At 65.3% G+C, this 57,671-nt stretch carries 41 protein-coding genes (2 of these 41 running past the window's edge); 16 read left to right on the forward strand and 25 right to left on the reverse strand.

Going from position 1 to position 57,671, the window contains the following annotated elements; genetic code table 11:
* The 9 genes from H8B03_RS09230 to H8B03_RS09270 all read right to left on the reverse strand — a co-directional run.
* On the reverse strand, window positions 1–728 hold the 5' portion of the coding sequence (locus H8B03_RS09230; protein WP_193141444.1) for a sugar phosphate isomerase/epimerase. 328 nt of this gene lie to the left of the window's left edge; only the first 728 of its 1,056 coding nucleotides appear in the window; it begins with the start codon at window positions 726–728; the stop codon falls past the left edge of the window.
* 27 nt (window positions 729–755) lie between these two features.
* On the reverse strand, window positions 756–1,808 hold the full coding sequence (locus H8B03_RS09235; protein WP_193141445.1) for a LacI family DNA-binding transcriptional regulator: 1,053 nt from the start codon (window positions 1,806–1,808) through the stop codon (window positions 756–758).
* 7 nt (window positions 1,809–1,815) lie between these two features.
* Window positions 1,816–3,438 (reverse strand): dihydroxyacetone kinase subunit DhaK, encoded by a 1,623-nt coding sequence (locus H8B03_RS09240; protein WP_193141446.1) that lies wholly within the window; start codon window positions 3,436–3,438, stop codon window positions 1,816–1,818.
* A 12-nt stretch (window positions 3,439–3,450) separates the two neighbouring features.
* On the reverse strand, window positions 3,451–4,446 hold the full coding sequence (locus H8B03_RS09245) for an ABC transporter ATP-binding protein (protein ID WP_193141447.1): 996 nt from the start codon (window positions 4,444–4,446) through the stop codon (window positions 3,451–3,453).
* Complete coding sequence (locus H8B03_RS09250; RefSeq protein WP_193141448.1) at window positions 4,439–5,536, reverse strand: ABC transporter ATP-binding protein; 1,098 nt, start codon at window positions 5,534–5,536, stop codon at window positions 4,439–4,441. The genes H8B03_RS09245 and H8B03_RS09250 overlap by 8 nt, the downstream gene beginning before the upstream one ends.
* Before the next feature lie 3 nt (window positions 5,537–5,539).
* The gene (locus H8B03_RS09255; RefSeq protein WP_193141449.1) at window positions 5,540–5,728 is read right to left on the reverse strand and encodes a hypothetical protein; all 189 of its coding nucleotides are present in this window, start codon (window positions 5,726–5,728) and stop codon (window positions 5,540–5,542) included.
* Window positions 5,725–6,663: a carbohydrate ABC transporter permease gene (locus H8B03_RS09260; RefSeq protein ID WP_193141450.1), complete on the reverse strand. Its 939-nt coding sequence runs from the start codon at window positions 6,661–6,663 to the stop codon at window positions 5,725–5,727. Before H8B03_RS09260 ends, H8B03_RS09255 begins: the two co-directional genes overlap by 4 nt.
* Before the next feature lie 61 nt (window positions 6,664–6,724).
* The gene (locus H8B03_RS09265) at window positions 6,725–7,672 is read right to left on the reverse strand and encodes a carbohydrate ABC transporter permease (protein ID WP_193141451.1); all 948 of its coding nucleotides are present in this window, start codon (window positions 7,670–7,672) and stop codon (window positions 6,725–6,727) included.
* An 87-nt stretch (window positions 7,673–7,759) separates the two neighbouring features.
* The gene (locus tag H8B03_RS09270) at window positions 7,760–9,079 is read right to left on the reverse strand and encodes an ABC transporter substrate-binding protein (protein ID WP_193141452.1); all 1,320 of its coding nucleotides are present in this window, start codon (window positions 9,077–9,079) and stop codon (window positions 7,760–7,762) included.
* A gap of 360 nt (window positions 9,080–9,439) precedes the next feature.
* Between H8B03_RS09270 and H8B03_RS09275 the strand changes: the two genes are divergently transcribed.
* Together H8B03_RS09275 and H8B03_RS09280 are read left to right on the forward strand one after the other, a co-directional pair.
* A complete protein-coding gene (locus H8B03_RS09275) occupies window positions 9,440–10,564 on the forward strand; it encodes a cytochrome-c peroxidase (protein WP_193141453.1) in 1,125 nt (374 codons plus the stop codon).
* A 127-nt stretch (window positions 10,565–10,691) separates the two neighbouring features.
* Window positions 10,692–19,562, forward strand: coding sequence for a calcium-binding protein (locus H8B03_RS09280; RefSeq protein ID WP_193141454.1), 8,871 nt, complete (start codon window positions 10,692–10,694; stop codon window positions 19,560–19,562).
* Between the two features lie 66 nt (window positions 19,563–19,628).
* Here H8B03_RS09280 and H8B03_RS09285 read toward each other — a convergent pair whose 3' ends face one another.
* Window positions 19,629–20,933 carry a replication initiation protein gene (locus H8B03_RS09285; RefSeq protein WP_193141455.1) on the reverse strand — a complete coding sequence of 435 codons (1,305 nt, stop codon included), beginning with the start codon at window positions 20,931–20,933 and terminating at the stop codon, window positions 19,629–19,631.
* 582 nt (window positions 20,934–21,515) lie between these two features.
* Here H8B03_RS09285 and H8B03_RS09290 point away from each other — a divergent pair.
* Together H8B03_RS09290 and H8B03_RS09295 are read left to right on the forward strand one after the other, a co-directional pair.
* Window positions 21,516–22,904 carry an AAA family ATPase gene (locus H8B03_RS09290; RefSeq protein ID WP_193141456.1) on the forward strand — a complete coding sequence of 463 codons (1,389 nt, stop codon included), beginning with the start codon at window positions 21,516–21,518 and terminating at the stop codon, window positions 22,902–22,904.
* Between the two features lie 3 nt (window positions 22,905–22,907).
* Window positions 22,908–24,026 carry a ParB/RepB/Spo0J family partition protein gene (locus H8B03_RS09295; protein ID WP_193141457.1) on the forward strand — a complete coding sequence of 373 codons (1,119 nt, stop codon included), beginning with the start codon at window positions 22,908–22,910 and terminating at the stop codon, window positions 24,024–24,026.
* Between the two features lie 762 nt (window positions 24,027–24,788).
* On the opposite strand, the gene H8B03_RS09300 is transcribed toward H8B03_RS09295, so the two are convergent.
* From H8B03_RS09300 to H8B03_RS09310, 3 genes are all read right to left on the reverse strand, one after another.
* A complete protein-coding gene (locus H8B03_RS09300) occupies window positions 24,789–25,844 on the reverse strand; it encodes a glycine betaine/L-proline ABC transporter ATP-binding protein (protein WP_193141458.1) in 1,056 nt (351 codons plus the stop codon).
* Between the two features lie 7 nt (window positions 25,845–25,851).
* Complete coding sequence (locus H8B03_RS09305) at window positions 25,852–26,895, reverse strand: proline/glycine betaine ABC transporter permease (protein WP_193141459.1); 1,044 nt, start codon at window positions 26,893–26,895, stop codon at window positions 25,852–25,854.
* Between the two features lie 94 nt (window positions 26,896–26,989).
* Window positions 26,990–27,961 carry a glycine betaine ABC transporter substrate-binding protein gene (locus H8B03_RS09310; protein ID WP_193141460.1) on the reverse strand — a complete coding sequence of 324 codons (972 nt, stop codon included), beginning with the start codon at window positions 27,959–27,961 and terminating at the stop codon, window positions 26,990–26,992.
* A 352-nt stretch (window positions 27,962–28,313) separates the two neighbouring features.
* Between H8B03_RS09310 and H8B03_RS09315 the strand changes: the two genes are divergently transcribed.
* The 8 genes from H8B03_RS09315 to H8B03_RS09350 all read left to right on the forward strand — a co-directional run bounded on the left by H8B03_RS09315 (window position 28,314) and on the right by H8B03_RS09350 (window position 39,716).
* Window positions 28,314–29,459, forward strand: a complete 1,146-nt coding sequence (locus tag H8B03_RS09315; RefSeq protein ID WP_193141461.1) for an acyl-CoA dehydrogenase family protein — start codon at window positions 28,314–28,316, stop codon at window positions 29,457–29,459.
* Window positions 29,459–30,508: an enoyl-CoA hydratase/isomerase family protein gene (locus tag H8B03_RS09320; RefSeq protein WP_193141462.1), complete on the forward strand. Its 1,050-nt coding sequence runs from the start codon at window positions 29,459–29,461 to the stop codon at window positions 30,506–30,508. The genes H8B03_RS09315 and H8B03_RS09320 overlap by 1 nt, the downstream gene beginning before the upstream one ends.
* Window positions 30,505–31,383, forward strand: a complete 879-nt coding sequence (gene mmsB / locus H8B03_RS09325) for a 3-hydroxyisobutyrate dehydrogenase (RefSeq protein WP_193141463.1) — start codon at window positions 30,505–30,507, stop codon at window positions 31,381–31,383. The genes H8B03_RS09320 and mmsB overlap by 4 nt, the downstream gene beginning before the upstream one ends.
* A gap of 157 nt (window positions 31,384–31,540) precedes the next feature.
* Entirely contained in the window at window positions 31,541–32,419 is an 879-nt protein-coding gene (locus tag H8B03_RS09330; RefSeq protein WP_193141464.1) for an SMP-30/gluconolactonase/LRE family protein, read from the forward strand.
* Between the two features lie 139 nt (window positions 32,420–32,558).
* Window positions 32,559–35,876, forward strand: a complete 3,318-nt coding sequence (locus H8B03_RS09335) for an endonuclease/exonuclease/phosphatase family protein (RefSeq protein WP_193141465.1) — start codon at window positions 32,559–32,561, stop codon at window positions 35,874–35,876.
* Between the two features lie 136 nt (window positions 35,877–36,012).
* Entirely contained in the window at window positions 36,013–36,780 is a 768-nt protein-coding gene (locus H8B03_RS09340) for a hypothetical protein (protein WP_193141466.1), read from the forward strand.
* 30 nt (window positions 36,781–36,810) lie between these two features.
* Window positions 36,811–37,917 (forward strand): helix-turn-helix domain-containing protein, encoded by a 1,107-nt coding sequence (locus H8B03_RS09345; protein WP_193141467.1) that lies wholly within the window; start codon window positions 36,811–36,813, stop codon window positions 37,915–37,917.
* 221 nt (window positions 37,918–38,138) lie between these two features.
* Window positions 38,139–39,716, forward strand: coding sequence for an inorganic phosphate transporter (locus H8B03_RS09350; RefSeq protein ID WP_319022460.1), 1,578 nt, complete (start codon window positions 38,139–38,141; stop codon window positions 39,714–39,716).
* Between the two features lie 7 nt (window positions 39,717–39,723).
* Here the strand turns inward: H8B03_RS09350 and H8B03_RS09355 are convergent, their stop codons facing one another.
* Window positions 39,724–40,482, reverse strand: a complete 759-nt coding sequence (locus H8B03_RS09355) for an NAD(P)-binding domain-containing protein (protein ID WP_193141469.1) — start codon at window positions 40,480–40,482, stop codon at window positions 39,724–39,726.
* A gap of 75 nt (window positions 40,483–40,557) precedes the next feature.
* On the opposite strand from H8B03_RS09355, the gene H8B03_RS09360 reads away from it, so the two are divergent.
* A complete protein-coding gene (locus H8B03_RS09360) occupies window positions 40,558–41,724 on the forward strand; it encodes a pyridoxal phosphate-dependent aminotransferase (RefSeq protein WP_193141470.1) in 1,167 nt (388 codons plus the stop codon).
* Between the two features lie 92 nt (window positions 41,725–41,816).
* Here the strand turns inward: H8B03_RS09360 and H8B03_RS09365 are convergent, their stop codons facing one another.
* From H8B03_RS09365 to choX, 11 genes are all read right to left on the reverse strand, one after another.
* Window positions 41,817–42,554 (reverse strand): SDR family oxidoreductase, encoded by a 738-nt coding sequence (locus H8B03_RS09365; RefSeq protein WP_193141471.1) that lies wholly within the window; start codon window positions 42,552–42,554, stop codon window positions 41,817–41,819.
* Window positions 42,555–42,579: 25 nt separating this feature from the next.
* Window positions 42,580–44,361, reverse strand: coding sequence for an IlvD/Edd family dehydratase (locus H8B03_RS09370; protein WP_193141472.1), 1,782 nt, complete (start codon window positions 44,359–44,361; stop codon window positions 42,580–42,582).
* A gap of 104 nt (window positions 44,362–44,465) precedes the next feature.
* The gene (locus H8B03_RS09375; protein ID WP_193141473.1) at window positions 44,466–45,848 is read right to left on the reverse strand and encodes an META domain-containing protein; all 1,383 of its coding nucleotides are present in this window, start codon (window positions 45,846–45,848) and stop codon (window positions 44,466–44,468) included.
* Window positions 45,845–47,119 (reverse strand): molybdenum ABC transporter ATP-binding protein, encoded by a 1,275-nt coding sequence (gene modC, locus H8B03_RS09380; RefSeq protein WP_193141474.1) that lies wholly within the window; start codon window positions 47,117–47,119, stop codon window positions 45,845–45,847. The genes H8B03_RS09375 and modC overlap by 4 nt, the downstream gene beginning before the upstream one ends.
* Window positions 47,116–47,814, reverse strand: a complete 699-nt coding sequence (modB, locus tag H8B03_RS09385; RefSeq protein WP_193141475.1) for a molybdate ABC transporter permease subunit — start codon at window positions 47,812–47,814, stop codon at window positions 47,116–47,118. Before modB ends, modC begins: the two co-directional genes overlap by 4 nt.
* Complete coding sequence (modA, locus tag H8B03_RS09390) at window positions 47,811–48,575, reverse strand: molybdate ABC transporter substrate-binding protein (protein WP_193141476.1); 765 nt, start codon at window positions 48,573–48,575, stop codon at window positions 47,811–47,813. Before modA ends, modB begins: the two co-directional genes overlap by 4 nt.
* Before the next feature lie 112 nt (window positions 48,576–48,687).
* On the reverse strand, window positions 48,688–49,845 hold the full coding sequence (locus H8B03_RS09395; RefSeq protein ID WP_193141477.1) for an acetate/propionate family kinase: 1,158 nt from the start codon (window positions 49,843–49,845) through the stop codon (window positions 48,688–48,690).
* Window positions 49,842–51,221: a bifunctional enoyl-CoA hydratase/phosphate acetyltransferase gene (locus tag H8B03_RS09400; RefSeq protein ID WP_193141478.1), complete on the reverse strand. Its 1,380-nt coding sequence runs from the start codon at window positions 51,219–51,221 to the stop codon at window positions 49,842–49,844. The genes H8B03_RS09395 and H8B03_RS09400 overlap by 4 nt, the downstream gene beginning before the upstream one ends.
* Before the next feature lie 394 nt (window positions 51,222–51,615).
* A complete protein-coding gene (gene choV / locus H8B03_RS09405) occupies window positions 51,616–52,629 on the reverse strand; it encodes a choline ABC transporter ATP-binding protein (protein ID WP_193141479.1) in 1,014 nt (337 codons plus the stop codon).
* Window positions 52,626–53,459: a choline ABC transporter permease subunit gene (gene choW, locus H8B03_RS09410; RefSeq protein WP_193141480.1), complete on the reverse strand. Its 834-nt coding sequence runs from the start codon at window positions 53,457–53,459 to the stop codon at window positions 52,626–52,628. The genes choV and choW overlap by 4 nt, the downstream gene beginning before the upstream one ends.
* Window positions 53,460–53,509: 50 nt before the next feature.
* A complete protein-coding gene (gene choX / locus H8B03_RS09415; RefSeq protein ID WP_193141481.1) occupies window positions 53,510–54,436 on the reverse strand; it encodes a choline ABC transporter substrate-binding protein in 927 nt (308 codons plus the stop codon).
* 78 nt (window positions 54,437–54,514) lie between these two features.
* Between choX and betI the strand changes: the two genes are divergently transcribed.
* The 3 genes in view from betI to betB are tightly spaced (at most 4 nt apart) and all read left to right on the forward strand, a layout consistent with a single transcriptional unit that may run on beyond the window.
* Window positions 54,515–55,102, forward strand: coding sequence for a choline-responsive transcriptional repressor BetI (betI, locus tag H8B03_RS09420; RefSeq protein ID WP_193141482.1), 588 nt, complete (start codon window positions 54,515–54,517; stop codon window positions 55,100–55,102).
* A complete protein-coding gene (gene betC, locus H8B03_RS09425) occupies window positions 55,099–56,607 on the forward strand; it encodes a choline-sulfatase (protein WP_193141483.1) in 1,509 nt (502 codons plus the stop codon). The genes betI and betC overlap by 4 nt, the downstream gene beginning before the upstream one ends.
* A gap of 4 nt (window positions 56,608–56,611) precedes the next feature.
* Window positions 56,612–57,671 carry the 5' portion of a betaine-aldehyde dehydrogenase gene (gene betB, locus H8B03_RS09430; protein WP_193141484.1) on the forward strand. It continues 398 nt past the right edge of the window, so 1,060 of the gene's 1,458 nt are visible here — the first part of the coding sequence; its start codon is at window positions 56,612–56,614; its stop codon lies off the right edge, out of view.

The raw sequence follows: 57,671 nt of genomic DNA on the forward strand, positions 1-57,671 counted from the left end.
TGGAACATGCGGATGCGGTCGCGGTAGATGTCGATGTTGTCGAGGTAATCGAGGCATTGCAGCACATAGTGCGAGGGGTCGTACAGCATGCAGGCCCGCGCGTGGTTGCCGGTGCGTTCGAGGAACATCTCGTAGGTCACGCCGTCGTGCAGATCCTCGCCCGGATGGATTTCATAGCAGACATCGACGCCGCAATCCTCGGCATGATCCAGGATCGGACGCCAGCGCCGTGCCAATTCGTCAAACGCGGTCTCGACCAGCCCGGCCGGGCGCTGCGGCCACGGATAGATATAGGGCCAGGCCAGCGCGCCGGAAAACGTCGCATGCGCCCCGATGTCCATGTGGCGCGAGGCCGTCAGCGCCTTCTTCACCTGATCCACCGCCCATTCCTGGCGCGCCGCCGGGTTGCCCCGGACCTCAGGCGCAGCGAAGCCGTCGAAGGCCGTATCATAGGCCGGGTGCACGGCCACAAGCTGCCCCTGCAAATGGGTCGACAGTTCGGTCACCGCGACCCCGTTTTCGGCGGCCTGCCCGGTGAACGCGTCGCAGTAGTCCTTGCTGGCCGCGGCCTTGTCCAGATCAAACAGGCGGCCATCCCAACTGGGCACCTGCACCCCTTTATAGCCGCAGTCGGCGGCCCATTTCGTGATCGCATCCCACGAGTTGAACGGCGCCTCGTCGCTGGCGAATTGTGCCAGAAACAGGGCCGGGCCCTTGATGGTCTTCATGGTGTCTCCTCCCCAATGCTCCGCCCTTCAGGGCGGTGTGTTTTCCTTCAGATGAATGTCGATGCGGATACGCTCCTGCGCGGCGTTGAACGGCACGTCATCGGCGGTGGCCCGTAGCAGCCGCACAGCCGAGCGTACCAGATGGCCCGCGTCCTGCGAAATCAGCGCGTCGAACAGCCCAGCGTGCAGGGCGGCGCGCGTCATGGGCGTCAACTCGTGTGCAATCACCACCACGTCGCCGCCCGGATCATGCTCGGACAGGAAGCGGATCAACCCGGCATTGCCCGCCGCCGAAGAATAAATGCCGCACAGGTCCGGATAGCTGGCAAAGACCTGTGGCAGCAGCGCCCCGATCAGGTCGGGATCGTCGCGCCCCTCGACCGAGGCGACCACGTCCAGATGCGGAAAGTCCCGCGCCATCACCAGATCGAAGCCCTGCCGCCGTTCCAGATGGTCGCGCGCCAACCGCGAGCCGGTGATCACCAGCACCTTGCCCGTCCGGCGCGCAAACCGGCCCATCAGTTGCGCCGCCGTTCGCCCGGCGGCAACATTGTCGATGCCGACGAAATGATCCCGGTCGGAACTGGGCAGGTCCGACACCAGCGTCACCACCGCAATCCCCCGGGCCCGGGTGCGCCGCACCGCGTCGCGCACCGCCGGGGTTTCCGGGCCGAAGACCGCCACCCCGTCGGTCGAGGACCGCTCCAGCCGGTCAAGGATGCGCACGATGTCCTGCGGCTCGAAAGGGGCGGCCTGCCGGACCGAGATCCGGGTCCGCTCGTTGACCAGCTTGCCGGCCTGTTCGGTGATCTGGCTGCGCAGGGCCTGGACGAATTCATTGCCGTTGTCGGGCAGGATGAACAGCAGGTCATAGACCCGCTTGCGCGCCAGATTGGCCGCCGCCGTGTCGCGCACATAGCCCAGTTCGGCGATGGCGTTCTGCACCTTCTCGATGGTCACGCGCCGCACGCCCGGACGTTCGTTCAGAACCCGGTCCACGGTGGCCAGACTGACCCCGGCCACACGCGCGATGTCGTTGACCGTAGGTTTCTGGGCGGTATGGACGTCCGGCTTCGTCACCCCGAAATCAGCCGCCCATTTCGGCGGCCAGCCCTTCGAACAGCAGCGCGACGGCCTCGGCCCCGGGGTCGTTGTGTCCTTTCAGGTTCTCCTCGGGCACATAGGCCGCGCGGCCCGCCTTGGCACGGTGGATCGCGGCGGTGCTGTCGGCCCCGGCCCGCGCGGCGGCGGCAGCGGCGGCAATGCCTTGCGGCAAGGCCTCAAGCGCCGGGGCGAGCGCATCAACCATGGTGCGGTCGCCCACCTGCGCCCCGCCCACCTGAGACACCCGCGTCAGACCATCGACCAGCGCCCGAGGCACCGGCGCGCCCTTGGCACAAGCGTCCCCGGCAGCGTTGAAATAGATCGCCAGGATCACCCCGGAGGAGCCGCCCATGGTCTGGCTCAATTCATTGCCAAGCGCCGGGAACAGTTGTGTCAGATCGGCCAGCGGCATCCGCCCCAGCCCCTGTTTCAGCGCCCGCGCCGCCGTCGCCAGGGTCGCGCCGGTGTCGCCATCGCCGGATTTCGCGTCCAGCTCGTTCAGCCTGCCCTCGGCCCCGACCAACAGATCGCAGACCCGTTCGATGATCGCATGGGTGCGCGGATTGTCCGACGGGATCGGCTTGATCGGCGTTAAACCATCGGGCAGCGGGGTGACCCGGATCGGCACCAGTTCGGCCATCCCCGGCCAGGCGGGCAGGTTCACGGGGGCGGCCAGCGCCTGCAATTCGGCCTCGGTCGCATCCAGCACCGAGACCGAGAACCCGTGCATGTCGAGCGAGGTCATCAGCGGCGCCGGGCCGATCAGATGACCCACCGCGCCGCTTTCGGTCAGCGCATGGGTCAGCACCGACATTTCCAGCGGCGTGGTCGAGCCCAGGTTGTTGACCAGCGCCACCTTGTTGGCGCCGCCCAGTCGCGGGCGCAGCTTTTCGATCACCGTGTCCATGGCGTGCATGGCGGTCGAGAATTCGACCTGCTCGACCCCCGGCTCGCCGTGGATGCCCAGCCCCAGTTCGGCCTTGCCCGGCGCGATGCGATCTTCCTTGGGCGAGCCGGGCACGGTGCAGGTGTCCAGGCTCATGCCGATGCTGGCCACCCGTCCGATCACGTCGCGCGCCGCAGCCGCGACACTGGCCAGATCGGCCCCGGCCTCGGCCATGGCCCCGGCGATCTTGTGCACGAACAGCGTGCCCGCCACCCCGCGCGGCTGCGGCAGGTCCGGCAGCGCCACGTCATCATCGACCACGACCATCTCGACCTTGCGGCCAAGCGCCCGCGCCCGTTCCGCCGCCAGCCCGAAGTTCAGCCGGTCCCCGGTGTAATTCTTGACGATCAGCAAACAGCCCGCCGCCCCGGTCACAGCAAGAATGCCCGCCAGCACCGCGTCCACCGAGGGCGAGGCAAAGACCTCGCCACAAACCGCCGCGGTCAGCATCCCCTTGCCCACGAACCCCGCATGGGCCGGTTCATGGCCCGAGCCGCCGCCCGAGATCAGCGCCACCTTGGAGCGGTCCCAGTCAGACCGGTACACCACCTTGATATGCGGGTAGCCATCCAGCCGCGACAACGCCCCGCCCGAGCCTGCCAGCAGGCCGTCGATGGCCTCGGTCACCAGATTTTCCTTGGCGTTCAGAAACTGTGCCATGTCTGTCCTCCCTCAGAATACACGGGCGCCATCGGCGCTGAAATATAGCGGCGCCTGCGGGCTGATCTTGATCGTGGTGTCAGCGGTGTAGTCTTCGTGGGCGTCGATCACCGTGGTGATCGCATGGCCCCGAAGCTCCAGATGCAGGCGGGTCTGGTCGCCCAGGTGTTCCGCGCGGATCACCCGCGCCTCGACGCCCTCGCTGCCTTCGCGAATGTTTTCCGGGCGCAACCCGATCAGCGGCCCCTTGTGGCTTCCGGCAAACAGATCCGACGGCAGAACGTTGATCCGGGGCGAGCCCAGTCGGCTGGCCACATAGATGCTGGCGGGGTTTTCATAGACTTCGCGCGGGGTGCCGTATTGCACCAGACGGCCTTCCTCCAGCACCCCGATATGGGTGGCCATGGTCATCGCCTCGATCTGGTCGTGGGTCACATACAGCAGGGTCGAGCCCAGATCGGCGTGAATGCGTTTCAATTCCACCCGCAGATCGGCGCGCAGCTTGGCATCCAGCGAACTCAGCGGCTCGTCCATCAGGTAGATCGACGGATCGCGCACCAGCGCCCGGCCGATGGACACGCGCTGCATCTCGCCGCCCGAAAGTTCCGTCGCCTTGTTGTCCAGCTTGTGCGGGATCTGCAGCACCTCGGCGATGCGCCGCACCTTCTCGGTCACCTCGGCCTCGGGTGTCTTCAGGATCGGCGAGCGCAGCGGGAACGCCAGATTTTCCCGCACCGTCATATGCGGGTAAAGCGAATACTGCTGGAACACCATCGCCACGTCACGCTGCGCCGGGGTCTCGGTGCCGACGTTGCGCCCGCCGATGGTGATCTGCCCCGTGTCGAGCTTTTCCAGCCCCGAGATCAGCCGCAGGGTCGTGGTCTTGCCCGCCCCGGTCGGCCCCAGCAGCACCACGAAAGCGCCATCGGCAATGGTCATGGTGATGTCGCTGACCGCCTGCGTCTTGCCGTACGCCTTGGAGATCCCTTCCAGCGTGACCTCAGCCATGGGACAGCACTCCTTCATTCAGGGACGAGCGCAACGCCCGCCCGCTGCCGCGATCGAACAGGGTGACGGCTTCGGACTTGAAATCCAGCCCCACATGGGTGTCGGGCTGCACGTTTGTCGCCGCACTGATCCGCGCCTTGATCTCGCCGTTGGCGGTTTCCAGCGTCAGGATCTGGGTGGTGCCCAGATATTCGGTGGCCAGCACGCGGGCGCGGTAATTGCTGGCGTCGGACAGCCGCACATGTTCCGGGCGCACCCCGAAGACCAGATCGCCCTCGGCCCCTTCGCGCAGCGCCGGCACCTGGGTGTCATGGCCGTTCAGCCCCACATGGGTCGCCCCTGGCCCGACCTTGCCCTGGAAGTCGAGGAAATTCATCGACGGCGAGCCGATGAAATTGGCCACGAACATGGTGGCGGGTTTGTCGTAGATTTCCTGCGGGGTGCCGAATTGCTCGACCACCGCGTTGTTCATCACCACGATCTTGTCGCCCATCTGCATGGCCTCAAGCTGATCGTGGGTGACATAGACCGTGGTCGCCCCCATGCGGTCGTGCAGGGCGCGCAATTCTTCGGCCATATGTTCGCGAAACTCGGCGTCCAGCGCGCCCAGCGGCTCATCCATCATGAAGGCCTTGGGTTCGCGCACGATGGCCCGGCCAAGGGCGACGCGCTGGCGGTCGCCGCCCGACAGCCCGCCCACCGGCTTGTCAAGGATATCCTCGATGCCGAGGATCTTGGACACTTCGGCCACCTTCTCGCGCACCTTGGCGCGCGGCATGCCTTGCGACACCAGCGGATAGCTCATGTTCTTGCGCACGTTCATGTGCGGATACAGGGCGAACATCTGGAACACGAAGGCGATGTCACGTTCGGACGGCGGCCGCTGGCTGATCTCTTCGCCATCGAGAAATATCTCGCCGGAAGTGGGCAGCTCCAGCCCCGCGATCATGCGCAGCGTCGTGGTCTTGCCGCAGCCCGACGGGCCCAGCAGCATGAAAAACTCACCGTCTTCGATGGTGAAGGAACTTTCCCGCACGGCGGTGAAATCGCCGAAATTCTTCTGGAGGTTCCGGATGACGATCTGGGCCATGGGTTACTCCGGGAAGTGGCTGACGACGATGAACATCACCGTGCCCACCAGCGTGACGATGAAGGAATAGGTGAAGGCCCACAGCACAAACGGCTGCATCAGCATGAACACCCCCAGGGCAATCAGGATGGTGGCCACCATTTCCCAGGGACCGCGGCGCAGGCGCATCAGGCCGGACAAGAACTGGATCATTTGCGAACCGCTCCGAAGGTGATCCCGCGCAGCAGATGTTTGCGCAGCAGGATGGTGAAGATCATGACCGGCAGCAGGAAGATCGTCGCACCAGCCGCCACAGCGGGCCAGTCCAGCCCGCCGATGCCGATGATCGTGGGAATGAAGGGCGGTGCTGTCTGCGCCGTGGCCGAGGTCAGCAGCACCGCGAAGGCATATTCGTTCCACGCGAAGATCAGGCAGAAGATCGCGGTCGAGGCGATACCGGTGGCGGCCTGCGGCAGCACCACCTTGTAGAAGGCCTGAAACCGCGTGTAGCCGTCGATCAGGGCCGCCTCTTCGTATTCGCGCGGGATCTCGTCGATGAAGCCCTTCAGCAGCCAGACCGCAAGGCTGATATTCACCGCCGTATAAAGCAGGATCATCCCCAGATGCGTGTCGGACAATCCCAATTTCCGGTACATCAGGAAGATCGGGATGGCGACGGCAATGGGCGGCATCATCCTGGTACTGAGAATGAAGAACAGAAGGTCATCGGCCAGTGGGATCTTGAATCGACTGAAGGCATAGGCCGCCAGCGTACCCAAAAAGATCGACAGGAAGGTCGAGCCGAAGCCGATGATGACCGAGTTCAGGAAGCGTTCGCCGAATTTCGACGGCCCGACGATGACCATGTCGTACTTGCGCACGATGTCGTCGGCCCAGTTTTGCGGCGGGTTCTCGGCCAGGAATTCCTGCGTCTGCCGGGTGCGGGTGGTGAACAGGTTGACGTAGCCTTCCAGCGTCGGCTCGAAGATCGCCTTGGGCGGATAGCTGATCGAATCCGCCGGAGATTTGAACCCGGTCAACAGGATCCAGACCAGCGGCAGCATGGTGATCAGCGCGTAGGTGATGACCAGCGTGCCAGCCAGCCATTTCGACCGGTTCGACGGTGTGGTGACGGAAAAGCTGCTCATGACGCGGACACTTTCACTGAAAGAAAACCGGGGCGCGGGGCGGGATTGATGTCAGGCATCCTCAGCGTTCCTTCACCTTGTTCAGCGCCTTGACATAGATCGAGGCCAGCCCGAACACCGTCACGAACAGGATGATCGCATAGGCCGAGGCATAGCCGGTGCGCCATTTCTCGAAGGCCTCGCGTTTCAGGTTGATCGAGGTCAGCTCGGTGGTGGAGCCAGGACCGCCCCCGGTCAGCTGCACCACAAGATCGAACATCTTGAAGTTCTCGATCCCCCGGAACAGCACCGCCAGCATCAGGAAGGGCAGCACCATGGGAATGGTGATGGTGAAGAACTGGCGCAGCTTGCTGGCCCGGTCGATCTCGGCGGCTTCATAGATATAGTCGGGGATCGACCGCAGCCCGGCCAGACAGATCAGCATCACGAAGGGCGTCCACATCCATGTGTCCACGATGACGATGGACCAGGGCGCAAGGTTGACCTGCCCCAGCATCTGGAAACTGGACGGATCCTTGCCCGAAAAGAACGCCACGATGTAGTTGAACAGGCCGATCTGCGGCTGGTACAGGAATTTCCAGAAGTTGCCGACCACTGCCGGCGACAGCATCATCGGCAGCACGATGATCGTGGTCCACAGATCGTTGCCCTTGAATTTCTTGTTGATCAGCCACGCCAGCGTGAAGCCGATCAGCACCTGGAAGAAGATCGTCCAGAACAGGAAATGCGCCGTGGCCTGCATGTTCAGCCAGATGTCGTTGTCGGTCAGGATACGCTCGTAGTTGCGCAGCCCGATGTTCTTGACCTCGCGCCCGATGCGGTTCGCCTTGAAATCGGTAAAGCTCAGCTGGATGGTCCAGATCAGCGGAAAGATGTTGATCGCCAGCAGCAGGAAAATCGTCGGCGCCACGAAGATCCAGGCGATGACCCGGTCGGACAGACCCTTGATTTTGCGCGCAACTTTCGGGGGCGTTGCCGTGGCAACGCGGTCTATGGTCCGCTCGGACATGGGAAAACTTCCGATTTTTCTAGGGTTCGGCGCAAGATGCCGAAGGACGTGTCGGAAGCAGGCCGAAGCCTGCTTCCGGGTCTGGCGTCAGAGCTTGCCTTCGTCCTCGAAGACCTCGGTCCAGTCTTCGATCAGCAGGTCAAGCGCCTCTTGCGCGGTGCCCTGATCGGCCACCACATAGTCGTGGATACGCTTCTGCATCGCCAGCAGCAGTTCGGCATAGGCCGGCTCCTGCCAGAAGTCCTGAACCGCACTCATCGCTTCCAGGAAATCGCCGGCAAACGGCTGGCTTTCCACGAAACCGGGGTCGTTCAGCACGGAATTGTGGGCCGAATATCCGCCCAGTTCCCACCACTTGGCCTGAACCTCGGGCTGTGCGAACCACTGGATGTACTCCAGCGCCGCATCCTTCTTTTCGGAATAGGACACCACAGAAATGCCCTGCCCGCCCAGCGTCGACCCGGCCTGGTTCTGCGGCGGGTTGACGAAGAAGTCGATCTTGTCGCCGCCGGTGTTGGGATCGGCATACAAGCCGGGGAAGAAGGCGAACCAGTTCATCGCCATCGCGACCTGGCCCGATTTGAACGCATCCAGGCTCTCGCCCATGTACGAGTTGGTATAGCCCGGCGGTGTCGCGGTTTCGTAGAACTCCTTGTAGAATTCCAGCGCCTCGACGGCCTCGGGTGAGTTTACCGCCCCTTCCATGTCATAGGATCCCGGCGTGTTCTCGTACTTGAAACCCCAGGGATACAGCGCCCCGGTGACGCCCATGGTGATCCCTTCCGAGCCGCGCTCGGTGAAGATCGCCGCGCCATAGACCTTCTTGCCGTCGATCTCGCGGCCCTGGAAGAACTGCGCAATCTCCAGCAATTCCTTCTGCGACTTCGGTTCGCCCAGCTCGCGGCCCGTGGCATCCTGGAAGGCGGCGCGGATGTCGTCGCGCGCAAACCAGTCCTTGCGATAGAACCAGCCGTTGGCATCGCCCATGGCGGGCAGCGCATAGTAGTTCGGCGTGCCCTTGGGCCAGGTCGAATAGGCGTAAACGGTGGCCGGCGCGAAATCGTCCATCGAAATGCCATTGGCATCGAAGAAGTCGTTCAGCTTGACGTAGTGCCCGTTCTCGGCCCCGCCGCCGATCCACTGGCTGTCGCCGATCAGAAGGTCACACAGCTTGCCGCCCGAGTTCAGCTCGTTCAGCATCCGGTCCGCGAAATTCGGCCAGGGGACGAATTCGAAATTCATGGTGTGGCCGGACTCGGCCTCGAATTCCTTGGACAGCTCCACCAGCGCGTTGGCCGGGTCCCATGCCGCCCAGCACAAGGTTAGATCATCGGCTTGTGCAAGCGTCGTGATCGAGGATGTGCACAGCGCAATCGCGCTGGCCGAAACCAGTTTCTTGTAAGACATCCATTCCTCCCCATTTTTTTCTCGCCGGCGACCGTGGATGGCGAATCGCTGGATAGGTTTACGGTACGAGAGGGTGCTCCGATCCGTAAAGAAAAATTTGAGGTTCGTACCTCAGAAACAGGTTTGCCACTGTTTTCTTTTTATTTCTCATCTTTCCGCGCAACCCGTGCAAACCGTCGGTCCAGCCCGGATTGACCCCAGCGACCACTTCGCAGGCGGCGTGAGTCGCGCGGTTTCTCCCCTTGGGATCACATCCCTCCCGGCCCTCAGTCATGCCCGCCATGACTAACTTGATCGGGATCAAGGACACCGCTCTACTGCCTGCTAGGAAACACCCGTCCCAGAAAAGAAGTCTTTGCCATGCGCCTTTCCATTGTTCTGTGTTCCCTGTTGCTCGCCCCCCTCGCCCATGCCGACACCCCGGTACCAACCACCCGAGAGGCGCTTGGCGAACTGTTGTTCTTCGATGAAAGCCTGTCGTTCAATCGCACCCAGTCCTGTTCCACCTGCCACGATCCGGACAGCGGCTTTGCCGATCCGCGCGGCATGGCCTCGACCGGCGACGACGGTGTGTCGCTGGGCGATCGCAACGCACCCACCGTGACCTATGCGGCGCTGCGCCCCGGTTTTCATCGCAACGAGGCCGGCGATTGGGTCGGCGGCCAATTCTGGGATGGCCGCGCGCCGGAGTTGGAGGATCAGGCCGGCGGCCCGCCCCTGAACCCGGCCGAAATGGGCATGCCCGACACTGCCGCCGTACTGGCCCGTCTGCTGGAAAACCCGGTCTACACGCAGGCCTTCCCGGCCCTCTTCGGCCCCGGTACCCTGGACGATCCCGACACCGGCTATGCGGCCATGACGCAAGCCATCGCCGCCTTCGAACGCACGCCCCGGTTTGCGCCCTTCGACAGCAAGTACGACCGCTTCCTGCGCGGCGAGGCGGACCTGACCGACATGGAAGAACTGGGCCGCGTGCTGTTCTTCTCGCCGCAGTTCACCAATTGCGACCAGTGCCACAAGATCGGCCTCAGCGCGGCGGACCAGCAAGAGGTGTTCACCAACCACGAATACTTCAACATCGGCGTGCCGGTGAATGTGGCCCTGCGCGCGATGAACGGCGTCGATCCGGCCAAGCTTGACATCGGGCTGGCCGAAAACCCCCTGGTCACCGATCCGCAGGCCATGGGCAAATACAAGGTGCCGACCCTGCGCAACGTGGCCGTCACCGGCCCTTACATGCACAACGGCATCTTCAAGGACCTGCGCACCGTTGTGCTGTTCTACAACACCTACAACACCGTTTCGGACGCGCGGAAGATCAACCCCGAAACCGGCAACCCTTTCGGCCCGCCGTCGGTGCCCGACACGCTGGCCCTGGAAGAACTGACCCACGGGCCCGCCCTGAAGGACATGCGCATCGACGCCATCGTCGCCTTCCTGAAGACCCTGACCGACGCCCGCTACGAACACCTGCTGGAAGACTGACGCCCGGGGCAATGCCGGATCGCCTCACTCCGCGGGGGTCAATTACCATGTATTGAAGACCCCGATTATGGTTATCTGATTTGGCTCGACACCGGGCCATCGCGTTTAATCATGAAAGGGGCCCTTCATGGTCGTCAAGAATACGTCGCTGGAATTCAGAACCGCGAACCAGTCGCTCTGGGCCCCCGGACAGGCGCGGGAATTCCGCATCTCCACCGGCGATCTGCTGATCTATACCGCCCCGGAACTGACCGAATCCTTCGACTTCGATATCTGGGTCGCGGGCGTTTCGGGCGAAGCCTACATGAATTTCATGGTCGGGCTGGAGGCTTATGCCGAACTCGTCGATGCGGGCCACTTCAATGCCAGCTACGACATCGACGTGGCGGTGGAATATACACCGGGCGTGAATGTTTCGCTGACCCAGACCACCACCACCCCGGCCAGCGCCAGTTTCGACCTGACCAAATGGACGGTGCGCACGGCGCAAATCGACAGCAAGGGGTTCAGTGGCAGCCCCGGTGCCGGGCTGGATTTCATCCTGGAGATCGAACTGGGCTTTCGCGATATCCAGTGGTTTGCCTTCGGCGCGTCGGGCGAAGAAGACGATTTCAAGCTTATCGATATCGAAGAACGCGTCCCGATCATCGAGATCAAGCCCGAGTTCGAAATTTCGGGCCAGCTTTATCCGGGGATCGAGGTCTTTGCCCGCCTGCCCACCGGCGCCGACACGTTCGGCAACAGTTTCGGCAGCAGCCTTGTATCCGGCTCGGGGTTCTCGGACACCAAGTTTCTGGAACTGAACGTCGATGTGGACGAGCTGTTTCTGGAACTGGCCGGCAAGCTGCCCCCCCCCGTCGGGCCGATCATCAGCAAGGTCGGCGACGTGGTGTTCTTTGACGAAACCTTCGATCTGGCCGACTACATTCCTTACGTCCCGCGCGGCAAGTTCGAGCTTTCGGCGACGGTTCTGGACATCGATGCCAACGCCGGCACCGTGCTGACCGAGGATGTGGCGCTGGATATCGGCGGCGGCGACGCCACGCCGGATGTGCGCGTGGTGCTGCGTTCGGACGCGGGCACGCCGACGGATTTCAGCGATGACGTGGTCACCCAGACAACGCTGGGCAATGTCGCGCAAGTGGACCTGCCGCGTTCCAGCCAGTTGGGGCCTGATGGCACCGCCGTGGTGACGGTCACCGGCTATTACGACCTGACCGATGTGCAGTATTCCCATTCGGTCGGGCTGGGCATCGACGCCGCCCTGACCATCCGTGCGCTGCAAGCCGAATTCGGCGGCGCCTGGGTGTCCGACGATCTGGCCTTCAGCTTTGGCCCGCTTCTGGACCTGACCTTTCCCGAAGGCGGCTTTCAGGCCAAGCTGTTCGATTTCTACAACGACAAGTTTGCCCTGCCGACCGGCAGTTACGCGACGGCCCCCGGCAATGGCACCGACCCCGGCACATGGGGCTACAGCGCCGGGTCCTTCAACCGCGAGACCGACAGCTACGAAGTCTTCGTCACCGACGATTCCCCCGCCGGATGGGACCCCGAAGCCCCTAATGCCGCGCAGCGGGTCTATGAATACAAGGCCGCCGTCACGCAAAACGTGGCCAGTGCGGTTGCCACCTTCGGGCACCTGTGGGGCAACGATCCCAACCAGGATGTCCGGAATGTGTTGGCCGGGTTCAACAATCCCGCACCGGGCACGTCGGATGTCACCCGGGTTTGGCTGGGCAATGTCTCGGCCGACGTAACCCTGACCACAAACAACACCTACACCGTTGTCGATGTGTCCGGAAACACCGTGGTCAACGATGTTTTGGGTGCGACGGTTTCGGTGGACGACGGCACCCCCGGCTTTTCCGACGCGCTTCTTGATATCGACCCCAACAGCACCACCGATCCCACGTTCATCTACGCAAACGCCTCGATCGACCACAAGGTCGCCCTGTTGAACGGCATCGCGAACTCGACCTATGTGGCCTATCAATATACCCCCGGGAATGAAGACAATATCCTGAAGAACCAGCGCACTGCGCAGGTTCAGGGCAGCACCAACGGCGACGTGATGGTGATGCGCGACAGCCAGGGCATGTATTTCGATGGCGGGGGAGAGACGCGCGGAGTTTTTGGCGACGTCGTCGTGGGCGATGTTTTCATTGCGGATTTCAAGCACATCTTTCCCAACACCGCGATCAGCTTCGACAGCACCGAGGCCAATTACGCAAGCGGCGTGGAAGTGGCCGGCAGCGTGACCCTGCGAGACATCGAAGCCTTCGTCCTGCGCACCGGCGATCAGGACGACTTCCTGTCGGGCGGCCTGTACGAAGACTGGTTCGAAGCGTCGGGCGGCAATGATTTCATCCAGCTCTCGCCGGATCTGGCCAAGGACTATGTATTTGGCGGGGCGGATGACGACGTCATCTACTACAGTTTCGACATCGAAGACCGCAGTCAGCATACGGCACTGTCGGACGCGGTGTTCGGCGGAACCGGGTTTGATATCGGCGTCTTCAAGGCCACCGACATCAATCGCACCAGCGCCGCGCCGGAAAACGTGGCGACCGAGATCAACCTGACCCTGGTGGTGGACGGCAATACCGAAGCCTATGCCACGGCACGCCAGTCGGTGCGCGCGATGTTCGACGTGCTTGAGGTTCACGACGGCGGCAGTTTCGGCGATGTCCGGATCAAGAACACCCCGCTGAACATCGACGCGTCGCTGACCAACCCGGCGGATCAGGACTTCCTGCGCTACGGCAAACTGGGATTCAGCGTTGGCGCGGATTTCTACTCGGATGTCGAGGCCATCGACGTGATAGGCTCGGATTTCTCCGAGGACACGGTGCTTTACACCGGCGGGCTGCAGTATTTTGGCGGCGACGGCGAGTGGAGACCCGACCGCCAGATGCAAGACGCCCTGCTGGCCGATTTCGGGGCTTACGCAGCCCGCAAGGGCGTCACCACCGGCGTTTATCTGGTGGCCGCCAACCGGCTGGATCAGACCGGCGCCAACCAGGTTCTGACCTTCGGCGACACGGTCATTGACGGGTTTGAACGGATCGTGGCCATTGGCACCGACCAGGCCGACCATTTCCTTGGCGGGCGCTACAGCGACGGCTTTGACGGCGGCGCAGGCAATGACCTGATCAACGGCGGCGAGTTCGATCCCTTCAACGGCATGGTCTTCGATCTGCGCGGCTTTCTGACCCCCGGCACCATCACCCAGGAACGCGACGACCTGTCAGGCGGTGATGGCGATGACATCTTCTTCTGGTCCGACGATGGCGCCGATATCCTGCACGGCGACGCCGGGCAGGACTGGCTGATCGTCGCGGCCGAGGCCGGATCGCAGGGTTTGGAATACGGGCTCTACACCCCCACCGCCATCACCACCGCGACCCCCACGCGCGAGGTGTTCGACGCCACCGCCTCGGCCGATGACATCGAACGGGCGATGGGGCTGCTGGCGGATTTCATCGTCCCCGTCGCGGGCCAGACCCTGACGCTGGGCCGGGGAATGCGCTTTGGCGACACGCTGGGCTTTCCCGGAAACGATCCCTTCCTCAGCTACCATGGCATCGAGCATGTCAATGTCACCGGCAGCGACTCTGCCTCGGACCTGATCTTCTACGAAGGCGGGGCCACCTATGACGCGGGTGGCGAGGGCAGCGGTCCCGGCGATGTGTTCGCCGCCGATTTCTCGGCCCAGCAGGTGGGCATCGACCTGGCCTTCGGCGCCGAGAACGCCGCCGGGGTGACCCTGGCCAACGGCGTCTTCCTGCGCGGCTTCGAACGCGGCATCGTCAAGGCGGGCAGCGGCAACGACCGCCTCAAGGGCGGCGCGCTTGAAGACCGCCTGTTCGGCGGCGACGGTGCCGACATCATCCAGGGCGGCGACGGCGACGACCGCATCTATGGCGAGGCCGGCGACGACCTGCTGTTCTGGGACGGCAACGGCTCGGACTTCATCAGCGGCGGCGACGGGCTGGATCACCTGGTCATGGGCGGGCGTGGCGAAGGGCTGAAATGGTCGCTGTTTGACGCCAGCTTCACCGCCCTGGGCACCGGCAACCTGGGCGCCGGGGCAACCCGCGCCGAACTGGATACGGCGCTGGACAACCTGCCGCTGGCCGAGTTGATGGTGGCCCGCTCGCACGGGGAATCGCTGCTCTATCAAGAGATCGAGGCGGTCAACGTGGCCGGCGCGCACGATCACGATGATCTGGTGCTCTATCAGAACGGGCTCATCAACTACGGCGGCGATCAGGCCGGGGACGCCGATCTGTTCGCCGCCGATCTCAGTGCCGAGACCGCCGATCTGACCCTCTATGCCGACAGCGACCAGAATGCCGGGGATGCCGCCGCAGATGGCACGCAGGCCTTTGACGAAGACGGCAATTTCACCGGGTTTTCCGGCGTGCAGGACATCGGCAACGGCACCTATGTCGGCGGGTTCGAACGGCTGCATGTGCGCACCGGCAGCGGCAATGACACGGTGTTCGGCGGCGCATTGGCCGACAGCATCGACACCGGCGATGGCGATGACATCGTCGATCTGGGCACCGGCGGCACGCAGGCCACGCCGGACCGGGCCAACACCGGGCTGGGCGATGACGTCATCACCTATCGCGGCGGGGTTGCGGATGTGGACGGCGGCAGTTCCGGGGGCGACTATGACATTCTGAATACTGAGGCCACCACCGGCGCGCTCAGCTTCGCCATCCTCGATCAGGCCGGCACCCGGATCGGCGCCACCCTGACCGGCGCCTCCACCAGCCGTGCCGATCTGACGGCCATGTTCGCCGCCAATCCGTCCTTCGCGGCGGGGCTGACCCTCAGCGACGGCACCAACACCCTGACCTATCGCAACATCGAGGAAATGCTGATCCAGGGCTCGGATCAGGATGATTTCCTTGTCGCCCCCCTGCGCAACGGCAACCTCTTCGGCAATGGCGGCGACGACATCCTCGTCTCCAGCCTTGGCATCGACATCATGGTCGGCGGTGACGGGCTGGACACCTACGCCTTCCGCTCCGGCGATGGCGCCGACTTCATTGCCCGCGAGACCCATCAGGGCGCGCGCATCTACTTCGACAATGTCGCGCGCGGCGATGTCACCTTCGCGCGCACCGGCACCGACGATCTGGCGCTGACCGAAACCGGCGGCAGCATTCCGACGCTGGTGATTTACGACTATTTCGCCACCGGCGGACGCGGGCTGGATTTCGAATACGATTTCACCGACTTCACCGGACGCATCGACCTGTCACATCTGGGCGGCGCCATCGTCACCCCGGCTGCGGCGGGCACCACCGCCACCGGCACCCCGGGCGATGACGACCTCGGCGCACAAGGCTCGGCGCTGGCCGACAACCTGACCGGGGCTGCGGGCGACGACTTCTTCAACGGCAGCGCCGGGGCCGACCTGCTGAACGGCGGCGCGGGCGCGGATTCGGTGTCCTACAACGCCTTGGGCGGCACTTCGGGCGTCTCCGTGGACCTGATCTATCGCGCCGGGTCGCGGGGCATTGCGGATGGCGAGATCCTCGTCAGCATCGAAAACCTGTTCGGCACCGACAACGGCGACACCCTGCTGGGCGACCGCGCCGCCAATATCTTCTTCGGGGCCGATGGTAACGATACTTTGGCCGGCCGTCAGGGGGCCGACCTGCTGTCCGGAGACGAAGGCAACGACACGCTTTATGGCGATGAAGGCCGCGACCAGCTTTACGGCGACGAAGGCGATGACGTTCTGGAGGGCGGCGACGAAAACGACTACTTGGACGGCGGCGATGGCAATGACATCCTGCGCGGCGGCACTGGCGACGACACGCTGATCGGCGGCGCGGGCAATGACCACGGCTTCGGCGGCGCCGGAGAAGACACCTATGTCTACGGCGGCGACGATTTCACCGACACCCAGGAAGGCATCGACCTCAAGAACGGCGTTGACAGCTTCGACGGCGGCGGCGACTTGGATCTTGCCGATTTTTCACCCTTCGAACATGCCATCCGCGTGACCCAGGGCTTCGGCACCGCCGACGGCATCCGCACCGATCGGGACACCACCATCACCGGGGCGCTGGACGAAGAGATCCTGACAGTCTCCAACACCGAGCAATTCGTCGGCAGCGCTTTCGATGACCGGTTCGAGATCACCGGCGACGGGCTGACGCTGGGCGGCGGCGCGGGCGACGATCTGTTCGTGCTGGGCGCGGGAAGCCAGACGGTGTTCGGCGGTGCCGGGCGTGACACGCTCGACCTCTCCGCCCCCACCGCAGCCGCGCAGGGGATCAGCGTCGATCTGTCCGCCGGACTGGTGATCGACCAGACCGGGGATACTGACACCATCAGTGGCATCGAACGCATCATCGCCACCGCCTTCGACGACTCGCTCACCGGCGATGCGGGCGACACGATCTTTATTGACGGCGACGGGTCCGACACCGTCAACGCGGGCGACGGCAATGATGAAGTCGTGGCCGGTCTGGATGGCAGCGACGACACCTATCACGGCGGCAACGGTTTCGATCTGCTGAACTACACCGGGGCCACCACCAACATGTTTGTCGACCTGCTGTTCGACGTGGCCGAGGATACCAACAGCACCCAGGTCGGCATCGACACCATCAGCGGCTTCGATGCCGTCCGCACTGGATCGGGCGATGACGAGGTCTATGGCCACACCGGCGTGAATCACATCCACGGCGGCGGCGGCAACGACCGCCTGCTGGGCGACTTCGGCAACGACATAATCACCGGCGGCGGCGGCGACGACGATCTGTTCGGCGATCTGGAAAGCGCCGATCCGCAGGACGGGTTCGACATCGTCGACTATTCCACGGCGACACAATCCATCACCGTCTCGCTCACCGCCACCGGCGGCACCGCCACGGGCGCCGACATCGGCACCGACACCCTGACCGGGTTCGAGGCGGTGGTCAGCGGGCTGGCGTCCGACAGCCTGACCGGCGACAGCGCCGACCAGACCTTCTTCATCGCGGGCGCCGCCGGGCAAGGCGGGTTCGACCTGATCGACGGCGCGGGCGGCATCGACACCGCCGATTTCTCGCGCTTCGGGGCAGCGGTGGAACTGGACCTCGCCGCGGCCATCGAAGTGCGCACCCGCGACGCCGCGACCCTCGATCCGACGCTTGGCCCGCTGCGCAACCTCGCCGATCTGACGGGTATCGAGATTGTCGTGCTGACCGATCACGCCGACGCCCTGCGCGGCACCGCAGCCGACGACACGCTGGACGGCAGCGGCGGCGACGACTTCCTGACAGGCCGCGACGGCGCCGACATCCTGCGCGGCGGCGATGGCCGCGACACCGCCGATTACAGCCTTGAGACCGGCGGCGCCGGGGTGCTGGTGGATCTTTCCGGCGCGGCGGGACTGGTGACCGGGCAAACCGGCCCGCTGGCCCGCGACAGCCACGGCAACATCGACCGGCTGGATTCGATCGAATCCGCCATCGGCACCGACCAGACCGACCGCCTGTTCGGCACCACCGGCGACAATGTCTTCTTCGGCGGTGCCGGGGATGACGAGATCTACGGCATCGCCGGCACCAACCTTCTGTCCGGCGGCACCGGGGCCGACATGCTGTTCGGCGGCACCGAAATCGACGCGCTCAGCGGCGGCGATGACGACGACATGCTGTTTGGCGGCAAGGGCGATGACAAGCTCAATGGCGGCGCCGGCAACGACCAGATCTTCGTCGACAGCGCCGGCGACGTGGTGGACGGCGGCACCGGCACCGACCGGGTCCGCTTCGAGACCACGCTCGGGCTGGCGCTGAACCTCGCGCTCTGGAATTCGGTCGAGGAGGTTTCGGCCGAAGCCGGCGACGACACGCTCGACGGCGCATCCGTCCTCACCGCGCTCACCCTCTTCGGGCGCGAGGGCAACGACACGATCTCGGGCGGCTTTGCCAACGATCTGCTGTTCGGCGGTTCGGGCAACGACACGATCACGGGCGGGGCCTCCACCGACCAGCTGTTCGGCGGCTCGGGCGCCGACCGGATGGATGGCGGCGACGAATCCGACTTCTATGTCATCGACGGGTTCGACACGATCACCGACAGCGGCACGCGCGGCTTCGACAAGGCCCAGATCAACGACGCCGGCGGCACCTCGGTCACCCTCACCGGCTGGAGCGGGGTCGAGCGGATCAACGGCTTCACCGGCGACGACACCATAGACGGCTCCAGCCAAACCACCGGCCTGCTGCTGTTCGGCGACGATGGCGACGACACCCTGACCGGCGGGGCGGGCAATGACGTGCTGATCGGCGGCAACGGCGACGACACCCTGTCGGGCATGGGCGGCAACGACGTGCTGCTGGGCAACGCGGGCAATGACACTTTCGACGGCGGCGCCGGCAACGACATCCTTTACATCGGCGAGAACGGCGACGTGGTGTTCGACGGCGGCGCGGGCTTCGACAAGGCCGTGGTCTCCAACGCCGCGGGCCTGACGCTGTCGGTTGGCAGCTGGGCCGGGGTCGAACGCATCAACGGGCTGACCGGCAATGACACCATCGACGCCACCGGGCTGGCCACCGGGGTGACCATCGCCTCGGGCGCGGGCAATGACGTTGTGACCGGCGGTTCGGCGGGCGATGTGATCTTTGCCGGTACCGGCAATGACACGCTGCTGGGCGCGGGCGGGGCCGATGCGCTGATCGGGGCGGCGGGCAACGACCGGCTGGACGGCGGCGCGGGCGGGGATTTCTACCTTGGCGGCGCCGGATCCGACAGTTTCGCCTGGTCCGACGGCTTTGGCCGTGACGTGGTCAAGGATTACACCGATGGCCTCGACCGGCTGGATTTCACCACCCACAGCGGCGTCACCAAACTGGCCGACCTGTCCATCAGCCAATCGGGCGCCCATGTGATCATGACCCTCAGCGCCGGGGGTGCCGACCAGATCACGCTGGCCGATACCCTGGCCACCGTACTGACCGCTTCGGACTTCGATTTCGTCTGAGGCCCCTGCCCTGCCGAACTTCCCCGCGCGGGCCCAACCGGGTCCGCCGGGGGCCCCTGCCCCGCGTCAGATCTCGGGCAGATCCGCGAAGATGTCCGGCTCCAACTCTTCCCAGAAGGCACAGATCGCGCGGGCGTTCAGCGCCGAGGCCCAGCCGTGCCGGGTGAAGTCCTCACGCTCCAGCGGGTCCTTCACCGCCGACAGGAACAACCGCTTGTCCGCGTCCCGCTGGGTCGGCCGCCGCGCCTCGGCCACCTCGCGCACGCGGGCCATCCGCACCGCCCTTGCCTTGCGCTCTCCCGCCACCGCCGCCTCCCGCGCCTCCTGCGCGGCGGCGCGGATCTCGGTCTCGATCTGCCGCTGGGCGGCGGCCTGCATCACCTCGGGCGCCACCGGTGCCGGCGCGGTCTCTGCCTCTTCGGTTGCCCCGAACCCTTGCCGGATCGCCGCCGACAAATACCGCACAGGGCTTTTCACCCCGGACTGCCGCCCCACATAGTCCAGCTTCTCGGCCACATAGGCCTCGCCATGCTCGCCGATCCATTGCCGCGCCAGACGATCGCTGACCCCCAGCGCGCTCAATCGGTCGTAGACCCCGCTCTGACGCAGCCCGGCGCCATCGTCCATATCCAGCATCGCCAGTTGCGGGTTGTCCTTGATCCGGAACCGAATGGCCGAGACCGCCCGCCCCATCTTTCGCGTCTCCGGTTCCAGCAGGATGTTCGAGGTCCGGTTCACCTCCGCCACCGCCGGTTTGATGATCTTGGCGTTCAGATGCTTGAACACCTCATAGTAGCTCGACCCTTCCACCCCCATCAGCCGCCGGAACAGATCCAGATCCCACCAGCCGGTGCTGCCGGTGCGCACGAAGCGATAGCAATTCTCGTACAGGGCCAGCGCATGGCCGCTGGTGAACCGCCGCTGGATGTTCAGGTTGATCAGGGCAAAGACCTTGGGATCATGCAGCTTGGCCGCCAGCGCCGGGGAATAGGCGTATTCGCAGACCCCGCCTTTCAGCTTGGCATAGCTCAGCAGCGCCGAGACCCCCCACTCATGCTCGCCATCCTCGCCCAGCATGTCCCATTCCGCCACCGTTTCGGCCAGCCCCCGCAGCGAGGTTTTCAGCGTGTCCATGTCGTTGGAATTGTACCCGATCATCAGGCACAGGGTCCGCGCGTCGATCTTGTGGGTGGGTTGGCTGGCCAGGGCGTCATAGGCGTTCAGCAGCAGCACATTGGACAGCTTGCGCTGCAACAGCGTCAGCTTGCCCGACACGTGGATCGCGGCCACGTTTTTCTTTACCGAGTCCCGCCGCAGCGGTCCGGTCAGCTTGTCGCGTGGGATCTCTCCCGCCATGGTCTCGTGGGACATGGTCGTGATCCTGCCTGGAATATGCCTCATCTGCGGTCTGTGCCGCTTGGTCGAAACCGTGGCACAGAAGGTGCCCGAACTCAAGAATTTCAAAGGTACCCTTCTACGGGAGAGGTTTCAGACCGTCCTGCAAACAGGCACCTTCAGCCCCCCTGCCCCGCTGCCACAGCCCACAACGCGACCTCCTGCCCGCCTGCTGACCTTCTAATCCGGGCCAAATCCGCCAATCCTGTGTGCAGACCCCCATTGGCCCGCAAACATATCCCCGTTGTCCCGAAGACAGGCCCCCCTGCCCCCGTATCGCGGCACCCTTCATCCCGTATATGGCAACCCAAAGCCATGTAATGTATTGTTATTACGTCTTTTTCTTGTCCCAAATACCCTAAAGACCTGAAAGATTCCTACAAGCTATAAGGAGGGTGGCTTGCGTTGATTTTTCTTTGAAAATAGGGGTTTCGCGGCGAAACCTGCACCAGAATTCCCAATGTGCGGCCCTTCATCGGGAATTCACACAGCCCATGCGATGTGCGATAGTCACCGAAAATCACAATAATCCGAGCACATCTTCATACAGGCGCACCCATGTCGAAAAAATCAGAACTCCCGCCCCCACCCTATTTCAACCTCGATCCCCAGGCAGCGGCCGCCCGTCTTCCGCACCCCAGCGACACCGCCCGATTCGCCAAGGCCGCCGCTTTCGCCGCCCGCGGGCGCGAGGATCTGGCCAAGCGCGGCTATGCTCCCGACGGCCGCAAACGCCTGCGCAAGTTCTCCACCTGGGAGATCTGCCGCTACTTGATCCCGGTGGCCCCGGCGCATTTGCGGCGGGTGCTGAAGCAGAACCCCGACCTGCCCCAGGGCGAAGGCGCTGGCGGCTCGAAATGGTTCACCCTGGAAGAGGTCATGACCCTGCGCGGCCATTTCGCCGAGGGCGGTATTTCAACCAAGGAATACAAGCCCTACCGCCCCGAAGGCCTGCCCGCCAAGATCGTCGCGGTGGCCAACTTCAAGGGCGGCGTCGGCAAAACCTCAACGGCGGCGCATCTGGCGATGTCGGCAGCCCTGGACGGTTACCGGGTGCTGGTGGTGGATCTGGACAGCCAGGGCTCGATGACCTCGATCATGGGCGGCCAGGTCGAGGATGAATGGAAAACCGTCTTTCCGCTGATCGCCAAGGACTATGCCCGCCAGGTGCAGGAGGAGAACCTCGTGCGCACCGCCTCGGGTCAGGACCCCCTGCCCCTGGACGAGACCCTGACAGCGGCTCTGGACACCCATGCCGCCGACATCGTGCAGCCGACCCATTGGCCCAACATCGACCTGATCGGCGCGCAGCTGAACCTTTACTGGGCCGAGTTCCAGATCCCGGTCTGGCGCATGGCCCTGCGTCGCTGGGCGCTGTGGGACGCGCTGACGAATTTCCTGGAAGACGAGGATCTGCTGAACCAATACGATGTCATCCTTCTGGATACGCCGCCCGCCCTTGGCTATTTGACCATCAACGCGCTGGCGGCGGCCGATATCCTGCTGGTGCCGCTGGGGGCGTCCTTCCTTGAGTTCGACAGCACCGGGCGTTTCTTCGACATGCTTTATTCCACCTTCGCCTCGATCGAGGACGGCGAAAACAACGTGCGACGGGCTGCCGGACTGGATGAGGTCAAGTTCGAATGGGATGTGGTGCGCACGCTGATCACTCGGTTCGACGCCAACCAGCAGACCGATCTGGCGAATGTGATCCAGGCCTATTTCGGCGATTTCATGAACGCCCACCGGCAGGAGTTTACGGCGCTGGTCGGTCAGGCCGGTGAACAGGTGAACGGCATCTACGAGGCCGATTACCGCGAGTTCAACCGCGAGACCTATGTGCGGGGCCGCGAGGCGTTTGACCGGACCTATGCCGAACTGAAAGAGATATTGATCGGATCGTGGTGGCGTGACGCGCAGATGGCGCAGTCGGAAGCGGCGGAGTAACCCATGGCCAAGCGCAGAAAACTGACCGCGCCCTCGGCCGAGGAGTTGCACGCCATCGAAGAGGGTTTCGCCGCGAAACCCTCGGGTCTGTCGGCGGCGGGGCCGTCGGGCATGATGCCGCCCATCGCCCAGGTCGCCGCCGAAGCTGCGGCCCTGACGCCGACGCCGACCATGACCGCCGAGATGCGGGCCGAAGCGGCCAAAGACAAGCGTGACGCCGAACGGTTGCGTGAGGCCGAGGCCGAGGGGCTGATGTTGGTGGAGATCGCCACCGATGACATCGTCGCCGACGAGCTGACCCGCGACCGACTGGTGATGGATGCGGAGGCCATGGGCGAGTTGAAAGCCTCGATCGCGCTGAGCGGGCTGCGGCTGCCCATCGAGGTGTTCGAGATCGCCGATCCGGGTGACGGGCCGGCCTATGGTCTGTTGTCGGGCTATCGCCGTCTGGCCGCCATCCGGGCGCTGGAGTCCGAGACCGGGGCGGCGGGATACCAGACCATCCGTGCCATCCTGCGCCAGCCGCAAAGCGTGGCCGGGGCCTATCTGGCGATGGTCGAGGAGAACGAGATCCGGGCCAGCCTGACGCCTTATGAACGCGGCCGGGTGGCGGTTCTGGCGGTGCAACAGGGGGCCTATGACACGGTCGAGGCGGCGGTGAACGGGTTGTTCCACGCGGCCAGCAAGGCCAAGCGATCGAAGATCCGATCCTTCGCACTGGTCCATGAGGAGTTGGGCGACATGCTGGTCTTTCCCGAGCAACTGTCCGAGCGCGCCGGGCTTCGGCTGGCCAATGCCCTGCGCGGCGGGCTGGCGGGCGAGATCCGCGAGGCGCTGTCGAGCGGGCAGGGCACCGAGGCCGAGGCCGAATGGGCGCTGATGGAGCCGCTGGTGGAGAAGGCCGAGGCCGACACCCAGCCCGGCAAGAAGGGCGGGCGTCCGCGCAAGGCCGCCAGCCCGAAAGCCGATGGGCCGGGGATCTACCGTCTGGACAATGGCATCACGATCCGGCGGGAAAGCGACAGCAAGGGCTATTACATCCGACTGGAAGGCACGACGGTGAACATGGATATGGTCGACGCCGTGATGTTCGAGGTCAAGCGCCTGCTGGAGCCCCGCTAGGGCCAGGGTTTCGCGGCGAAACCTGAAAGGGGAGGGGATGCGGGGGCCAGGCGGCCCCCGTTTTTGTTATGAGCATAATCAAAAAATATAGCACATACAGTTTCAGACCCCCTGAAAGGGCGCGGATTTGGCGTTTGTTCTGAAAACCCTGGTCTGGCCGAATACCGGTCCCATGGCCGAGATGAGGTTGGTCCCGCAAACGGGTGCCTGTGGGGCGTGGGGGCGTCCTGCAAACGGGTCCCTGACAAGGCCGGTCCAAAAATCGGGCAATTGCAGATGTTTGTCGCGGGTTCTTTACCTCGCGCCGATGCGAAACCGTCAAAGGTATCCGTTTTCGGGAAGGGCAGGGGGAAATGCGCGCCGATATCCCGCAGATCGCAGGGAAGGGCGCACATGGTCTGACAGAAAGGACGCTTTTGACCGGGTTTCGCCGCGAAAACCCCAGAAATAGTGGTCATCGCGGGTACAACCACCCGATATATGCGAAATCCGGAAACAGAAAACAGGGCAGGCGAGGGAACCTGCCCTGTCGCGGGCGTGAAGGCACCCGCTTGCAGGAACCTAGGGTGCCCGTTTGCGGGAACAAGACTGGCAGCGGGCTTGTTTGAAAGGTACCCGATTCCGGGATGGCAGCGCCGGGTAAGGCACCCGTTTACGGGGACGGACGTGCGCCACTGCCTGTAGACACGAAAAAGCCCCGGCCAGAGACCGGGGCAGGGGGGCAGCGCCGCTTGCACGGCGCTGCTGAGGTATGGGTGGGACCTAGCGGACGGCGCCGGTGCTGCCCGGTTGGGCCGGCACCAGCGCGCGGACCAGTTCCTTCATGTCGAGGAAGCCCAGGTCCTGGCCATCCTTGCTGACCTTGTAGCACTTGGTGGTGTCGCCCTCGGACATGGAGATCAGCTTTTCGAGGTTGTCATCGGGTTCGACCTCTCCGGCGAAGGTAAGGTCACCTGCCTCGGCCATGGGATGCATGACCGAACGCACGCGCAGCACGCGGGCGCGGTTGATGTCGGACACGAAGTCTTCGATGTAGGGATCGTTGGGGTTGAGCAGGATCTTCTGCGGCTCCCCCTGCTGGACGATATAGCCGTCCTTCAGGATCACCAGATGATCGGCCAGCTTCAGGGCCTCGTCCAGATCGTGGGTGATGAAGACGATGGTCTTGTGCAGCTCTTTCTGAAGTTCGATCAGCAGATCCTGCATGTCGGTGCGGATCAGCGGATCGAGCGCCGAGAACGCCTCGTCCATCAGCATTACCGGACTGTCGGAGGCCAGTGCGCGGGCGATGCCCACCCGCTGCTGCATGCCACCCGACAATTGGTGCGGGTAGTGGCCTTCGTAGCCCGTCAGCCCGACCCGTTCGAGCCACTTCTGGCCCTCGACCTGGGCGGGGGCTTCATTCTCGCCCCGCGTGATGCGGGCCATGGCCGAATTCTGCAGCACCGTGCGGTGCGGCAGCAGGGCGAACTTCTGGAACACCATCGACATCTGTTCCTGACGGAACCGGCGCAGGCGGGTTTCATCGTATTGCAGCACGTCCTCGCCATCGACGAGAACCTCGCCGGCGGTGGGGTCGATCAGCCGGTTGAGGTGCCGGATCAGGGTGGATTTCCCCGAGCCGGACAGCCCCATGATGACGGTGATCTCGCCGGGCTGCATGTCGACGTTGATGTCCTGCAGGCCCAGCACATGGCCGTGGTCTTCCAGCAGTTCGGTTTTGCCCATGCCATTCAGGACAAGGGGCAGGACCGACTGCGGATCGGATCCGAAGATCTTGTACAGGCCCTTGATGGAGACTTTGGGGTCTTGGGTCATCTGGACCTCACGCCTTGGTGGATGCGTTGATGCGGCTGAGCGCCGCCTTGGTGGTGCGGTCCAGGACCACGGCCAGCAGCACGATGCCGAAGCCCGACACAAGGCCGACGCCCAGTTCCAGGTTGCGGATGCCGCGCAGGACCAGAACGCCCAGACCCGGTGCCGAGACCAGCGAGGCGATGACGACCATGGCGAGGCTCATCATGATGGTCTGGTTGACGCCGGCCATGATGTTGGGCAGCGCCAGCGGGATCTGTACCCCCCACAGTTTCTGCCGGTCGGTCATGCCGTAGGCGTCGGCGGCCTCGATCACGTCCTGATCCACAAGACGGATGCCCAGGTCGGTCAGGCGGATCACCGGGACGATGGCATAAAGGATGATGGCGATGCCATAGAGCTTGGATTCCGTTACCGAGAACAGGAAGATCAGCGGGATCAGGTAGACGAAGGTCGGCAACGTCTGCAGCATGTCCAGCACGGGGATGTTGATCTTCTGGAAGGTGTCATGCCGGGCCATCAGGATGCCTATGGGGACCCCTAGGAGCACGCTGATGATGGTGCAGACGAAGATGATGGACAGCGTCTGGATCGCGTAGTCGTAGTGGTCGATGAAGGCGAGAAACAGGAAAGATGCGGCCACGAAGGCGGTGATCGACAGGCTGCGGCAAGCGTAATAGGTCAGGATCAGCAGCGCCGGGATGATGATGAACCAGGGCACCGCCTCGAAAAAGGCGAGCGAGCCGTCCAGCGCCCAGGACAGGGGCTGGGTCAGCGGGTCAAGCACCACCTTGAGCGGATCCTTGATGGCCAGGAAGGCGTTTTCCACGCCGGTGGTCATGTCGCGGGTCTGGGAGATTGCCGGGCAGGCTTCGTGCAGCACGTCGAGCGAGGGAAACGGGGTTTCCAGAAGCGGGGTGGGCGCGGCGTCGGCGTCAGTGTCGCCCGAGGCCTGCGCCAGAAGCTGGGTCATCGACATGGGACCGTCGGTGGCGTCCTTGTCGCACCAGTCGCGCAGACCGAGGCTGTCAATCAGCCCGTCATAGAATGCCATTGGTGATTTGTCCTTTGTTGCGGTCGAAAGGGCCGGGGCAGGGGCCGGGACGGAAGAGGGGCGCCTTTGAGGGCGCCCCTGGTGTCCGGTGGCCTTACTTGATCAGGGCGGCCAGCTTTGCGCGGGCGTCGTCGCTGATCCAGCCCGACCAGACATCGGACTGGGTGGTCAGGAAGTAGACCGCGGCCTCTTCGCTGGAGGCCTGGTTCTCCTCGGCCCAGGCCAGGATCTCGCCCATCTGCGCGTTGGTGAACGACACTTTCGACATCAGGTCATGCAGTTCGGGATGCTTCTCGGCGAAATCGGTGGTGACCACGGTCTTCACCGGACCCACCGGATAGGTGGTCTTTTCGTCGGTCAGGCACTCGGGATCGGCATAGCATTTGAACACGTCGGGCTTGTGCTCGACCCCGAAGTCGACCTTGACCATCGGGTATTTGCCCAGCACCGAGGTCGGCGCCCAGTAGTAGCCCAGCCAGGGTTCCTTGCTTTCGAAGGCGGCCGCGATCGAGGTCGCCATGGTCTCGCCCGAGCCATGCTGGAAGATCTCGATGCCGGCGTCTTCCACGTTCCAGGCGTTGATATGCGCCAGGTTGGTGTTCTTGCAGCCCCAGCCGTCCGGGCACTGGTGGAAGCGGCCGCCGACCAGGTCGGGATTGGCCAGAATGCCTTCGATGGTCGCCAGATCGGGGTGTTCGTCCACAAGGTACTGCGGCACCCACCAGCCTTCGATGCCGCCATCCGACAGCACGTCGGCGATGGTCAGGATCTTGCCCTCGGCCGAAAGGTCGTCATAGGCGGGCGTGCCGTTGATCCACAGTTCGGTCACGATCTCGGGGGTGCCGGTTTCGGCCACCGAGATCAGTGCCGGTGTGGTCGAGGAGGGCACCGTGGTGACCTTGCAGCCATAGCCCTGTTCCATCAGGAACTTCGACACATGGGTCACCACCGCTGAGGAGGCCCAGTTCATTTCGGTAATCGTCACTTCGCCGCAGTCTGCATGGGCCGCGCTGGCCAGCCCGGTTGCAGCAAGCAGGGTAAGCAGGGTTGTCTTGGTTCGGGTCATCAATTTTCCTCTGTTGGATCGTTGCAGTCAGGCATTTGGTGCCTGATTACGTAGGTTCATAAACGACATCATCATGTCGTAAAAGGACATAGGGCATCTGGTTAAGACAGGGTGCCCGAGAAAGCCGTTTGAAAACCCTTGGTTTTTCCCTTTGGGCGGGACAAACGTAGCGGGCGGATCGCGCGTTGTGGTCTTTGCCAATGCCGGTGCAAGCCCCGTGGGCGGGGCGCGCGAAGTGTCGCGGACGGGGGTATTTGCAAGCTTTCGGGGGGATTCGCCGCCAAGAAGGCGTTTGACAGTGATTAATTGAACAGTTGTATATAAACGCGCACGGCACAGGGAGACGGCAGTCATGGATTTTTCGCTGAGCGAGGAACAGCAGGCTATTTTCGACATGGCGCGGGAGTTCGGCGCCGAGCGTATCGCGCCGCTGGCGCGGGACTGGGAAGCCGACGGCACCATCCCCAAGGACCTGTGGCCGGAACTGGCCGCCCTTGGCTTTGGCGGGCTATATGTCTCGGAGGAGCAGGGCGGGTCAGGCCTGACGCGGCTGGATGCGACGCTGGTGTTCGAGGCGCTGTCGATGGCCTGCCCGTCGGTGGCGGCCTTCCTGTCGATTCACAACATGTGCGCGGCGATGATCGACAAGTTCGGCAGCGACGAGATGAAGGCGCGGGTCCTGCCCAAGGCGCTGACCATGGAAACCGTGCTGAGTTACTGCCTGACCGAGCCGGGATCGGGGTCGGATGCCGCGGCGCTGAAGACGCGGGCGGAGAAGACCGATCAGGGCTACCGGGTGACCGGCACCAAGGCCTTCATCTCGGGCGGCGGCTATTCGGACGCTTATATCGTCATGTGCCGCACCGGCGAGGCCGGACCGAAGGGCATCTCGACGGTGCTGATCGAAGACGGTGTCGAGGGGCTGAGCTTTGGCGGGCTGGAAGACAAGATGGGATGGCGCAGCCAGCCGACGCGGCAGGTGCAGATGGATGACGTGGCGGTGCCCGCACACAACCTGCTGGGCGAGGAAGGCAAGGGCTTTCGCTATGCCATGGCGGGGCTGGACGGCGGGCGGCTGAACATCTCGGCCTGCAGCATCGGCGGTGCGCAGGCGGCGCTGGACGCAACGCTGGCCTATATGGGCGAGCGCAAGGCCTTTGGTAAATCCATCGACCAGTTCCAGGCGTTGCAGTTCCGGCTGGCCGACATGGAGATCGAGTTGCAGGCGGCGCGCACCTTCCTGCGGCAGGCGGCGTGGAAGCTGGACACCGGCGCGCCCGATGCCAGCAAGTTCTGTGCCATGGCCAAGCGGCTGGTGACCGAGACCGGAAGCCGGGTGGCCGACCAGTGCCTGCAGTTGCACGGCGGCTATGGCTACCTGGCCGACTATGGGATTGAAAAGCTGGTCCGCGATTTGCGGGTGCACCAGATCCTGGAAGGCACCAACGAGATCATGCGCGTGATCGTCGCGCGGCAACTGCTGGAGGCACGCGGCTGATGGCCGACATCGAGATCCGGGTCGAGGGCAAGGTCGGGCGCATGACCTTCAACCGGCCCAAGGCGCTGAACGCGCTGACCTACAAAATGTGTCTGGCAGTCGAGGACGCTCTGGACGCCTGGTGCGAGGATGATGCCGTCGCGCTGGTGCTGATCGACGCGGTGGGCGAGCGCGCCTTCTGTGCCGGGGGCGACATTCAGGAAATGTACGACACCGGGCGGGCCGGGGATTTCGCCTTTGGCCGCCGGTTCTGGCGCGACGAATACCGCATGAACGCCAAGATGTACGAATACCCCAAGCCGGTGGTCAGCCTGATGCAGGGCTTTACCATGGGCGGCGGGGTCGGGGTCGGCTGCCATGCCTCGCACCGGGTGGTGGGCGAAACCAGCCAGGTCGCCATGCCCGAGGTCGGCATCGGGCTGGTGCCGGATGTGGGCGGCTCGATGATCCTGGCCAATGCGCCGGGGCGGTTGGGCGAATACCTGGGCACCACGGCCTCGCGGATGGGACCGGCGGATGCGATCCTTGCCGGTTTTGCCGATGTCTTCGTGCCGCAGGACCGCTGGCCCGATCTGACGGCGGCCCTGTTGGCAGAGGGCGACGTCACCGTGCTGGACGGTTTCGTGGCGCAGGCCCCTGAAGGCGCGCTGGCCGCGCAGATGGATCAGATCAACGCCCATTTCGGCGGCGAGACAATCGGCGACATCAAGCGGTCGCTGGTGGCCGACGGCGGCGACTGGGCGGCAACGGCCCTGCGGGCGGTCGCGCGCAACTCGCCGCTGGCGGTGGCCTGTGCGGTGGAAATGGTGCATCGTCTGCGCGGTGTGGGCGATATCCGCCGGGCGCTGGATCTGGAATACCGCTTTACCCATCGCGCGATGGAGCACGGCGATTTCATCGAAGGCATCCGCGCGGCGATCATCGACAAGGATCGCACCCCGCGCTGGCGTCATGACGGGATCGACGCCGTGGGCGGGTTGGAGGTGGTGCGGATGCTGATGCCGCTGGGCAAGGATGCCCTGACATTCGAAAAGGAAGACATCGCATGAAAATCGGGTTCATTGGCCTTGGAAACATGGGCGCGCCGATGGCGGCCAATCTGATGAAAGCGGGCCACGCGGTGACCGGCTTTGACCTTGTGGCCAAGATGCCGGACGGCGTGGCGCGGGCCGAAACCGCGGCTGCCGCCGCCGAGGGGCAAGAGGTGGTCATCACCATGCTGCCCAACGGCGCCATCCTGCGCGCGGTGGCCGAGGAGGTTCTGCCGGGCATGGCGGCGGGCTCGGTGCTGCTGGATTGCTCGACCGTGGACGTGGACAGCGCCCGCGCGGTGGCGGACCAGGCCGAGGCGCGCGGCGTGCTGGCGCTGGATGCGCCGGTGTCGGGTGGCATCGGCGGTGCTGCGGGCGGCACCCTGACCTTCATGGTCGGCGGCAGCGACGCCGCCTTCGCCATCGCCGAGCCGCTGTTCGACATCATGGGCCAGAAGGCCGTGCATTGCGGCGCCTCGGGCGCCGGACAGGCGGCCAAGATCTGCAACAACATGATCCTGGGCGCCACCATGGCGGTGACCTGCGAAGCCTTCGCGCTGGCCGACAAGCTGGGTCTGGACCGGGGCAAGATGTTCGACGTGGTGTCGACTTCGTCGGGCTACAGCTGGTCGATGAACGCCTATTGCCCGGCGCCGGGGGTGGGACCGCAGTCGCCTGCGGACAACGACTACAAGCCCGGATTCGCCGCCGAATTGATGCTGAAGGATCTCAGACTCAGCCAACAGGCCGCCGAGGCCGTGGACGCCGACACCCCCATGGGACAGCGCGCGACCGAGCTTTATGATGCATTTGTCACACATGAAAGCGGTCAAGGCCTTGATTTTTCGGCGCTTCTGCCAAGATTCTCGGCCAGGGGGCGGGATCGGGGCTAGGTTGACAGCGCCTTGGTGCTGGGTATTTGTTCCCGCGGGGTCAGGAGGCTATTCTTGATTCACAGGAAACAGCGCGGAACAACGGATTGGCCAGACAGCAGATCATGACTTCGCGGGCGTCTGCCCTGGGATCACCGCATTCCGGGGGACGGCCGGCGTGAGCGCGCCGCTGCAAGCGCGCCTTCTGGTGGACTGCAAGGCCGGTCTGGGCGAGGGCGTGCAATGGCATCGCCAGACCCGCCGCGTGTATTGGACCGATATCGACGGCAACATCCTGTGGTCGGCCACCGAAACCGGCGAGTCGGTGCGGCAGGTGGCGCTGGACGCCCCCTTGTGCGATTTCGCCTTCACCCCCGATGGCAACATGCTGGCCGGTTTTGCCGATGCGCTGTGCTGGCTGGATCCGCGCACCGGCGTGCGCCGGGTGATCGAAACTTACATGTCCGGCAATCCCGACACCCGGATGAACAATGGCGCGCTGGATCGGCAGGGCCGTTTCATCATCGGCGGCATCCATACAGCGGGACTGGAGCCCGTCACCCCGGTCTGGTCGATCAGCCGGGGCCGGGTGCGCCCGATCCTGACCGAGGTCGGCTGCGCCAGTGCCACCGCCTTTTCGCCCGATGGCACGCGGATGTATTTCGCCGACAGCCGCGGCCCCGACATTCTGGCCTATGACTATGACACGGTGACCGGAATGCCACGCGATGCCCGGATCTTCGCGACGCTGGAGCCGGATGAGGGCGCGCCCGATGGCGCCTGCGTGGATGCGGAAGGGGCCCTGTGGACCGCCTGTTTCGGCGGCGGTGTGGTGCAACGCTGGCTGCCCGACGGACGCCGTGACCTGACCGTGCGGCTGCCGGTGCCGAATGTGACCTGCTGCGCCCTTGGGGGCATGAAGATGCAGCGGCTGTTCATCACCACCGCCCGATCCGGGATGAACCCGGACGATCTGGACAAGACCCCCGAGGCCGGCGGGCTGTTCGCGGTGGATGTTCCGGTCAAGGGATTGCCCGTGGGCACCTATCGCCGCTGATCGCGGTTTTGCCGTACGGGTTTCCTGCGTGGAAAATATCACGCATGTTCTTCACAGAAGATTAAAATTGCGTTCATAATGGCGGCACAGCACTAATTGAATGTCACCGGCAGCTTCATTGCCCTTGAGGAGATTCACGATGTCCACCGTTCTGATCAACGAAATTGAGCCCAACCCCTTTGGCTCCGATCCGGCCAATGTGATGGTCGAGATCCTGGGCACACCGGGCAGCAGTTTTTCCGGCTTCCTGTATTCGATCGAAGCCGATTTCGGCCTGCCGCAATCGGTCGACCGCAAGGCCGCCATTTCCGGCACCTTCGATGTGAACGGCCTGTTGAGCGTCAGCATCCCCGATCTGGAAAACCCCAGCTTCACGCTGGTGCTGAGCGACGCCACCGCAATGGCCAATGTCGGGGACAGCTATACCGGGGCCAATGCGTCGATCTTTGGCAATGTGCTGGACGCCATCGGTATGCCCGACAGCACCGCCGACGAAGCCTTCGTGCAGGGTGCGGCCCTGGGCGGGGCGGATTTCGCCTATACCGGCGATGAGCCGAAGCTGATCTTCCGCGATGGCGTCTCGCGCGCGTGGTTCGCGGTCAACGACCCGGATTTCGGCGAAGTTATCGACATTGACGGCAACTCGGTCGATCCCAGCCTGTTCGACGTCAGCCCGCTGGTCGGCACCACCTTCGGCGCGCCCAACCCGACGCAGGGCACCGGCGGTATCGCCATCATCAACGAGATCGAGCCCAATCCTTTCGGCAGCGACCCGGCCACCGTGTCGGTCGAAATCAAGGGGGTGGCGGGCACCAGTTTCTCGGGGTTCCTGTATTCGATCGAAGCCGATTTCGGCCTGCCGCAATCGGTCGACCGCAAGGCCGCCATTTCCGGCACCTTCGACGGCAACGGGCTGCTGACCGTCAGCATTCCCGATCTGGAAAACCCCAGCTTCACGCTGGTGCTGACCGACGCCACCGCCACGGCCAATGTCGGGGACAGCTATACCGGGGCCAATGCGTCGATCTTTGGCAATGTGCTGGACGCCATCGGTATGCCCGACAGCACCGCCGACGAAGCCTTCGTGCAGGGTGCGGCCCTGGGCGGGGCGGATTTTACCTATACCGGCGATGAGCCCAAGCTGATCTTCCGCGATGGCACCACCGATGACTGGTACGCGCTGAACGACCCTGATGGCGGCAATGTGATCGCGCTGGATGGCACGGTTCTGTCCGGGTCCGACTTTGACAGCGATCCGACCTCGGCCGTCAACAGCTTCGGCGCGGTCAACCCCAGCTTTACCGGCGGCGGCGGCACCGGCCCGACCCTGACCGCGATCTATGACATCCAGGGCAAGGCCCATACGTCTCCCATCCTGGGAACTGCGGTGATGACCTCGGGCATCGTGACGGCGGTGGACACCAACGGCTTCTACCTGCAGGACGCGGCGGGCGATGGCGATGTGGCCACCTCGGACGCGCTGTTCGTCTTTACCGGCAGCGCGCCGGGGGTCTCGGTCGGCGATGAGTTGAACGTCTCGGGCACGGTGTCGGAATTCACGCCGGGCGGCAGCAGTTCGGGCAACCTGTCCACGACGCAACTGTCCAGCCCGTCGATCACCCTGCAAAGCAGCGGCAACGGGCTGCCCGCGGCCACGGTGATCGGGCAAGGCGGACGGGTGCCGGTCACCGGCAGCATCGACGACGATGCCTTCACCAGCTTCGATCCCGATCTGGACGGCATCGACTTCTTCGAAAGCCTTGAAGGGATGCTGGTCACCGCGCAGGATCTGCTGGCGGTCAGCGGCACCAACCGCTTCGGAGAGATCTTCGCCGTGGTCGATCAGGGGGCTGGCGCCACCGGGCTGAGCGTCCGCGACACGCTGAACATCGCCGCCGATGACTTCAACCCCGAGAAGATCCAGATCAACGCCGACAGCGGCATCCTCAACTTCGCCTTCCCGCAGGTCGACACCGGCGCGCTGCTGGGCGATGTGACCGGGGTCATGGGCTATGGTTTCGGCAATTTCGAGATCTACCCGACCGCCGATTTCACCCCGCAGATCACCGCCTCGGGGCTGACCGCCGAGACCACGACGCTGACCGGATCGGAAACCCAGTTGACGGTGGCCAGCTACAACGTGCTGAACCTCGATCCCGAGGACACCGATAGCGACGCCGATGTGGCCGACGGGCGCTTCGACGCCATCGCGGCGCAGATCGTCGCCAACATGGCCGCACCCGACATCATCGGCCTGCAAGAGGTGCAGGACAACAACGGCACGCTGGGTGGCACCGGCACCGGGGTGACCTCGGCTGATGTGACCTTGCAGATGCTGGTGGATGCGATCACCGCGGCGGGCGGGCCGACCTACAGCTTCATCGACAACACGTTTATCGGCGAGGATCAGTCTGGGGGCTTCCCCGGTGGCAACATCCGCACCGCGTTCCTGTACAACGACGCGCGGGTTGATCTGGTGGCGGGTTCGGTGCAGGCCGTGGGCAGTCAGGCGCCGGGGCAGACCTTTGACGGCGCGCGCCTGCCGCTGGCGGCGGATTTCACCTTCAACGGCGAAACCGTGACCGTGGTGAACAACCACCTGTCGTCCAAGGGCGGCTCGGCCCCGATCATGGGCACCTCGCAGGACTTCGGGGCGCGGCAGGAGGACATCACCGTCAACGGCTCGCTGGATGAACGCCGGGCGCAGGCGCAAGAGGTCAATGACTTCGTCGATACCGTGCTGGCGGGCGATCCGGGGGCCCATGTGGTGGTTCTGGGCGACATGAACGAGTTCGAGTTCGTGTCGCCGCTGAGGATCATCGAAGGCAGCCAGACGCTGGATGCGGGCGATCCCACCAAGGATCCGATCACTGTGCCCGAACAGGTGCTGTACAACCTGACCGAAACCCTGCCCGAGGTCGAACGCTACAGCTATGGCTTCCAGGGCAACAGCCAGTCGCTGGACCACATTCTGGTCAGTGGCGGGCTGCAGGGCGGGGCCGAGTTCGATGCGGTGCATGTGAATTCGGAGTTCGCCGAAACCGCGTCACGGGCTTCGGACCATGATCCGCTGGTGGCGCGGCTGACCATTGCCAATACCGCGCCGCTGAACCTGGCGGGTTGGCGGCAGGACGACACCCTGCAGGGCGGGGCAGGCGATGACACCGTGCGCCTGCGGTTCGGACAGGACACCGCGACCGGCAACGCGGGCGCCGATACCTTCATCTTCGACGCCCGGCGGATGCAGGACGGCGATTCCCATGTGATCACCGATCTGGACTTCAGCCAGGCCGACCGGTTGCAGTTCAACTTCTATGGCCCGACCAAGGTTTTCGCGACCTCCGACGCCGAGCTTCTGGCGCTGGACATCGAAGACTGGATCGACGTCAGCGCGGCGGGCAGCGGCTATGCCCTGACGCTCTACAATGGCGGCGACTCGGTGAGCGTGCTGGTCTGATCGACGGACCTTTCCGACCGCGGGGGGCGACCCCCCGCGGTTTTTTTTGCAGGCTTTGGGGCCGAGGATTAACCCTGTTGCAAGACCGCCTGTCCTATCGAGGTTCCCGACCGAACCGCAGATGGGAGCGTAAATCGTGCCACAGTTTCTTCGCCCGGCCGGGGGCCGGATCCTTTCATCCCTGGCGGCGGGGCTGCTGGCCCTGACGGTGGGCGGTCAGGCCGCCCGGGCCGGAACCCTGACCGTCATGGGCGATGTGAATGCCGGGGTCGAGGCCAACCAGCCGATGTTCGACAACCTGCTCGGGCGCGGCAACACGGTGGTGATCGCCCGCGAGCGGGCGCAACTGGGCCGCTTGCAGGACCACATCAACGCCCAGCCGGGCCAGACCGCGACGGTGGTGGCGGGACCGGTGACCTCGGCCCTGCTGTCGGGCGTCGATCTGCTGATCCTGACCGCCTTTTACAACGGGGCGCTGGTCTATGCGTTGCCCGAGCAGGAGGCGATCCGGGATTTCCTGTTCGACACCGGCAATGTGATCGTGGTGGCCGAGGCTTCCAATGCGACAGTGCTGACCGGCTATAACGCCTTGCTGGCGGGCATCGGCGCCACGATCTCTTATACCGGCGCGCGCTATGATGATTTCGGCACGGCGACCGGTCTGCCCAACCTGCCGGTGACGCAGGGCGTGACCGGTTTCGCGCTGAACCGCTACAACGGGCTGTCGGGGGGAACCGCGGTGGTGCGGACCGTCCTGGGCACAGCGGTGGCGCAGCAACGGCTGGGCATCACCGCGCCGGTGCCGCTGCCGCCGACGCTTCTGGGGCTGGGCGGCGCGCTGGCGTTGCTGTGGCCGCTGGGCTGGTTCCGGCGCATGGGCGGGACGATGCGCGGCAAGCGTTGAACTCCGCTGCCCGCGTCGTAAGGTGGGGGCATGGCCTTGCCCCCCGATCCTGACGCGCCGATCCCGGACGATCTGACCCCCACCAGCCCCTATGACGAGGGCGGACCGGAGGAGGAAGACCTGTGGTTCATGCCGACGCCACTGGACGAAGATCCCGCCGACATGCCCTGGGCCGCGCCGCGACAGACCGGCCCCGACTTGCGCGCCGGATCCTGGGCGCAGGCGCAGGCGGATCTGTCGGACCCCCTGGCTCGGGCGGCCCTGGCCCTGGGCGCGCTGGACGAACGGGTGCGGATCGGCCCCGGCGGGTTGCGGCAACGGCTGATCTGTTCGGAAGTGGCCGAACTGTGCTGGCATCTGGGAGACCGGGTGACGGTGGACCGGCTGGCGCTTTATCTGGTGCTGCGGCTGGCCGCGGTGGGCGAGGATGCCTCGGTTCTGGCCCGCGCCGCCTGGGCCGTGCGGCGGCTGGATCGCGGTGGCGACCTGCAGGCCGATCTTGAGGATCTGCCCGGGTTTCTGGGCCGCGCCCGGCGCGATGACAGTCTGGACATCGATCTGAGCGTGCGGCCCATGGGGTCTGAATTCGACGCACTGGCGCAGGATTGGCGCACCGAGGTCGACAGCGGCAAGGGCCTGCATCCCCTGATCCGTGCGGCCCTGGCCTGGCACGGCTGGCGGCGGCGCGGGCTGTCAGGGGAAAATGCGCAACTGGAAGGCGCGGTGATGGCGGCGCGGCTGGGCGGGCAGGTGCTGCGCGCGGGGGGGCTGGGATTCGTGCCGCTGGCCATGGGCAGCGGCAGCGCCCTGACCGGGGTTGGCGATGCCCGCGACCGTCTGGCGGCCTGGTTGCGCGGCATCGAACAGGCCGCCCTGCGCGGGTTGATGGAGGCCGACCGGCTGAGCCGCTGGCAGGCGCTGGCTGTCGAACGCACCGCCGGCATGTCGGGCCGCACCCCGAAACAGCTGGTCAACGCGCTGATGGCCTGGCCGCTGGTCTCGGCGCCAATGCTGGAAAGCGAAACCGGCGCGTCGCGCGCCGCGGTGCAGCGCAACATGCTGCGGTTCGAGGATCTGGGACTGGTGCGCGAGGTGACCGGTCAGTCGCGGTTCCGGTTCTGGCGGCTGGAGATGTAGCCGCACCCGCGGGACTTGTTCTGAAGACTCTCTTAACTTCCGGAATGCGACACAAATGTGTCGTATAATTGATACAACCGGCATCGCGCGCGGCCCGCCATGACACATCTCAAATCCATTTTGTGAGCGGTCTGCGTAAGGTCGCGCCGCATTGAGTCGATTCCGGTCCAGATGCCCTGCCAGGGTCTGCCGGAGCGATGGCGCTGACGGGGGTGTGGGCAGTGAAGGTCAGAGACTATCTAAAGATAGAAAGCGCGGCGGATCTGAGCCGGTCCGAAGTGGGGCGACTGGGCACGGCGATCCTCTTCATCGTGGCCGTGATGATCTATGCCGGCACCAAGTTCGCCCATGTGGAGCAATCCTACCTGCTGGTCGCCGCGGCGGTGATCGGGGCCTATATGGCGCTGAACATCGGCGCCAACGACGTGGCCAACAACGTCGGTCCGGCGGTCGGCTCCTTCGCCCTGACCCTGACCGGCGCCATCGTCATTGCGGCGGTGTTCGAGGCCGCAGGCGCCATCATCGCCGGCGGCGACGTGGTCAAGACGGTCAAGAAGGGCATCATCGACCCCGAAGACATCCCAGATTCCATCACGTTTGTCTGGGTGATGATGGGGGCGCTTCTGGGCGCGGCGATCTGGCTGAACCTCGCCACCTGGCTGGGTGCCCCGGTCTCGACCACGCATTCCATCGTCGGCGGCGTCATGGGCGCGGGGATTGCCGCGGCGGGCTGGGACATCGTCAACTGGGATTCCATGGGCAAGATCGCGCTGAGCTGGGTGATCTCGCCGGTAACCGGCGGCATCGTCGCGGCGCTGACGCTCTACTCCCTCAAGCGACTGGTGTTCTACAAGAAGGATCCCCTGGAGGCGGCGAAATCCGTGGTGCCGGTGATGATCGCCATCATGGCCTGGGCCTTCACCACCTACCTGTGCCTGAAGGGCATCTCCAGGATCGTGTCGATTTCTTTCCCGGTGGCGGTCATGCTGGGGCTGGTGGCGGCACTGCTGACGTGGGTGATCGTGACGCCGATCATCCGGCGCGCGGCGCCGCATCTGACCAGCGACCGTGCTGGCGTGAACCGGCTGTTCACGCTGCCGCTGATCTTCGCCGCGGCGCTGCTGAGCTTTGCCCATGGCGCCAATGACGTGGCCAACGCGGTGGGTCCGCTGGCCGGGATCGTGGATGTTCTGACCGAGGGCGATGTCGAGGGCGGCGGCAGCGTCTCCATTCCGCTGTGGGTCATGGGCATCGGCGCGCTGGGGATCTCGGTCGGGCTGGCCCTGTTCGGCCCCAAGCTGATCCGCACGGTGGGGTCCGAAATCACCGAGTTGGACCGCTCGCGCGCTTTCTGCATCGCCCTGTCAGCCGCCATCACCGTCATCATCGCCAGCCAGCTGGGGATGCCGATCTCGTCGACCCATGTGGCCCTGGGGGCGGTGTTCGGCGTCGGGTTCCTGCGCGAATTCCTGGAAAAGCGGATGCACAGCGTGGTCGAAAACGTCTTGGCCCAGCACCGCGGCGACCAGAATTTCGAAGAGGTCGAGCGGGTTCTGCGCGACTTCGAGAATTTGCCGCCGGAAGCCAAATCCGACATGCTGGACCGGTTGAAGCAGATGGGTGCCGAGGCCGTCATCACCAAGGCGCAGCGCAAGGAGTTGCGTCAGGCGCTGAAGCGGCAACTGGTCAAACGCTCGTCGCTGCTGAAGATCGTGTCGGCCTGGATCATCACCGTGCCGGTGGCGGCCTTCCTGGCCGGGCTGTTCTTCTTCGCCCTGCGCGGCATGATGCTGCCCTAGGCCCCGCCTAGCGGGTGGCCAACCCCAGCCGGGGCCGCAGCCCGTCCATGGCGTCGATCAGGGTTTCGGGCACCCCGGCCTGCGCCATCCGCGCCCGCAGGGTGGCGTTCAACCCGCCCTCGGTGGCCAGGCTTTCCAGCAGGCCCAGGAAATGATGACCCGATCCGTCGGGCGACATGTAGCCCTTGAACAGGGCGGCCACATAGGCTTCGGCCCCGGCAGGATCGCCGGTTTCCTCGGCCAGCCAGGCCGACCCGAGGGCGAGGAGTTCCAGCAGCGGGGCGCTGAGCGCGCTGGCGGCGAAATGGGCGTTCAGCGCTGTTTCGCTGTCCACCGGCAGGATCAGGTTGCGCGGGCCGAAGATCTGACGCAGTGCCGCGCTTTCGGGATACACCGGCAACGGACAGCCGCCCTGTTCGATGAAGGGCATCGGGATGGTCAGGGCGATGTCGGGGACCGGCGCACACAGCCGGTGCAGATCGGCCAGCGGCACATCCACCATGACCGAGATCACCGACTGGTCCGCGCGCCACGGCAGCTCCGCCAGCACCTGCCGCGCCACCCTGGCCATCAGGCACAGGATCACCACCTCGCTTTGGGCGACGACCTCGTCATTGGGATGCACCGAGACTTCGGGCAGGGCGGCCAGTTCCGCCGCAACATCGGCGTTGCGATCGCTGACCCGGAGGCGATGGCCCTGGCCGGCCAGCGCGCGCACCATGCAGGCGGCAATCTCCCCGGTGCCCAGAAAGCCGATGGTGGCCATGGTCAATCTCCCCCTTTTCCTTTGATCCAGAAGGGGGCATTGGTGGCGCAAACGCAAGGCAGGAAACAGGGGAGCATGATGATCAAACTGGCACAAAGTGCGGCGCGGCTGGGCACCGAGTCGGCCTTCGAGGTTCTGGCGCGGGCCAACAAGCTGGCCGCCGAGGGGCGCGACATCATCAACCTCGGCATCGGCCAGCCGGATTTCCGCACGCCCGAGCATATCGTCGAGGCCGGCATCAAGGCGCTGCGCGACGGTCATCATGGCTATACGCCGGCCAACGGCCTGCCGGTGCTGCGCGAGGCGGTGGCCGCCGATCTGCACCGTCGACATGGGGCCGAGGTCGACCCCGATTGCGTGGTGGTGGTGCCCGGCGGCAAACCCACCATGTTCTTCGCGGTGATGCTGCTGGGCGAGCCCGGTGTCGAGATCATGTATCCCAACCCGGGCTTTCCGATCTATGAAAGCGTCATCCGCTATTCCGGCGCGACGCCGGTGCCGATCGCGCTGGAGGAGTCGCAGGGTTTCGCGTTTTCCGCTGAAGATGTGCTGGCGCAGATCACCCCGGCGACCCGGCTGATCATCATCAACTCGCCCGCCAACCCCACCGGCGGGGTCACGCCCAAGGTCGAGATCGACAAGTTGGTGGCGGGGCTGGCGGACTGGCCGGACGTGGTGCTGATGTCGGACGAGATCTATTCCCAGATGCTGTACGGCGGCCGGTCGCATGTGAGCCTGCTGAGCTATCCCGAGATCCGCGACCGGCTGATCCTGCTGGACGGCTGGTCCAAGACCTATGCGATGACCGGCTGGCGGCTGGGCTTCGCGGTCTGGCCGAAGGCGATGGTCGATGCGGTGACACGGCTGTGCATCAACGACCATTCCTGCGTCAATGCCGCGGCGCAATACGCGGGGCTTGCGGCGCTGACCGGACCGCAGGATGCGGTGCGCGACATGGTGGCGAAATTCGACGAACGGCGGCAGGTGATCGTGGCCGGGCTGAACGCGCTGCCCGGCGTGCGCTGCGCCGATGCGGGCGGCGCCTTCTATGCCTTCCCCAACATCGAGGGCACCGGTCTGACGGCGCGCGAAGCGCAGGACCGGTTCCTGACCGAGGCCGGGGTGGCGACGGTGTCGGGCACCAGTTTCGGCAAGTTCGGAGAGGGGTTCGTGCGGTTTTCCTATGCCGCGAGCCTGGAGCAGATCACCGAGGCGCTGGCGCGGATCGGCAAGATCCTGTAGCCGCCCTGCGGGCGGGATTTCTTGCCTCAGGCGGGAGTATTTTTGCCAAGAAGAAGGGCGCGTCGACGCACGAACGCAGCCGGGCGCCGGGGTCAGCCGCGGCCGATATAGGGCATCGCGGTGGCCATGACGGTCATGAACTGAATGTTGGCGTCCAGCGGCAGGCTGGCCATGTGCAGCACCGAGCGGGCGACGTTGTCCACATCCATCAGCGGTTCGGCCATGGTGCGCCCGTCAGCCTGTTTCAGGGCCCCGGCCTTGGGGGCGATCATCTCGGTGCGGGCGTTGCCGATGTCGATCTGGCCGCAGGCGATGTTGTAGGGGCGGCCATCGAGCGAGATCGACCGGGTCAGCCCGGTGATGGCGTGTTTCGAGCAGGTATAGGGCGCCGAGCCCCAGCGCGGCACATGCGCCGAGATCGAGCCGTTGTTGATGATCCGGCCCCCTTGCGGGGTCTGGTCCTTCATCAGGCGGAAGGCCGCATGGGCACAGATGAAGCTGCCGGTGAGGTTGATGTCGATCAGGCGGCGGAAGTCGGCGACCGAGAGATCTTCGAAGCTGGTGCCGATGATCGAGACCCCGGCATTGTTGAACAGCGCGTCGAGATGGCCCCGGTGCTGATGGGCGCGGGCGAAATTAGCCGCAACGGCCTCTTCGTCGGAGACATCGCAGGGCAGGACAAGGGCTGTGTCATGGCCTGCGGCCACGCCTTCCAGGGCTGCGGCGGTGCGGCCCACGAGGCCCACCTTCCAGCCTGCGTTCAGAAAGGCGGTGGCGCAGGCCTTGCCGATGCCCCGGCCCGCGCCGGTGATGAGGATGGATCCGGTCATCTGTGTCTCCGAAGTCTTGGCTGGTCTAGTGATTGTCGCGTGGAAGGTCGCGGGCGACCTTGTGATAGGCGGTGGCCAGTTCCAGGCAGCCGCCCTCGGCCAGTTGGCCCACATGGGTACGGTAGATTTCTTGCCACGGGGTCTGGTGATGCAGTTGGGGCGGCGTCCAGGCGGCGCGGCGGGCGGCCCAGTCCTCCTCGGACACCAGCGCGTTCAAGCTGGAGGTGTTGAGGTCCAGCCGCACCCGGTCGCCGGTTTGCAGCAGCGCAAGGCCGCCGCCGACCACGCTTTCGGGGCTGGCGTTCAGGATCGAAGGGCTTTCAGAGGTGCCCGATTGCCGGCCGTCGCCCACGGTCGGCAGGTGGTTGACGCCGGCTCGCACCAGCGCGTCGGGGGGCAGCATGTTGACCACCTCGGCCGAGCCGGGATAGCCGACGCAGCCGACGCCACGGATGAACAGGATGGTGCGGTCGTCGATCTCCAGCGCCGGGTCGTTGATCCGTTCGTGGTAATCCTCGGGGCCTTCGAAGACCACGGCGCGGGCCTCGAAGATGTTTTCCTGCCCCGGTTCGGACAGGAAGCGCGCGCGGAAGTCCTTTGAAATCACGCTGGTCTTCATCAGGGCGCTGTCGAACAGGTTGCCCGACAAGACAAGGAAGCCCGCGTTTCCGCGCAGCGGAGTGTCGTAGGGGCGGATCACCTCGGTGTCGGTGCTGCGCGCATTGCCCAGGGCCGCGGCCATGGTGGTGCCGGTGGCCGAGTGCGCGTCTGCGTGCAGACGGCCTGCCGCCAGCAGTTCGCCCATCACCGCCGGCACCCCGCCAGCGCGGTAAAACCGTTCGCCCAGATAGGCGCCGGCGGGCTGCATGTTGACCAGCAGCGGAATGTCGAAGCCGACGGTTTCCCAGTCCTTCACGGTCAGCTCCACCCCGGCATGGCGCGCGATGGCCTGAAGATGCGGCGGCGCGTTGGTGGAACCGCCGATGGCGGCATTGACCAGAATGGCGTTTTCAAAGCTTTCACGGGTCAGGATGTCGGAGGGTTTGAGATCCTCCAGCACCATTTCCACCGCCCGCCGTCCGGTTTCATAGGCCATGGCCATGCGTTCGCGGAAGGGGGCGGGAATGGCCGCGTTGCCGGGCAAAGTCATGCCCAGGGCTTCGGCCATGGCGTTCATGGTGCTGGCGGTGCCCATGGTGTTGCAATGGCCCAGCGAGGGCGCCGAGGCGCAGACGCGGCTCATGAATTCCTCGTAGTCGATGGCGCCTTCGGCCAGCAGGCGGCGGCTTTCCCAGACGATGGTGCCGGACCCGGCCAGCTTGCCGTCCCACCAGCCGTCCAGCATCGGCCCGCCGTTCAGCGCGATGGCGGGGATATCCACGGTGGCCGCACCCATCAGCATCGCCGGTGTGGTCTTGTCGCAGCCGGTGGTCAGGACCACCCCGTCGATGGGATAGCCGTGCAGCACCTCGACCAGCGACAGATAGGCCAGGTTGCGATCCAGCGCGGCGGTGGGCCGCTTGCCGGTTTCCTGGATCGGGTGCACCGGAAATTCCATCGGGATGCCGCCCGCGTCGCGGATGCCCGCCTTGATGCGATCCATCAGGAAGACGTGGATCTTGTTGCAGGGGGCCAGGTCGCTGCCGGTCTGGGCAATGCCCACCACCGGGCGGTCGCCTTGCAATTCGCCGCGTGTGTATTCCTGGTTCAGATAGCGCTCGATATAAAGCGCGGTCATGCCGGGATTGTTGGGATTGTCAAACCACTCTTGCGAACGGAAACGGCGTTTGGCGCGGGTGTCGCTCATGGGTCTTCCTCGGTCTGCGGGCACCCCTCAGGGGTGCCGGAAAATGCCGCGATGTGCCACCGCAATCTTGCGACGGGGCGGCACGCTGGGTCGGGGCCGCCGGCTCAGGGTAGGTAGACGGCTTCGAGCACCGCCAGCGCTTCGCCGTCTTCGTCCAGCAGCATCAGGCTTTGACCCGCGATTTCCCAATGGCGGGTGGCGGTCAGAACCTGGGCGAACGCCTGTTCCCAGCCGTCCAGCGGCGGGGGACAGGCCATCAGGGTCGACAGGCCCCGTTCGAAACGCAGGCCGTTCTCGCCGTCACGGGCATAGCTGCCGCCCATTCCGTTGCAGCCCACCGTTGCCTGATAGGCGCTGTCCGCGCCGCCGCGCAGCAACAGATGCGGCTCGCGCCCGCCCGGCTGTGCCGCGACGGCTTCGCCGTTCAGCCGCGCGATCCGCCAATAGGTGTTCTCAAGCGCCGCCGGAGCCCGGTGCCGGTCGCAGCTGCCCTCGGGCCAGACGCTGACGAAACGGTCCACGATCAGGCTGCGCCGGTCGGGGCCTTCCATCGCCGGGCGCAGTTCCAGCCGTCCCATGACCGTGGCCATCAGTGGCGCGCCGGGGGCCGGGCGGGCTTCGGCATAGGCGCGTTCCAGCGCCGGGTAGTCGCCGGACATCTCGACCGGATAGGTCTTGCCGGTCAGGCAGACCTCGAATTGCGCGGCATCGGCCAAAGTGGTGACCAGCCCCTGCAGGGGCAGTTGCAAATCGGTTTCCGTCAGGCTGCCGGTGCTTTCCAACTCATAGGGCAGGTCGCTGTCGATCACCTTGCCCTGCATGTCCAGCGCGCGCAGGCGATCCGGTCCCTGGATCTCCCATTGCAGCGGCATTTCGGCAGCGCCATGCAACACCAGTGCACCGCGCGCCGCATCCACATACCATTGCCCGACCTCGTCGCGGGTCAACAGGGGCGCCTTGCCCTGCCACACCCGGCGCATGTGATAGGTCTGGTCGGGCCACAGATCCAGATGATGGGCGATGCCGTCGCAATCGGCGCAGGGCAGGATGCCGGTGAAGGTCGCGGGCAGGCGCAGCCCATGTGCCCCGATGACCGGCTGATCAGCGCCGGCCACGGCCACCAGTTGCAGGACCGGGGCGTCGGTGCCGTCGTCCAGTACCGGCACCACCGTGTCGGTGACATACAGAAGCTGCCCCGCCGCCCCTGTGACCCGGCCGCGCACCGCGTAGCGGTGGCGCGGATCCAGACCGGCGGCGTCATAGTCGATGGCAAAGGGCCAGCCATAGGATTGCGGCGGCGCAAAGGCGCTGCGGCCCAGTTCGACCGCCGGCGCATCGGCCAGCGAGATGTCTTCCAGCACCGCCTCGAAACTGGCCCCGCCCGGCGCCTTCACGCCCGAGGGCATCTGCGCCCGGCCTTCCAGCGTCTCGGCGCCCGCCGCGCCTGCCAAGACCGCCATCACCATTCCCGACAGAAGGCTCTTCATCGCGTTTGCTCCCCGTTGTCGCCCGCCGTGCCGGGCGCATCTTGATCCTCGCCCGCCGTGCCGGGCGCATCTTGATCCTCGCCCGCCGTGCCGGGCGCATCTTGATCCTCGCCCGCCGTGCCGGGCGCATCTTGATCCTCGCCCGCCGTACCGGGCGTGTCCTGATCCTTGCCCGGATTGGCCGGGTCCACAACACCCACGTCCAGCCGCGCCACCGAGACCGATTTCGCCACCGCGTGACAGGGCACCCCCGGCGCCAGCCTCAGCGCCTCGGCCGACCGCCGCGTGACCCGTGCCAGCAGTCGGTCGGCACCGATGCGCAGTTGTACCATGACCCCCGGCCCGGCGCCGCCGCGCATCTCGATGACCTCGCCGGGAAGAATGTTCAACGCCGACAACCCCTCGGGCCGCCCACGGGAAAGGATCACGTCCTGTGCCTCGATCCGCACGCGCACTTGCGCCCCCACGGCGGCCTGAAACCGTGGCAGGAACAGCGATCCGGCCGAGACGCGTACCTCGCTCAACCCGTCTGCATGATGCGCCGCCACCTGCCCGGTCAGGACCGAGCCGGCCTCGCGCACACCGATGGTGCGCACCGCCGAGAGATCCGACAGCACCTCGGTGGCCGGGCCCACACGCTCCACCCGGCCCGCGTCCATGGCCACCACGGTGGTCGCCAGCCGCGCCACTTCCGAGGCCGAATGGCTGACGAAGACGATGGGGATGCGGGTGTCGTCGCGCAGCCGTTCCAGATGCGGCAGGATCTCGGCCTTGCGGGCCTCGTCCAGCGCGGCCAGAGGTTCGTCCAGCAACAACAGGCGCGGGTCCGACAGCAACGCCCGGCCGATGGCCACGCGCTGACGCTCGCCCCCCGAAAGAGCACCGGGACGGCGGGCCAGCAGCGCCTCCAACCCCAGCAGCCCGACCACATGATCGAGCCCCGAGCGCCGCCCGCGTCGCGAAAACCGCTGGCCGTAGATCAGGTTGTCCCGCACGTTCAGATGCGGAAACAGCCGCGCATCCTGAAACACATAGCCGACGCGGCGACGATGCGGCGGCAGCCACAGGCCGGTGTCGGTGTCGCAAAGAACCTCGCCACCCACCGAAATGCGCCCCCGGTCGGGCCGCAGCAACCCGGCCATTGCATTGACCACGCTGGTTTTCCCCGAGCCCGAGCGCCCGAACAGGGCGGTGACCCCGTCAGGCGCCTCGAAGCGTACGTCCAGCGCAAAGCCCGGCAGGGTGTGGGTCAGGGAGACGGCAACACTCATCGCCCACCCACCCGTGCCGCGATGCGCGCCGCCACCAGCTCCGACACCAGCAGGGCCGCCATGGCCACCGTTACCGACAGGGCCACCAGCCAGAAGACCGCCGGTTGCGCGCCGGGCACCTGCAGGAAGGCATAGATGGCCGAAGGTACGGTGCGGGTCTCGCCGGGGATCGACGAGACGAAGGTGATGGTGGCGCCAAACTCGCCCATGGCCTTGGCATAGCCCAGAACCGCCCCGGCCAGGATGCCCGGTGCGGCCATCGGCAGGGTCACGGTGGCAAAGACCCACAGCGGCGGCGCTCCCAGCGTTCCTGCGGCCTCTTCCAGTTTCGGGTCGACGGCCTCGATGGCCAGGCGGATGGCGCGCACCATCAGCGGGAAGGCCATGATCGCAGCGGCCAGGGCCGCACCGGTCCACCGAAAGGCCACTTCGAGGCCCAGCACCGCCAGCCCCCGGCCAAGAGGCCCCTGCGGCCCGAAGGTCAGCAGCAGCAGATAACCGGTGACCACCGGCGGCAGGATCAGCGGCAGATGCACCAGCCCGTTGACCAGCCCCTTGCCCGGAAACCGCCAGCGCGCCAGCGCATAGGCGGTAAAGATCCCAAACGGCAGGCTGGCGGCCACCGCCCAGAACGACACCTTCAGCGACAGCGTGATGGCCTGCCAGACCTCGGGGGAAAACCCGGCTCCGCTCATGGCATCACCGTGAAGCCATGGCGCGCGAACACCGCGCTGGCCTCTGGTCCCGACAGATAGGTCAGAAAGGCCGCTGCCGCCGCCGAGGCGTCGGGCATCAGGGCCGCGGGATAAAGGATCGGGGGATGGCTGCGCGGATCGAACTCGGCGCGCACCGCAACCCGCGGTTCGGCCTGCGCATCGGTGCCATAGACAATCCCCATCTGCGCCGCCCCAAGCGCCACCAGCGCCAATGCGGCGCGCACGTTGTCGGCTTCCACCACCTGCGACTGAAGTTCTGCCCACAGGCCCAGGTTCTCCAGCGCCGCGCGCCCATAGATACCGGCCGGCACGGCGTCGACCAGCGCCATCGCCAGCCGCCCTTCGCCCAGGTCCCGGGTCAGGCCGGACAGGTCCAGCGGTGCCGCCCCGGTGGGCCCGACCAGCACCAGACGGTTGCCCAGCAACGCGCGGCGGCTGACCGGATCAATCGCCCCTTCGGCCTCCAGCCAGTCCATCCAGGCGGTGTTGGCCGAAAGGAACACCTCGGCAGGGGCGCCTTGGGCGATCTGGCGGGCCAGTCCCGAACTGCCCGCATAGGCCGCCCTAAGGTCATGCCCGGTCGTGGCCTCCCACCCGGTTGCCACCTCATCCAGCGCGGTCTTCAGGCTGGCGGCGGCAAAGACCGTCACCTCTTCCGCGCGCGCAGCGCCGCAGGCCAGGAAAACCAGCACCCCGACCAGATGACACCACCGCACGCTTCGCGCCAAACATCCCAACATGACCGCAGACTGGCCGAGGCCGCCCTGCACCGCAACCGCCGCCAGGCCGGTTCCAGGTCTTTTTCTTGTCACAAATACTCCCGCCGGAGGCAAGAAAACCGCGGCCCGTCCGTCAACCATCAATCCGCGCATTCACCGCCCGCGCAATGACCAGTTCCTCGTCGGTCGGGATGACACGCACGGTCACCGGCCCGGTCGAGATCACGGGCGCCGACTGCGCATTGGCCGCCGCATCCAGCGTGATCCCCAGCCAGTCCATCCCGGCACAGGCCTGGGCCCGCACCAGCGCCGAGTTTTCACCGATGCCGGCCGTAAACACCAGCGTATCCAGCCCGCCCAGAACCGCAGCCAGGGCTCCCAGCTCGCGCCTGATGCGCGAGACGAAATAGGCGATGGCGGCGCGCGACGCCTCGGTATCGGCGGCTTCCAGTTCGCGCATGTCGTTGGAAACACCCGACAGCCCCTTCAGCCCGCTTTGCTTGTACAACAGGTCGGTCACCGCTTCCGGCGTCATGCCGCGCTGTTGCAACAGGTAGAGCACCACACCGGGATCAAGCTGACCGCAGCGCGTGCCCATGGCCAGCCCTTCCAGCGCCGAGAACCCCATGGTCGAATCCACCGATTTCCCGTCGCGCAGGGCGCACATCGAGGCGCCATTGCCCAGATGCGCCACAACGGTTCGGCCCCGTGCCGCGACGGGATCCAGACGGGCCAGTTCGCCGGCGACATAGGTGTAGCTGATCCCGTGAAACCCGTAGCGGCGCACGCCTTCGTCATAGAAACGGCGGGGCAGGGCGAAGGTCTCGTTGACCCAGGGCTGCCCGCGATGCAGGGCGGTGTCGAAACACCCCAGTTGCACCGCGCCGGGAAACGCCAGCCGGGCGCCACGCACGGCCGTCAGATTGTACGGCTGGTGCAGCGGCGCAAAGGGCGCGAACCCTTCCAGATACGCCATCGTGTCGTCATCCAGCAGGGCCGGGGCGTCGAACCGCGGGCCGCCATGCACGATGCGATGGCCCACACCGGCCACCTCGGCCCCGGACAGGACCGGGCGCAGGGCCTCCAGAATGGCCCGAAGCACCCCCTGATGATCGTCCTGGCCGATCGGGGTCGTCGTCCGGGTGCCCTGCCAAGCCAGCGTCAGCGAGGCCGCGTCCGAGCCGAGCCGATCCACTTTTCCCTCGGCCAACTCGACAGGGGGATCGCCCACCGCATACACCGCGAACTTGATCGAGGAGGAACCTGAATTCAGCGTCAGAATACGGCTCACAGGGCAGTCCTTTTTGCATAGAGCGCGGCGATGGCGCAGGAGGCCAGCCGCGCCTTGTCGTCATCCGAGCGCGAGGTCAGGATGATCGGGCAGCGGGCGCCCACAACGATGCCGCCAGCCTCGGCGTGGGCCACGAACGTCAATTCCTTGGCCAGCATGTTGCCGCTTTCCATGTTCGGCGCGATCAGGATCTCGGCGCGGCCCGCGACCATCGACTTGATGCCCTTGGTGCGCGCCGCCCCCATGTCGATGGCATTGTCCATGGCCAGCGGCCCGTCCACCATGCCGCCGCGGATCTGGCCGCGATCGGCCATTTTCGACAGCACCGCCGCATCCAGTGTCGAGGGGATCTTGGTGGTCACCGTTTCCACTGCCGACAGCACGCCCACCTTGGGGGTCTCGATCCCCAGGGCGCGGGCAAGGTCGATGGCGTTCTGGACGATGTCGACCTTGGTTTCCAGATCCGGCGCGATGTTGATCGCCGCATCGGTGACGAACATCAGGTGTTCCAGGCCGGGCACGTCCATTACGAAGATATGGCTCAGCCGGCGTCCGATGCGCAGCCCGCCCTCACGCTTCATCACCTGCCGCAGCAGGTCGTCGGTGTGCAGGTGGCCTTTCATCAACGCCTGCACCTTGCCCTCCAGGACCAGTTTCACGCCCAGGGCGGCGGCATCGCGGTGGGTGTCCACATGGATCACCTCAAGCCCCGAGATGTCGGCACCAAGCTCCTGCGCGGCGGCAGCGATCTTGACGCTGTCGCCAATCAGGATCGGTTGAATGATGGTGTGCTCATGGGCCAGAAGCGCCCCGCCCAGCGAGTTGGCTTCTTCTGGCGCAACCACGGCGGTTGGCATCGGGTCCAGCGGCTCGGCCTCGGCCAGCAGCTTGTCGAAATGCTTGTGCCGCCGCACGCTGAGACCGGGCATGTCGGCGGAGTCGAAGCTGATGTCGCCTGTCGGGGCAATCACCTCGGCCTGGCCATCCAGAATGCGGGTGCCGTCGGGCAGTTCGACCCAGGTGTCGAAGGTGACCCGGTTGCCATCGCCCTTGCCGGTCAGCCGCACCTTGGCGATCAGTTCGTCACCGGCGACGGCGCGGCCCAGGAAGCGATGGGTCTGGCTGAGATAGACAGTACCCGGCCCCGGCAACTGGTTGCCCAGCACCGCCGAGATCAGCGACCCGACCCAGGCGCCCGGCGCCACCGCCTCGGGCAGGCCATCGCCATCTCCGTCTTCCGAGGCCAGGTGCAACGGATTGAAATTGCCCGAGGCATGGGCAAAGACATAGAGATCATCGGCCACGCACAGTCGGCGGGTTTCGGCTTCCATGCCAACGGAAAGCTGGGCAAACGGCGTGTTGCGCAGGATCTTCATCAGGTGTCCTTTCCGGGGTGGGTTCCCCGTGGAGCTTTGGGACGGAACGAGCGCTGGCCACGCGATATGGCAAGGACCAGCGGGCGCATCCGACGACGCGACGGCTGGCGTCGGCCAGGTGCGTATGTACCGGCCGGCGCCGCGAAGACAGCTGCGTGTGTGATGCTGCAAGCGCCGGACAGATCTGTGCCGCGCCCCGCGACCGGCGCGGTCTTGCCTGAGAGGGAGACCATCGGTGCCTCGTGAAATGATTGCGCTTTGCCATAGCGCGTCAGGCCCATAGAAATAAGATGGCACGCAGCGGCACCTTGATCGAAATCAGTCCTTGGGGCGCAATGTCGTCAAAGTGTCATCGACCTTGCCGCAGGGCGCTGAAATTTGCGGCAATCCGGGCCTAGCCCTTCAGGCGTTCGACCACGGTCTTGGCGGTGACGGTGCCGATGATCTGGCCGTTTTCCTCGACCAGCATCTGACCGTCGTCGGACAGTTGCGCCATCACGTCAGCGACGGTGGTTTCAGGATCGATGCGCGGCGCATCCGAAGCGGCCGCCGGGCCCATCACATCGCGGGCGGTCAGCACGCCCAGCGGATTCATATGGGCCACGAAGTCGGCCACATAGTCTGATGCCGGGTCCGAGAAGATGTCGCGCGGGGTGCCGCATTGCACGATCCGCCCGCCTTCCATGATGGCGATGCGATCGCCCAGCTTGAAGGCTTCGTCCAGATCGTGGCTGACGAAGATGATGGTGCGCCGGAGCCGCCCCTGAAGCTCGATCAGCTCGTCCTGAAGGCGGCTGCGGATCAGCGGATCCAGCGCCGAAAACGGCTCGTCCATCAACAGGATCGGCGCGTCGGTGGCAAAGGCGCGGGCCAGCCCGACGCGCTGCTGCATCCCGCCCGACAGCTCGCCCACCTTGTGTTCGGCCCAGTCCGACAGCCCGACAAGTTCAAGCTGTTCGTCGATCTTGCGGCGGCGTTCGGCGAGGCTCATGCCCGCCAGTTCCAGACCCAGACCGGCGTTTTCGCGGACGCTGCGCCAGGGCAGCAGGCCGAATTGCTGGAACACCATGGCGACGCGATGCTGGCGGATGTGGCGCAGGCTGCGGGCATCGGCATGGGTGACCGAGACCATGCGGTCGCCGTCATTGACGCGCACCTCGCCGCGTACCACCGGGTTCAGCCCGTTGACCGCGCGCAGAAGCGTGGATTTGCCCGAGCCCGACAGGCCCATCAGCACAAGGATCTCGCCCTCGGCCACCGACAGGCTGGCGTTGTGGACGCCCAGAACCTGGCCGGTCTGCTCTTGAATCTCGGGGCGGGACTGGCCCGCATCCATCAGCGGCAGGGCGGTGTCGGGGCGATCCCCGAAAACGATGTTCACATCGTCGAACTCGACAGCAGCGCTCATTGATCCGGCACCCTCAGCATCCGATCCAGCAGGATGGCCACCACCACGATGATGAAGCCGCTTTCAAAGCCCAGCCCGGTGTTGACCTGGTTCAGGGCCCGTACCACCGGAACCCCCAGCCCGTCGGCCCCGACCAGCGCCGCGATCACCACCATCGACAGCGACAGCATGATGGTCTGGTTCAGCCCGGTCATGATCTGCGGCAGCGCATAGGGCAATTCGACCTTCCACAGCGTTTGCGAGGGGGTGGCGCCGAAGGCCTGCGCGGCCTCAAGCAGCGGTTTCGGGGTCGAGGCCACGCCCAGCTGCGTCAGCCGGATCGGTGCCGGCAACACGAAGATCACCGTGGCGATCAGGCCGGGCACCATGCCGATGCCGAAAAACACGATCGCCGGGATCAGGTAGACGAAGGTGGGCAGGGTTTGCATCAGGTCCAGCACCGGCCGCATCGCCTGATACAGGTGCGGGCGGTGTGCGGCGGCGATGCCGATGGGCACGCCGACCCCCATGCAGACCACGCAGGCCGACAGCACCAGCGTCAGGCTTTCGGTGGTTTCTTCCCAGTAGCCCTGGTTCAGGATGAACAGGAAGCCCAGCACCACGAAGGCCGAGATCTTCAGGCTGCGCTGCAACCCATAGGCCGCCAGCGCGAACACCGCGACGACGATCAGCGGATGCGGCGTTTGCAGCACCCAGAGGATCGCCTCGATCAGCCATTCCATGGCCTCGGCCAGCCCGTCGAAAGCCCAGGCACCATTCACCTGCAACCAGTCAAAGAAGGCTTCCGCCCAGTCTCCGACCGGGATCTTGTTGTCAGTCAGCCAGGTCATGGCGCCCCTTTCGGTTCAACCCTCCGGGCGAACCCGGAGGGTCAGGATCGTCAGTCCGCCAGTTCCGCCGCGACCGCGGCCTGCGCGTCGCCGCCATCCTTGGTCGTCACGCCATCGAGCCAGCCCATCACCACGTCGGTATTGGCTTTCATCCAGGCTTCGGCCGCATCATCGGGATTTTCGCCATCGTTCAGGATGGCGCCCATGATCTCGTTTTCCATGGCCAGCGTGAACTTCAGGTTCTTCAACAGCGCGCCGACATTCGGGCATTCGTCCACGTAACCGGCGCGGGTGTTGGTATAGACCGTCGCGCCACCAAAATCGGGGCCGAACCAGTCGTCGCCGCCTTCCAGATAGGTCAGCTCGAAGTTGGCGTTCATCGGATGCGGTTCCCAGCCCAGGAAGACCACCGGATCGCCCTTGCGGGTGGCGCGGGCCACCTGCGCCAGCATCCCCTGTTCCGAGCTTTCCTTGACCTCGAAATCCTTCAGGCCAAAGGCGTCGGCCGCGAACATGTCCATGATCAGGCGGTTGCCGTCATTGCCCGGCTCGATGCCATAGATGGTGTCATCCAGCGCGTCGGCATGGTCGGCGATAGAGGCGAAAGAGGTGATGCCAAGCGCCGCGCCGGCGGCATTGGTTGCCAGCGTGTATTTCGCGCCTTCAAGGTTCTCGCGCACGGTGTCGACGGTGCCTGCTTCGCGGTAGGGCGCGATGTCGGCTTCCATCGTCGGCATCCAGTTGCCCAGGAACACGTCGATGTCGCCCTTGGCCATCGAGGTATAGGTCACCGGCACCGACAGGACCTTCACGTCGGTCTCATACCCAAGCGCATCCAGGATCACCGTGGTGGCCGCGGTGGTGGCGGTGATGTCGGTCCAGCCGACATCGGCAAATTTGACTTCGCCGCAATCGGCGGCGGCGGTGGTGGCGGTGAGGGTCAGCGCCAACGCCGTGCTGGCCAGGAATTTGGTCATGAGGACTCCCTGTGTTTTATTGATTGACGAGTCAATTAAGAACCGAAAGAATGAATTTTGCAACAGGTAAGGTCGAAAATGCCAAAACTGGGAATGGAGCCGATCCGCCGCCAGACGCTGGTGGCCGCCACCATCGCCGAGATCGGTGCGGCCGGGTCGCTTGAGGTGACGATGAGCCAGATCGCCCGGCGGGCGGGGGTGTCCAGTGCCCTGGCGCATCACTATTTCGGCAGCAAGGACAAGCTGTTCCTGGCGGCCATGCGCACCGTTCTGACCGATTTCGGCACCGAGGCGCGGGAGGCGTTGGCCGGGCAGACCGATCCGCAGGCGCGGCTTCGGGCCATCGTTCAAACCTGTTTCGCCCCGGCCAGTTTCCGGCCTGGCGTGGTCGCGGCCTGGCTGAACTTCTATGTGCACGCGCTGAATTCCGACGCCACCCTGCGGCTGTTGCGGCTTTATCGGCGGCGGTTGCACAGCAATCTTGTGCACGATCTGCGCCCCCTTGTCGGCGCGCAGGCCGAGGAGATCGCCGAGACCACCGGCGCCCTGATCGACGGGCTGTATATCCGTCAGGCCCTGAAGTCCGACGGACCGCTGGCCGACGCGGCGGTACGCCATGTCATGGCCTATCTTGATCTGGCCATCGCTGCCGGTTCCCGCGCATGACCCGTCCCAACATCCTGATCCTGATGGTGGACCAGTTGAACGGCACGCTGCTTCCCGACGGGCCCGCCGATTGGCTGCACGCGCCGAACCTCAAGGCGCTGGCGGCGCGCTCGACCCGCTATGCCAACGCCTATACGGCTTCGCCCCTGTGCGCGCCGGGACGGGCCAGCTTCATGTCGGGTCTGCTGCCGTCGCGGACGCGGGTCTATGACAATGCCGCCGAGTTCACCTCGGACATTCCGACCTATGCCCATCACCTGCGCCGGGCCGGGTACCAGACCTGCCTGTCGGGCAAGATGCATTTCGTCGGCCCCGACCAGTTGCACGGGTTCGAGCAACGCCTGACCACCGACATCTACCCTGCCGATTTCGGCTGGACGCCGGACTACCGCAAGCCTGGCGAGCGGATCGACTGGTGGTATCACAACATGGGGTCGGTGGCCGGAGCGGGGGTGGCCGAGACCTCCAACCAGATGGAATACGACGACGAGGTCGCCTTCCACGCCACCGCCAAGATCCGCGATCTGGCGCGCGGCCATGATCCGCGCCCGTGGTGCCTGACGGTCAGTTTCACCCATCCGCATGATCCTTACGTGGCGCGCAAGGACTACTGGGACCTGTACGAAGGCTGCGCCCATCTGGCGCCGCAGATCCCGGCCATGCCCTATGCCGATCAGGACGCTCATTCCAAGCGCATCTTCGACGCCAACGACTGGCGCAGTTTCGACATCACGGAAACGGATATCGCCCGGTCGCGCCGCGCCTATTTCGCCAACATCTCGTATCTGGATCACAAGATTGGCGAGATCCTGCGGGCGCTGGAGGCCACCCGGCAAGAGGCGGTGATCGTCTTCGTGTCCGACCACGGCGACATGCTGGGCGAGCGCGGGCTGTGGTTCAAGATGTGCTTCTATGAAGGCTCGGCGCGGGTGCCGCTGATGATCGCGGCACCGGGCATGGCGGTCGGTCGGGTGGACGATCCGGTCTCGACGCTGGATGTGACGCCGACCTTGTGCGAGTTGGCGGGCGTGGACCTGCAGGAGGTCTCCCCCTGGGTCGAAGGGGTGTCTTTGGCGCAAGTCGGGCCGGGGGATGTGCGCGGCAAGCCGGTGGCGATGGAATACGCCGCCGAAGCCTCGAACGCGCCGCTGATCGCATTGCGTTCGGGGCGCTGGAAATACACCAACTGCGTGCTGGACCCCGAACAGTTGTTCGATCTGGACACCGACCCGCACGAGCTGACCAACCTTGCCGATGACCCGGCCCATGCCGGAACCCTGGCCCATTTCCGCGACCTGGCCGCCGACCGCTGGGATCTGGCGCAATTCGATGTGCAGGTGCGCGAAAGCCAGGCCCGCCGCTGGATCGTCTATGAGGCGCTGCGCAACGGCCGCTATTTCCCGTGGGACTTCCAGCCCCTGCAAGAAGCCTCTGAACGGTTCATGCGCAACCACATGGACCTGAACAAAGTCGAAGAAAACCAGCGCTTCCCGCGCGGAGAGTGACCCGATGCCCCAGACCGCCCAACCCCGTGCCAGCCACTATATCAACGGCGCCTTTGTCGAGGACACCGCCGGCGATCCGATCGCGGTGATCTATCCCGCCGATGGCAGCCCCATCGCGACCCTGCACGCGGCAACACCCGCCGTGGTGGAGCAAGCACTTGCGGCAGCGCAGGCGGCCCTGCCGGCGTGGCGCGCCATGACCGGCACCGAGCGTGGCCGCATCCTGCGCCACGCCGCCGACCTGATCCGCGACCGCAACCGCGACCTGTCGGTGCTGGAAACGCTGGACACGGGCAAGCCGCTTCAGGAGACGTTGGTGGCCGATGCCGCCAGCGGCGCCGACGCGCTGGAATACTTCGGCGGGCTGGCCGGCAGCCTGACCGGCGAGCATATCCAGCTTGGCAGCGATTTCGCCTATACGATCCGCGAGCCGATGGGGATCTGCGTCGGCATCGGCGCCTGGAACTATCCCACCCAGATCGCCTGCTGGAAGGCCGCCCCGGCACTGGCCTGCGGCAATGTGATGATCTTCAAGCCATCGGAAACCACGCCTTTGGGGGCGCTGAAACTGGCCGAAATCCTGACCGAGGCAGGCCTGCCCGACGGCGTGTTCAACGTGGTGCAGGGCATGGGCGCGGTGGGGGCCGCACTGGTGGGGGATACGCGGGTCGACAAGGTGTCGCTCACAGGCTCGGTCCCCACGGGTCGAAAGGTCTATGCGGCTGCTGCGGCGGGGATCAAGCATGTGACGATGGAACTGGGGGGGAAATCTCCGCTGGTGATCTTCGACGATGCGGATCTGGAAAACGCCGTCAGCGCCACGATCAATGCGAATTTCTATTCCTCGGGCCAGATCTGTTCAAACGGCACCCGCGTGTTCGTGCACAAGGGGGTGAAAGAGGCGTTTCTGGACCGACTCGCCGCCCGAGTCGGCACGGCGGTGATCGGCGATCCGCTGGATGAGGCCACCAATTTCGGCCCCATGGCGACCGAGGCGCAGGGGCAGATCGTGCTGGACTATATCGCCAGGGGCGTGTCCGAAGGCGCGCGGCTGGTGCTGGGCG

Origin of the sequence: Meridianimarinicoccus sp. MJW13, assembly GCF_014901205.1 — a bacterium.
GTDB lineage: Bacteria > Pseudomonadota > Alphaproteobacteria > Rhodobacterales > Rhodobacteraceae > Meridianimarinicoccus.

Coding starts and splice junctions, on each gene's coding strand:
- H8B03_RS09240 (WP_193141446.1), bottom strand. CDS start 3,438: ATGGCACAGTTTCTGAACGCCAAGGAAAATCTGGTGACCGAGGCCATC.
- H8B03_RS09245 (WP_193141447.1), bottom strand. CDS start 4,446: ATGGCTGAGGTCACGCTGGAAGGGATCTCCAAGGCGTACGGCAAGACG.
- H8B03_RS09250 (WP_193141448.1), bottom strand. CDS start 5,536: ATGGCCCAGATCGTCATCCGGAACCTCCAGAAGAATTTCGGCGATTTC.
- H8B03_RS09255 (WP_193141449.1), bottom strand. CDS start 5,728: ATGATCCAGTTCTTGTCCGGCCTGATGCGCCTGCGCCGCGGTCCCTGG.
- H8B03_RS09260 (WP_193141450.1), bottom strand. CDS start 6,663: ATGAGCAGCTTTTCCGTCACCACACCGTCGAACCGGTCGAAATGGCTG.
- H8B03_RS09265 (WP_193141451.1), bottom strand. CDS start 7,672: ATGTCCGAGCGGACCATAGACCGCGTTGCCACGGCAACGCCCCCGAAA.
- H8B03_RS09270 (WP_193141452.1), bottom strand. CDS start 9,079: ATGTCTTACAAGAAACTGGTTTCGGCCAGCGCGATTGCGCTGTGCACA.
- H8B03_RS09275 (WP_193141453.1), top strand. CDS start 9,440: ATGCGCCTTTCCATTGTTCTGTGTTCCCTGTTGCTCGCCCCCCTCGCC.
- H8B03_RS09280 (WP_193141454.1), top strand. CDS start 10,692: ATGGTCGTCAAGAATACGTCGCTGGAATTCAGAACCGCGAACCAGTCG.
- H8B03_RS09285 (WP_193141455.1), bottom strand. CDS start 20,933: ATGTCCCACGAGACCATGGCGGGAGAGATCCCACGCGACAAGCTGACC.
- H8B03_RS09290 (WP_193141456.1), top strand. CDS start 21,516: ATGTCGAAAAAATCAGAACTCCCGCCCCCACCCTATTTCAACCTCGAT.
- H8B03_RS09295 (WP_193141457.1), top strand. CDS start 22,908: ATGGCCAAGCGCAGAAAACTGACCGCGCCCTCGGCCGAGGAGTTGCAC.
- H8B03_RS09300 (WP_193141458.1), bottom strand. CDS start 25,844: ATGACCCAAGACCCCAAAGTCTCCATCAAGGGCCTGTACAAGATCTTC.
- H8B03_RS09305 (WP_193141459.1), bottom strand. CDS start 26,895: ATGGCATTCTATGACGGGCTGATTGACAGCCTCGGTCTGCGCGACTGG.
- H8B03_RS09310 (WP_193141460.1), bottom strand. CDS start 27,961: ATGACCCGAACCAAGACAACCCTGCTTACCCTGCTTGCTGCAACCGGG.
- H8B03_RS09315 (WP_193141461.1), top strand. CDS start 28,314: ATGGATTTTTCGCTGAGCGAGGAACAGCAGGCTATTTTCGACATGGCG.
- H8B03_RS09320 (WP_193141462.1), top strand. CDS start 29,459: ATGGCCGACATCGAGATCCGGGTCGAGGGCAAGGTCGGGCGCATGACC.
- mmsB (WP_193141463.1), top strand. CDS start 30,505: ATGAAAATCGGGTTCATTGGCCTTGGAAACATGGGCGCGCCGATGGCG.
- H8B03_RS09335 (WP_193141465.1), top strand. CDS start 32,559: ATGTCCACCGTTCTGATCAACGAAATTGAGCCCAACCCCTTTGGCTCC.
- H8B03_RS09345 (WP_193141467.1), top strand. CDS start 36,811: ATGGCCTTGCCCCCCGATCCTGACGCGCCGATCCCGGACGATCTGACC.
- H8B03_RS09355 (WP_193141469.1), bottom strand. CDS start 40,482: ATGGCCACCATCGGCTTTCTGGGCACCGGGGAGATTGCCGCCTGCATG.
- H8B03_RS09360 (WP_193141470.1), top strand. CDS start 40,558: ATGATGATCAAACTGGCACAAAGTGCGGCGCGGCTGGGCACCGAGTCG.
- H8B03_RS09365 (WP_193141471.1), bottom strand. CDS start 42,554: ATGACCGGATCCATCCTCATCACCGGCGCGGGCCGGGGCATCGGCAAG.
- H8B03_RS09370 (WP_193141472.1), bottom strand. CDS start 44,361: ATGAGCGACACCCGCGCCAAACGCCGTTTCCGTTCGCAAGAGTGGTTT.
- H8B03_RS09375 (WP_193141473.1), bottom strand. CDS start 45,848: ATGAAGAGCCTTCTGTCGGGAATGGTGATGGCGGTCTTGGCAGGCGCG.
- modC (WP_193141474.1), bottom strand. CDS start 47,119: ATGAGTGTTGCCGTCTCCCTGACCCACACCCTGCCGGGCTTTGCGCTG.
- modB (WP_193141475.1), bottom strand. CDS start 47,814: ATGAGCGGAGCCGGGTTTTCCCCCGAGGTCTGGCAGGCCATCACGCTG.
- modA (WP_193141476.1), bottom strand. CDS start 48,575: ATGTTGGGATGTTTGGCGCGAAGCGTGCGGTGGTGTCATCTGGTCGGG.
- H8B03_RS09400 (WP_193141478.1), bottom strand. CDS start 51,221: ATGAAGATCCTGCGCAACACGCCGTTTGCCCAGCTTTCCGTTGGCATG.
- choV (WP_193141479.1), bottom strand. CDS start 52,629: ATGAGCGCTGCTGTCGAGTTCGACGATGTGAACATCGTTTTCGGGGAT.
- choW (WP_193141480.1), bottom strand. CDS start 53,459: ATGACCTGGCTGACTGACAACAAGATCCCGGTCGGAGACTGGGCGGAA.
- choX (WP_193141481.1), bottom strand. CDS start 54,436: ATGACCAAATTCCTGGCCAGCACGGCGTTGGCGCTGACCCTCACCGCC.
- betI (WP_193141482.1), top strand. CDS start 54,515: ATGCCAAAACTGGGAATGGAGCCGATCCGCCGCCAGACGCTGGTGGCC.
- betC (WP_193141483.1), top strand. CDS start 55,099: ATGACCCGTCCCAACATCCTGATCCTGATGGTGGACCAGTTGAACGGC.